Origin of the sequence: Pseudoalteromonas rubra, assembly GCF_005887115.1 — a bacterium.
Taxonomy (GTDB): Bacteria; Pseudomonadota; Gammaproteobacteria; order Enterobacterales; family Alteromonadaceae; genus Pseudoalteromonas; species Pseudoalteromonas rubra_F.
Genome location: NZ_PNCJ01000025.1, coordinates 1 through 57671, shown reverse-complemented (window position 1 = coordinate 57671; position 57671 = coordinate 1). Strand labels below are relative to the sequence as shown.

51 protein-coding genes (1 of these 51 running past the window's edge) are annotated in these 57671 nt (G+C 48.9%); 21 read left to right on the top strand and 30 right to left on the bottom strand.

The genetic code is table 11. The features are described from left to right. The 3 genes from CWB98_RS16730 to fabR all read right to left on the bottom strand — a co-directional run. A protein-coding gene (locus CWB98_RS16730; protein WP_138545895.1) for an HDOD domain-containing protein crosses the window boundary here: on the bottom strand, positions 1 to 467 show its beginning. It extends 709 nt beyond the left edge of the window; the window shows 467 of its 1176 coding nt (coding positions 1-467); the start codon lies at positions 465 to 467; its stop codon lies off the left edge, out of view. Positions 468 to 511: 44 nt separating this feature from the next. After that, entirely contained in the window at positions 512 to 1093 is a 582-nt protein-coding gene (locus CWB98_RS16725; protein ID WP_138545894.1) for an anthranilate synthase component II, read from the bottom strand. A gap of 76 nt (positions 1094 to 1169) precedes the next feature. Further along, on the bottom strand, positions 1170 to 1814 hold the full coding sequence (gene fabR / locus CWB98_RS16720; protein ID WP_054016950.1) for an HTH-type transcriptional repressor FabR: 645 nt from the start codon (positions 1812 to 1814) through the stop codon (positions 1170 to 1172). A 115-nt stretch (positions 1815 to 1929) separates the two neighbouring features. Here fabR and CWB98_RS16715 point away from each other — a divergent pair, with 115 nt between their 5' ends. Beyond that, entirely contained in the window at positions 1930 to 3063 is a 1134-nt protein-coding gene (locus tag CWB98_RS16715) for an acyl-CoA desaturase (RefSeq protein WP_054016951.1), read from the top strand. Between the two features lie 40 nt (positions 3064 to 3103). Further along, complete coding sequence (gene sthA, locus CWB98_RS16710) at positions 3104 to 4540, top strand: Si-specific NAD(P)(+) transhydrogenase (RefSeq protein WP_138545893.1); 1437 nt, start codon at positions 3104 to 3106, stop codon at positions 4538 to 4540. A 26-nt stretch (positions 4541 to 4566) separates the two neighbouring features. On the opposite strand, the gene CWB98_RS16705 is transcribed toward sthA, so the two are convergent. Together CWB98_RS16705 and CWB98_RS16700 are read right to left on the bottom strand one after the other, a co-directional pair. Continuing rightward, positions 4567 to 5817, bottom strand: a complete 1251-nt coding sequence (locus CWB98_RS16705; RefSeq protein WP_249364701.1) for a hypothetical protein — start codon at positions 5815 to 5817, stop codon at positions 4567 to 4569. Then, a complete protein-coding gene (locus tag CWB98_RS16700) occupies positions 5810 to 6478 on the bottom strand; it encodes a methylamine utilization protein (protein WP_138545891.1) in 669 nt (222 codons plus the stop codon). The genes CWB98_RS16705 and CWB98_RS16700 overlap by 8 nt, the downstream gene beginning before the upstream one ends. 172 nt (positions 6479 to 6650) lie before the next feature. Between CWB98_RS16700 and CWB98_RS16695 the strand changes: the two genes are divergently transcribed. Then, a complete protein-coding gene (locus tag CWB98_RS16695; protein ID WP_138545890.1) occupies positions 6651 to 8708 on the top strand; it encodes a glycoside hydrolase family 97 protein in 2058 nt (685 codons plus the stop codon). Positions 8709 to 8758: 50 nt separating this feature from the next. Here the strand turns inward: CWB98_RS16695 and CWB98_RS16690 are convergent, their stop codons facing one another. Then, positions 8759 to 9922 carry an MFS transporter gene (locus CWB98_RS16690; protein WP_138545889.1) on the bottom strand — a complete coding sequence of 388 codons (1164 nt, stop codon included), beginning with the start codon at positions 9920 to 9922 and terminating at the stop codon, positions 8759 to 8761. 80 nt (positions 9923 to 10002) lie between these two features. Here CWB98_RS16690 and CWB98_RS16685 point away from each other — a divergent pair, with 80 nt between their 5' ends. The 3 genes from CWB98_RS16685 to CWB98_RS16675 all read left to right on the top strand — a co-directional run bounded on the left by CWB98_RS16685 (position 10003) and on the right by CWB98_RS16675 (position 11921). Next, positions 10003 to 10809 carry an AraC family transcriptional regulator gene (locus CWB98_RS16685; RefSeq protein WP_138545888.1) on the top strand — a complete coding sequence of 269 codons (807 nt, stop codon included), beginning with the start codon at positions 10003 to 10005 and terminating at the stop codon, positions 10807 to 10809. A gap of 221 nt (positions 10810 to 11030) precedes the next feature. After that, positions 11031 to 11684, top strand: a complete 654-nt coding sequence (locus CWB98_RS16680) for an XRE family transcriptional regulator (RefSeq protein WP_138545887.1) — start codon at positions 11031 to 11033, stop codon at positions 11682 to 11684. 42 nt (positions 11685 to 11726) lie between these two features. Then, entirely contained in the window at positions 11727 to 11921 is a 195-nt protein-coding gene (locus tag CWB98_RS16675; protein WP_138545886.1) for a hypothetical protein, read from the top strand. On the opposite strand, the gene trpS is transcribed toward CWB98_RS16675, so the two are convergent. The 3 genes from trpS to rpe are packed head-to-tail and all read right to left on the bottom strand — an operon-like array spanning position 11905 to position 14289. Further along, positions 11905 to 12909: a tryptophan--tRNA ligase gene (trpS, locus tag CWB98_RS16670; protein WP_138545885.1), complete on the bottom strand. Its 1005-nt coding sequence runs from the start codon at positions 12907 to 12909 to the stop codon at positions 11905 to 11907. The genes CWB98_RS16675 and trpS overlap by 17 nt on opposite strands. Before the next feature lie 25 nt (positions 12910 to 12934). After that, complete coding sequence (locus tag CWB98_RS16665) at positions 12935 to 13600, bottom strand: HAD-IA family hydrolase (protein WP_138545884.1); 666 nt, start codon at positions 13598 to 13600, stop codon at positions 12935 to 12937. After that, positions 13600 to 14289, bottom strand: coding sequence for a ribulose-phosphate 3-epimerase (gene rpe, locus CWB98_RS16660; protein ID WP_138545883.1), 690 nt, complete (start codon positions 14287 to 14289; stop codon positions 13600 to 13602). The genes CWB98_RS16665 and rpe overlap by 1 nt, the downstream gene beginning before the upstream one ends. 184 nt (positions 14290 to 14473) lie before the next feature. On the opposite strand from rpe, the gene CWB98_RS16655 reads away from it, so the two are divergent. Together CWB98_RS16655 and CWB98_RS16650 are read left to right on the top strand one after the other, a co-directional pair. Beyond that, the gene (locus CWB98_RS16655; RefSeq protein ID WP_138545882.1) at positions 14474 to 14773 is read left to right on the top strand and encodes a hypothetical protein; all 300 of its coding nucleotides are present in this window, start codon (positions 14474 to 14476) and stop codon (positions 14771 to 14773) included. An 88-nt stretch (positions 14774 to 14861) separates the two neighbouring features. Beyond that, positions 14862 to 15056, top strand: coding sequence for a DUF2970 domain-containing protein (locus tag CWB98_RS16650; protein WP_138545881.1), 195 nt, complete (start codon positions 14862 to 14864; stop codon positions 15054 to 15056). 17 nt (positions 15057 to 15073) lie between these two features. Here CWB98_RS16650 and CWB98_RS16645 read toward each other — a convergent pair whose 3' ends face one another. The 9 genes from CWB98_RS16645 to CWB98_RS16605 form a co-directional block, all read right to left on the bottom strand. Next, entirely contained in the window at positions 15074 to 15925 is an 852-nt protein-coding gene (locus CWB98_RS16645) for a Dam family site-specific DNA-(adenine-N6)-methyltransferase (protein WP_138545880.1), read from the bottom strand. A 37-nt stretch (positions 15926 to 15962) separates the two neighbouring features. Continuing rightward, positions 15963 to 17420, bottom strand: coding sequence for an AAA family ATPase (locus tag CWB98_RS16640; protein ID WP_138545879.1), 1458 nt, complete (start codon positions 17418 to 17420; stop codon positions 15963 to 15965). Continuing rightward, positions 17420 to 18490 (bottom strand): 3-dehydroquinate synthase, encoded by a 1071-nt coding sequence (gene aroB / locus CWB98_RS16635; protein WP_138545878.1) that lies wholly within the window; start codon positions 18488 to 18490, stop codon positions 17420 to 17422. The genes CWB98_RS16640 and aroB overlap by 1 nt, the downstream gene beginning before the upstream one ends. Before the next feature lie 30 nt (positions 18491 to 18520). After that, positions 18521 to 19039: a shikimate kinase AroK gene (aroK, locus tag CWB98_RS16630; protein ID WP_046004932.1), complete on the bottom strand. Its 519-nt coding sequence runs from the start codon at positions 19037 to 19039 to the stop codon at positions 18521 to 18523. 151 nt (positions 19040 to 19190) lie between these two features. Next, entirely contained in the window at positions 19191 to 21194 is a 2004-nt protein-coding gene (gene pilQ / locus CWB98_RS16625; protein ID WP_249364702.1) for a type IV pilus secretin PilQ family protein, read from the bottom strand. A 57-nt stretch (positions 21195 to 21251) separates the two neighbouring features. Further along, a complete protein-coding gene (locus CWB98_RS16620) occupies positions 21252 to 21788 on the bottom strand; it encodes a pilus assembly protein PilP (RefSeq protein WP_138545876.1) in 537 nt (178 codons plus the stop codon). Beyond that, a complete protein-coding gene (locus tag CWB98_RS16615; protein WP_138545875.1) occupies positions 21788 to 22390 on the bottom strand; it encodes a type 4a pilus biogenesis protein PilO in 603 nt (200 codons plus the stop codon). The genes CWB98_RS16620 and CWB98_RS16615 overlap by 1 nt, the downstream gene beginning before the upstream one ends. 3 nt (positions 22391 to 22393) lie before the next feature. Next, positions 22394 to 22990 (bottom strand): PilN domain-containing protein, encoded by a 597-nt coding sequence (locus tag CWB98_RS16610; protein ID WP_138545874.1) that lies wholly within the window; start codon positions 22988 to 22990, stop codon positions 22394 to 22396. Then, positions 22978 to 24057, bottom strand: coding sequence for a pilus assembly protein PilM (locus tag CWB98_RS16605; protein WP_138545873.1), 1080 nt, complete (start codon positions 24055 to 24057; stop codon positions 22978 to 22980). The genes CWB98_RS16610 and CWB98_RS16605 overlap by 13 nt, the downstream gene beginning before the upstream one ends. Positions 24058 to 24281: 224 nt before the next feature. On the opposite strand from CWB98_RS16605, the gene CWB98_RS16600 reads away from it, so the two are divergent. Continuing rightward, positions 24282 to 26729 carry a penicillin-binding protein 1A gene (locus CWB98_RS16600; protein WP_138545872.1) on the top strand — a complete coding sequence of 816 codons (2448 nt, stop codon included), beginning with the start codon at positions 24282 to 24284 and terminating at the stop codon, positions 26727 to 26729. A gap of 59 nt (positions 26730 to 26788) precedes the next feature. Here the strand turns inward: CWB98_RS16600 and metL are convergent, their stop codons facing one another. Then, on the bottom strand, positions 26789 to 29137 hold the full coding sequence (metL, locus tag CWB98_RS16595) for a bifunctional aspartate kinase/homoserine dehydrogenase II (protein WP_138545871.1): 2349 nt from the start codon (positions 29135 to 29137) through the stop codon (positions 26789 to 26791). 5 nt (positions 29138 to 29142) lie between these two features. Then, positions 29143 to 30366, bottom strand: a complete 1224-nt coding sequence (gene metB, locus CWB98_RS16590; RefSeq protein ID WP_125720256.1) for a cystathionine gamma-synthase — start codon at positions 30364 to 30366, stop codon at positions 29143 to 29145. A 300-nt stretch (positions 30367 to 30666) separates the two neighbouring features. Here metB and metJ point away from each other — a divergent pair, with 300 nt between their 5' ends. Further along, the gene (gene metJ, locus CWB98_RS16585; RefSeq protein WP_010386199.1) at positions 30667 to 30987 is read left to right on the top strand and encodes a met regulon transcriptional regulator MetJ; all 321 of its coding nucleotides are present in this window, start codon (positions 30667 to 30669) and stop codon (positions 30985 to 30987) included. A 70-nt stretch (positions 30988 to 31057) separates the two neighbouring features. Here metJ and CWB98_RS16580 read toward each other — a convergent pair whose 3' ends face one another. After that, entirely contained in the window at positions 31058 to 32299 is a 1242-nt protein-coding gene (locus CWB98_RS16580) for a malic enzyme-like NAD(P)-binding protein (protein ID WP_138545870.1), read from the bottom strand. A gap of 630 nt (positions 32300 to 32929) precedes the next feature. Beyond that, entirely contained in the window at positions 32930 to 33145 is a 216-nt protein-coding gene (rpmE, locus tag CWB98_RS16575; RefSeq protein WP_138545869.1) for a 50S ribosomal protein L31, read from the bottom strand. Positions 33146 to 33454: 309 nt separating this feature from the next. Here rpmE and priA point away from each other — a divergent pair, with 309 nt between their 5' ends. The 5 genes from priA to CWB98_RS16550 all read left to right on the top strand — a co-directional run bounded on the left by priA (position 33455) and on the right by CWB98_RS16550 (position 38507). Then, a complete protein-coding gene (gene priA / locus CWB98_RS16570) occupies positions 33455 to 35626 on the top strand; it encodes a primosomal protein N' (protein ID WP_138545868.1) in 2172 nt (723 codons plus the stop codon). 9 nt (positions 35627 to 35635) lie between these two features. Beyond that, positions 35636 to 36169 carry an SPOR domain-containing protein gene (locus CWB98_RS16565; protein ID WP_138545867.1) on the top strand — a complete coding sequence of 178 codons (534 nt, stop codon included), beginning with the start codon at positions 35636 to 35638 and terminating at the stop codon, positions 36167 to 36169. Positions 36170 to 36245: 76 nt separating this feature from the next. Further along, entirely contained in the window at positions 36246 to 36764 is a 519-nt protein-coding gene (gene hslV, locus CWB98_RS16560) for an ATP-dependent protease subunit HslV (protein ID WP_054016975.1), read from the top strand. A gap of 11 nt (positions 36765 to 36775) precedes the next feature. Next, positions 36776 to 38104 (top strand): HslU--HslV peptidase ATPase subunit, encoded by a 1329-nt coding sequence (gene hslU, locus CWB98_RS16555; RefSeq protein ID WP_138545866.1) that lies wholly within the window; start codon positions 36776 to 36778, stop codon positions 38102 to 38104. Between the two features lie 40 nt (positions 38105 to 38144). Next, a complete protein-coding gene (locus tag CWB98_RS16550; RefSeq protein ID WP_138545900.1) occupies positions 38145 to 38507 on the top strand; it encodes a gamma-butyrobetaine hydroxylase-like domain-containing protein in 363 nt (120 codons plus the stop codon). Positions 38508 to 38561: 54 nt separating this feature from the next. Here the strand turns inward: CWB98_RS16550 and CWB98_RS16545 are convergent, their stop codons facing one another. The 3 genes from CWB98_RS16545 to CWB98_RS16535 form a co-directional block, all read right to left on the bottom strand. Next, positions 38562 to 40442 carry a methyl-accepting chemotaxis protein gene (locus tag CWB98_RS16545; RefSeq protein ID WP_138545865.1) on the bottom strand — a complete coding sequence of 627 codons (1881 nt, stop codon included), beginning with the start codon at positions 40440 to 40442 and terminating at the stop codon, positions 38562 to 38564. Positions 40443 to 40550: 108 nt separating this feature from the next. Next, positions 40551 to 41603, bottom strand: a complete 1053-nt coding sequence (locus CWB98_RS16540; RefSeq protein ID WP_138545864.1) for an MJ1255/VC2487 family glycosyltransferase — start codon at positions 41601 to 41603, stop codon at positions 40551 to 40553. Continuing rightward, entirely contained in the window at positions 41600 to 42121 is a 522-nt protein-coding gene (locus CWB98_RS16535) for a phosphatase PAP2 family protein (protein ID WP_138545863.1), read from the bottom strand. The genes CWB98_RS16540 and CWB98_RS16535 overlap by 4 nt, the downstream gene beginning before the upstream one ends. Before the next feature lie 161 nt (positions 42122 to 42282). Here CWB98_RS16535 and rraA point away from each other — a divergent pair, with 161 nt between their 5' ends. Further along, positions 42283 to 42789: a ribonuclease E activity regulator RraA gene (gene rraA, locus CWB98_RS16530; RefSeq protein WP_138545862.1), complete on the top strand. Its 507-nt coding sequence runs from the start codon at positions 42283 to 42285 to the stop codon at positions 42787 to 42789. Between the two features lie 72 nt (positions 42790 to 42861). Further along, a complete protein-coding gene (locus tag CWB98_RS16525; RefSeq protein ID WP_138545861.1) occupies positions 42862 to 43920 on the top strand; it encodes a formimidoylglutamase in 1059 nt (352 codons plus the stop codon). On the opposite strand, the gene CWB98_RS16520 is transcribed toward CWB98_RS16525, so the two are convergent. Then, positions 43917 to 45761, bottom strand: coding sequence for a GGDEF domain-containing phosphodiesterase (locus tag CWB98_RS16520; RefSeq protein ID WP_138545860.1), 1845 nt, complete (start codon positions 45759 to 45761; stop codon positions 43917 to 43919). The two genes, CWB98_RS16525 and CWB98_RS16520, sit on opposite strands and share 4 nt — an antisense overlap. A 24-nt stretch (positions 45762 to 45785) precedes the next feature. After that, the gene (hutI, locus tag CWB98_RS16515) at positions 45786 to 47006 is read right to left on the bottom strand and encodes an imidazolonepropionase (RefSeq protein WP_171045684.1); all 1221 of its coding nucleotides are present in this window, start codon (positions 47004 to 47006) and stop codon (positions 45786 to 45788) included. 151 nt (positions 47007 to 47157) lie between these two features. On the opposite strand from hutI, the gene hutC reads away from it, so the two are divergent. Beyond that, positions 47158 to 47868: a histidine utilization repressor gene (gene hutC / locus CWB98_RS16510; RefSeq protein WP_138545858.1), complete on the top strand. Its 711-nt coding sequence runs from the start codon at positions 47158 to 47160 to the stop codon at positions 47866 to 47868. A gap of 6 nt (positions 47869 to 47874) precedes the next feature. On the opposite strand, the gene CWB98_RS16505 is transcribed toward hutC, so the two are convergent. Next, entirely contained in the window at positions 47875 to 48636 is a 762-nt protein-coding gene (locus tag CWB98_RS16505; RefSeq protein ID WP_138545857.1) for an NADP-binding protein, read from the bottom strand. A 257-nt stretch (positions 48637 to 48893) separates the two neighbouring features. Between CWB98_RS16505 and CWB98_RS16500 the strand changes: the two genes are divergently transcribed. The 3 genes from CWB98_RS16500 to hemN all read left to right on the top strand — a co-directional run bounded on the left by CWB98_RS16500 (position 48894) and on the right by hemN (position 54517). Then, positions 48894 to 50924: a methyl-accepting chemotaxis protein gene (locus tag CWB98_RS16500; RefSeq protein ID WP_138545856.1), complete on the top strand. Its 2031-nt coding sequence runs from the start codon at positions 48894 to 48896 to the stop codon at positions 50922 to 50924. A 138-nt stretch (positions 50925 to 51062) separates the two neighbouring features. Further along, positions 51063 to 53012, top strand: coding sequence for a HAMP domain-containing methyl-accepting chemotaxis protein (locus tag CWB98_RS16495; protein ID WP_138545855.1), 1950 nt, complete (start codon positions 51063 to 51065; stop codon positions 53010 to 53012). 134 nt (positions 53013 to 53146) lie between these two features. Then, positions 53147 to 54517, top strand: a complete 1371-nt coding sequence (gene hemN, locus CWB98_RS16490; protein WP_138545854.1) for an oxygen-independent coproporphyrinogen III oxidase — start codon at positions 53147 to 53149, stop codon at positions 54515 to 54517. Between the two features lie 31 nt (positions 54518 to 54548). Here hemN and CWB98_RS16485 read toward each other — a convergent pair whose 3' ends face one another. After that, entirely contained in the window at positions 54549 to 56426 is a 1878-nt protein-coding gene (locus tag CWB98_RS16485; protein ID WP_138545853.1) for a methyl-accepting chemotaxis protein, read from the bottom strand. 130 nt (positions 56427 to 56556) lie between these two features. Further along, positions 56557 to 57432 (bottom strand): hypothetical protein, encoded by an 876-nt coding sequence (locus tag CWB98_RS16480; RefSeq protein ID WP_138545852.1) that lies wholly within the window; start codon positions 57430 to 57432, stop codon positions 56557 to 56559. Positions 57433 to 57671: the final 239 nt, after the last annotated feature.

Below are 57671 nucleotides of genomic sequence, written 5' to 3'. Positions count from 1 at the left end.
CCTTTGGCACTCTTTTTACGATACTGAGGCAGATTAACCAAAGACACCAGGTCTCGACCCAGCCAGGACAAGTCGTTAACCAGAGGCTCTAGACGGCCAACTGACGCCGATTTCACTGCCAGAATATCCAGCACAGTTGGTACCGCTTCCTGGATCCCAACTACTTCGTGGTAAATCGTGTCTAAATCTTCCAGCTGCGTATTGATAGCGGACTCGATAACCTGATGCAGGTGGGTACTGGCCTTAGCAATGTACTTATGATGACTGGTACTGCGCTCCTGACGTTTTGTGGCCGCAGCAAGCTCCACCTCCAGCATAGTGCGTTGCGGTATGCGCTCACCGAAATTCATATCAAAAGTATGAATGTAGCCGATCTGCTGCTGAGCAAAGTTATGGCTTATTAGTACATCATGGGCACGCTCTGCCAGAGCTTGTGCTATCCGAGATTGCCTAATGTCTTCAGTCATCAATTATGTTCTTTTTTGGTATTGTCTGGATTACTTTTTTAAGGTTAGAAGCGACTTATAAAGTTATCAAGTAGCTGCAGGCCATGCTCGGTAAGAATGGCTTCAGGGTGGAACTGAACACCTTCCAACGCTCGCTCAGTATGGCATAAGCCCATGATTTCATCTAGTTCGTCCGCCGTATTTTGCGTCCAGGCTGTCACTTCAAGCGAGTCTGGTAAACTGTTGTGCTGCACCACCAGCGAATGATATCGGCACACCTCAAATCGTTCAGGCAACCCGTTAAAGGCTCCCCCTTGGTTATGTACCAGCGTGGAGGTTTTGCCATGCATCACTTGCTTCGCCCGCACGACTTTCGCACCAAGTGCCTGTGCTATGGTTTGATGACCAAGACAGATCCCCAGGATGGGAATTTGACCCTGAAATGCATCAACCACAGAGAGTGAAACCCCTGCTTCATTAGGTGAGCACGGTCCTGGTGAAATCACAATGTGGTCCGGATTGAGTGCACGGATATCTGCGACCGAAAGCGTGTCGTTGCGATGTACCACAACTTCCTGGTCAAGGCGTTGAAAATATTGCACTAAATTGAACGTAAATGAATCATAATTGTCTATCATAAGTAGCATACTGCGCTATCCTTGTGATTTCATAGTCAAACTTAATTAGCCGCCTTTTATCAGGCCCAAAGACAAGGAGTGGCTGCTACTGGCCAGCCACTTTTGGTGCAGTCTGTGACTGACTCTCTTTTTGATAACCCGACGCCCCTTTCACTATATATCTGAGTTGCCAGATCAACCGCTCGGTTAATTCTGCGCGCTGCTGGGCATCCTGGTCGAGTGCTTCCGCCCCGGAGCTGAAAACCAGAGTTACCATGGCTTCTGCCTGCATATAGGCATGATTCGCATCACAAGGGGTTTCAGTTTCCAGATAATGCGACAGCTCCATAATGAAGTGTTTAATCTCTCTGGCCACCGCAGCCCTGAATGCAGGTGAAGTCCCTGAGCGTTCACGTAGCAACAAACGAAACTGGTTACTGGAAGTTTCGATAAATTCCATAAAGGTCAGCACCGAAGTATGGATCACACTTCCACCTCCTTTGGCAATTCGGCGCCGCGCCTGACGCATCAGTTGACGCAAGGTCAGGCCTGCTTCATCGACCATGGTCAATCCAAGCTCATTCATATCTTTAAAATGGCGATAAAACGACGTGGGAGCAATGCCTGCCTCTCGGGCAACTTCCCGCAAACTGAGGTTGGTAAAGCTGTGCTCGGCACTGAGCTGATTAAACGCCGCCTCAATCAGCGCCTGGCGGGTCTTTTGTTTTTGCTGGGCACGAACACCTGACATGATCGCAGTTCCTATAATTTATTAGCTCAGATCAACATTAGGGGCAGTCTAATACTTGACGGCGCAACTTTGAAATACTATTTTAGCGTACAAGTGTACGCTGAGATTTTAAAAGATGAAAAAACCCCCTTTATTGTGGACTAATGTTTTGTTCTTTAGTCTGTCCTTTCTTGCTGCAATTACTTTGGTGCCTTGGTATGGCTTTGAGTATGGCTATACAACCACCCACTGGATCGCTTTTGTAGGCTGTATGTTTTACGCCGGTATGTCGATTACCGCGGGTTACCATCGGCTATGGGCACACAAAGCCTACGATGCCCATCCTGCTATTCAGGTCTTCTTTGCGCTTGGCGGCGCCTTTGCGCTGCAAAACAGTGCACTACACTGGAGCAGTGATCATAGGGTTCACCACGGCCAGGTAGACGACCCCGTAAAAGACCCCTATGCCGCTACACGCGGCTTCTGGTACAGCCATATCGGCTGGATGCTCAGAGATTATCAGGGTGAAAGCTATGGCGATTACAGCAATGCCCGTGACTTACAGCGCAATAAGATTGTGATGTGGCAGCACAAGCACTACCTCAAATTAGTCCTGTTGACTAATATTGGTATCCCACTGATGCTGGGCCTGATATTGGGAGACGTATTTGGCATGCTACTGTTAGCTGGCGTGTTGCGGTTGGTGCTCAGCCAGCATTTCACCTTCTTCATCAACTCACTGGCCCATATCTGGGGCAAGCGCCCTTACACCGAGAAAAACACTGCCCGGGATAATGGCTTTTTGGCCTTACTCACCTATGGTGAGGGCTACCATAACTTCCACCATATTTTTGCCAGTGATTATCGTAATGGCATTCGCTGGTATCATTATGATCCAACTAAGTGGATGATCCGCGGTCTGTCTTACCTGGGCCTGGCCAGTAAACTCAAACGCACACCTATTGAACGGATCGAAAAAGCCAAAGCAGAAACCTTGTTGAATAAGACTAAAGTTACCCTGGCGAAATTGCCTTTGGCGCAGGATAAGCTTACATTGTTACAACAAGAGTATGATTTACTGCTGAAAAAGCTTCAGCACTTCTGTGCCGTGCAAAAGCAGGTACTGGAAACGAAAAAGCATGCCATGCGCGAACAATGCGAGCAATCTGCCCTGTTAAAGCAGTATCAAGAACTGGAACAGGCTTGGCAGACACAAAAGCAAGCATGGCTGGCATTAAACTCGAGGTTGTTAAAGGGCGCCACCAGCTAACCCCGAAGCGGCCTCACAAGTAATTATTTAAGGTGAGGCCGTGACTAAGAAAACCTCCACAAAAGCACCCCGCCAGGACGTATCCTATCAATATGATGCCATCATCATTGGTACGGGTCCCGGCGGTGAAGGTGCAGCCATGAACCTGTCAAAAAGCAACCGCAAGGTCGCTGTCATTGAGCGACAAAAAGACGTAGGAGGTGGCTGTGTACACTGGGGCACTATCCCGTCCAAAGCACTGCGACACTCCGTCAGCCGTTTAATAGAATATAAAGCCAACCCCCTGTTTCGCTTTAGCGAACGTCCGCAGCGACTGACTTTTCAGGATATTTTGCATCACGCCAGTGATGTGATCAGCAAACAATCGAGCCTGCGTTCCAGCTTCTACGACCGCAACCGGATCCACCTCTATCAGGGCGATGCCACCTTTGTTGACGCGCATACGATCCAGGTGCAGCATCTGGATGGCTCCAAAGAATTGCTGACCGCGCAAACCATTGTCATTGCCACCGGCTCTCGTCCTTATCGTCCACCTGGCGTCGACTTTGACCATCCTCGCGTCTATGACAGTGACACCATTTTAGATTTGACCCACAACCCGCAACGGGTGCTGGTTTATGGTGCCGGGGTCATTGGCTGTGAGTATGCGTCTATATTTAAGGGCCTGGGCGCCAAAGTCGATCTTATCAATACCCGCGATCGACTGCTGTCGTTTATGGATGACGAGATCTCCGATGCACTGAGCTACCACTTCTGGAACAGCGGTATTGTGATCCGCCACAATGAAGAATTTGCTAAGGTTGAAACCCAGGACAAAGGTGTCGTATTACACTTGCAATCCGGAAAAAAGGTCAAGGCAGATTGTATATTGTGGGCCAATGGTCGAACGGGTAATACCGATGCGCTAAATCTGGATGCTATCGGCCTCAAAGCAGACGGTCGTGGCCAGCTCAAAGTCAATGAACATTATCAGACTGACATAGACAATGTGTATGCCGTAGGTGATGTAATCGGATATCCAAGCCTTGCCAGTGCCGCCTTTGATCAGGGCAGAATTGCCGCCCATGCCATCGTGCATGGCAAGTGTGATGACCGTTTAATCACCGACATTCCAACCGGTATTTACACCATTCCGGAAATGAGCTCAGTGGGTAAAACCGAGCAACAACTCACCGCCGCCAAGATCCCTTATGAAGTCGGCCGTGCCCAGTTCAAACACCTGGCACGCTCACAGATCACCGGCACCGAAGTTGGCTCTCTCAAGCTGCTGTTTCATGCTGAAAGCAAAGAAATTCTCGGGATCCACTGTTTTGGCGAACGAGCCTCTGAGATTGTTCACATTGGCCAGGCCATTATGGAGCAAAAAGGTAAAGGCAATAATGTCGAATATTTCGTCAATACCACCTTCAACTACCCAACCATGGCTGAAGCCTATCGGGTTGCAGCCCTCAATGGCTTAAATCGCCTTTGTGACTAATCCGGATGTATTTTCTGGCTGCGCTGTTAAAAGCGCAGCTCACCACTAACGCGCCACAACTGTTCAATTTGTCGCGTCGGTACATTAAAGTCGGCTCGGTTTGCTACCTTAGATTCCAGGTATTGGAATTCCATACCGACATACCAACGCTCAGAAACCTGCCAGCGCCCGGTCACAGTAATCGCGCCGCCTTCACTGGTATTCGGGTCAAACTCCCAGAAATCACGATCTTTGACATCAAACTGCTCCAGCCTGCCGCTGATGCGATAGTCCTGCCATTTATGGGTCAGCAGAATAAACTGGCTGCTGAAATCGTTATCAACCCCACGTTTAATCCCCATTGCCGTATTACCGGCCATAGCCTGCATAATAAGATGCGTAGCGCGAGTGATCTTATAACGATAGGCCGCACTGAAAAACTTGGTATCCCAGGCATATTGTCCGGTGTGGTAGTTTAACACACTGGGGTCGCCGTTATTATCGTACCAATACAGGCGCACAGTGTGACGCTTCTGATAATCCCAGTGTGCACCAACGTAATAGCCAAAGCGGCCATCTACCTCAGTAAAAGGCTCGGTTCGCCACGCCTGCTTAGCCAGCGGCGGTGCGTTTAAGGCATTAATGGGCGCAAATGCAATAGCTTCATTGAACACACTTTGTCTGTCGTGCACCGCCCAGCCACGCCAGGCCAGCAAAGTGCCCGCAGGGTCATTCCCTTTATACAAGGCGCCAACTAACTCCCAGTTATGACCGTTACGCTGTCGTCTCGGTAATCGGCTGTCACTGCGTTTAAAGCTCACTTCGGTACCAAAGGCTCTTATCTCCTCTCCCAACCAGGCATTAATTGCACTGTAGCTGTAGTTGTAGGGAGATGACCAGCCTATATCCGGGTTTTCCAGTGACATTCTGGGATAAAACCCGCCTACCCGGCCTTGCCACTGCCAGGGCCCTTTATTCAGGGTATGGTATTGGGCAAATAACTCAGTAAATCCGACTTTGTTATCAGGATCGGGGACATATTGTGCACTGGCTAACAGTGACCATTTGCTCCCTAATTCTGTACGCAGATCGAGCACGCCACGGCTCAAATTGAATCGCTCTGACTCAGTGCCAAAACGATTAACTGCCACACCCCGGTTATACCAGGCAGCATACTCACTGCTACTTTTCCAACTGGCCTGAATAGCCCCTTTATACTGAAAGCCTTGCGCCTGTGCCGCATTGATAACCACCGCATTAAGCCCGGCTAATAACAGCCATTGAAATGGTTTATTCATAATCATCAAACTCATCGCTGAAATCGTCCTGAAACATGCCAAGTGCCTGATTCAATTGAATGCTAATCTTATCACCGGATTTTATCGTCGATAGCGAGTTGCTTTCCGGGCTATCCAAATCCATAAATCCCTCATGCCAGACTTTCAAGACTACATCAGTGAGCTGCGCTGTGGGAAGCGAGATACGCGCGACCCCTTGCTCGTCAGTTACAGCAAAGTGCGTAGAGTCAACCACTAGGATATAACCGAGCATCCAGTCGTGAATATTGCAGCCTAATTCCACTGCACCGGTAGCTGAAAATGTCAGGGTCTGCGGCTGATCACGATACAGTTTAAATTCAAAGGTTTTAGCCGGAGAGAAGGAATAAACATGATGCAAAATGGAGTCATAATTAGGAAAAGACACTTCGGCCTGCTTAGGCACGATCAGCAAGTGCGGGGTAAACGCCCGGTCTTTCTGACCCATTTTATAACTTTGTTTTAAAACCGCCTGATCAGCGCTCAACCCCTGACCTGTCAACCACACAGCCGCACCTGGGAGCGCCTTTCCCTGCTTATCTACTAAATGTACCGAGACCTGCTCACTTGCAGCATACACACTGATTGAGGCCAGAGCTAAGGCAGCCAAAGCAGTACTAAGAATATGTTTTAATTGAATCATTGCCTGAAAGTTCCTTGCAGCATGAATTTAGTATAGGCCACAGATGTAGACCGGACGACTGTTAGTTTCCATTCATCGCATTTTCAAACTGAATACGTATGCAGAAAGTTCATACCCCATTGAAGATAACAGTATGCTAAACGCTCACTCAACTTTGCAACCGAGATAGTTTATGCGATTAGTCTTCTCAGCAACAGGCATTGCAGCCACATTCGTCGCCGGTTTATTTACCGGTGCCACACAGGCTGCGACACACAGTGTCAGCTCCCCCGACGGTAAACTGACCTTTCAGATCAGCGATGATAATACCCAACCCAGCTACCAGGTCACGTTCAATAACAAGGCGGTGATCGCGCCCTCCAAGCTGGGATTTGATTTTGCCCGGGCACCATCGTTGCGTGATGGCCTGACTATCAGCAGCACCCAGCGCAATAACGCGGATAAGCGCTGGCAACAACCCTGGGGTGAGGCACGAGAAGTACGTGACCATCATAATGAACTGGTTGTGACTCTGGCAGATAGCCAGTCAAAACAGACCCAATATCAGCTCAGAGTGCGGGTGTTTGATGACGGCATTGGTTTTCGCTACGAGGTTGCACACGATTCTGCCCGTTATATTACCCGGGAGCTGACCGAGTTTACTGTCGCTGACAGCGATAAAGCCACCGCCTGGTGGATCCCGGCCCGCGGCTGGAATCGTTACGAGTACACGTATAAAACCACCCCACTTCACGACGCGGCCCATGTCCATACCCCGTTCACACTAAAGAACAAAGATGGCATACACGTCAGTATTCACGAAGCAGCCCTGGTCGATTATGCTGCGATGACCCTGAACCAGCGTCGTCCCGGTACATTTATCAGCGACCTGACGCCCTGGTCTGATGGTATTGCAGTAAAAACCAACGGCCAGTTTAACACCCCCTGGCGGACGATCCAGGTGGGCGCACAGGCTACTGACTTGCTCAACTCCCGCCTGATCCTGAATCTTAACGAACCAAATAAGCTAGGTGATGTTTCCTGGGTAGAACCGGGTAAATACCTGGGGATCTGGTGGGGTATGCACATCGGCAAAAACACCTGGGGCAGTGGTGACAAACATGGTGCCACCACAGAGCGTACCAAAGAGTATCTGAGCTTTGCCGCCAAGCATGGCTTTGATGGCGTACTGGTGGAAGGCTGGAACACCGGCTGGGACGGCGACTGGTTCTTCAATGGTGATGTCTTCAGCTTTACCGAGGCGTATCCGGATTTCGATTTAGATGCTATTGCCAAACATGGCGAACGGGTGGGTACCCGCCTGATAGGTCACCATGAAACGTCAGGTAATGTCAGCAACTATCGTGACCAAATGGCCGACGCTTTTGCCCTTTACGAAAAAGCAGGTGTCCGACAAGTAAAAACCGGCTACGTGGCAGATGGCGGTAACATCAAACGCATCGATGAACGTGGCCATGCCCGCTTTGAATGGCACGACGGTCAGTTTATGGTCAATGAGTATCTGGACAATGTGAAACTGGCAGCTAAGCATAAGATCAGCATCAATACCCATGAGCCAATTAAGGATACGGGGTTGCGTCGCACCTACCCGAACTGGCTGACTAGAGAAGGCGCTCGCGGCCAAGAATTTAATGCCTGGGGCACCCCGCCTAACCCGCCCGAGCATACCACTATGCTGGCCTACACCCGTATGTTGTCCGGCCCGATGGACTTCACTCCGGGCATTTTTGATATGAGTTTTAATGGTTTGGGTGACAAAACCAACCGGCCACAAACCACCCTGGCAAAACAACTGGCACTCTATGTGGTGCTGTATAGCCCCGTACAAATGGCTGCCGACTTGCCAGAAAACTACCTGGCCAGAGCTGATGCCTTCCAGTTTATCAAAGACGTTCCGGCAGACTGGGAGCACAGTGTCGCGCTAGCTGGAGAAGTTGGTGACTATGTGGTGTTTGCCCGTAAAGAGCGTAAACGCGGCAAGTACTCAGGCAAAGACTGGTATTTAGGTGCCATCACCGACGAGCACGCCAGAAGCATTGACGTAAAACTCGACTTCCTTGAGCCGGGTCAGCGCTTCGAAGCGCAAATCTATCAGGATGGTCCAAAAGCAGAGTGGAAACACAACCCCTATGAGCTGAGCATTCAAAAACAGATTGTTACTGCAAACGATACTTTAACGCTAAAGCTGGCCACTAGCGGCGGTACAGCAATCCGTTTTAAGGCCCTTTAAGTCGATACTTTTTTCTCTCAATTGAGCCGCCCGCAATGGGCGGCTTTATCTCAGGCAGCCACGCGCTTCAAGTGCGGCGTAATAAACTGACTCAGCAGCAAAGAGCATCCCGCCAGTGCCGCACCAAAGTAAAACACCAGAGACTTATCATACAGCCACACTACCCCAAAACTGGCTGGGATCACCACGGCGGCAATATGGTTGATGGTAAAGCTGACACCCGCAGTGGCCGCAATGTCTTCCGGCTGAGCAATTTTCTGGAAGTAGGTTTTCAGTGCAATGGCCATGGCAAAAAAGATATGGTCCACCACATATAGCGCCGCCGCCAGCTGGGCCGACTCCACCAGCGCATAACCCACAAATACCAATATTAAACCTGAATACTCCAGAGTCAGCGCTTTTTGCTCACCAATACGATTGATCATCTTGCCGATTTTCGGGGCCACAAAAATATTCACAACGTGATTAAGCATATACAACGCCGTGATCTCAGCTACATCGAAGCCAAATTTTTCAACCATTAAAAAGCCGGCAAACACCATAAAGATCTGTCGACGAGCGCCCGAGAAAAAAGTCAGAACGTAATACAGGCTGTATTGCTTTCTCAGGATCAGTTTTTTATGCTGGGTCGCCTGCTGAACAAATTGAGGGTGTGTCGCTGCCATAAACAGCGTCAGCACCAGCCCGGCACCGCCGAAGAGTAAGTACACCCAGACATAATCGGTGGCCAGCCAGGTAAACGCTACCCAGATCAGACCAAAGGTGACCAAAGAGGCCATAGATTTAATCGACAGCAACCGACCTAACTGCTCCGGCGCTTCTTCCTTAGAGAACCATTGCAGACTCAGCGACTGATTAAGCGTTTCGAAATAATGAAAGCCGATCGACATCAGCACTGTTGTGGCATACAGCCCATATACGCTGGGGAAAAACCCCGTCAGTGCAACCCCGATTGATAGCAAGCATAAACTCACTAGCGCAAAGGTTTGCTCCTTCAACACCAGCAACACAAATACCGCCGTAAACGCCAGGAATCCGGGGACTTCACGCAGTGACTGCAACATGCCAATATGCGCACCAGTGAACGCGGCCTGTTCAATCGCAAAGTTATTGAGTAAGGCATTCCATGCAGAAAACGTCATTGCCATGACGATGGTTGCCAATACCATAAAACTCATCGGCGTGGGCACAAAGAGTCGGGTTGGGTTTTTCATTCACAGTCCTTAAGCACATTGATTGCCGTTATTAGCCCGGTTAGTATATGAGCTAGGCACGCTGGCTAATATGGAAAATCATGACACAAAGTTTATCAAATCGGACAGATGCTTCCTGGCGTAGTGTGTCCAGTCGGTTTAAACGTAAGACACTAGGCAGACCCGTCTTCCCCCGACCTACCACTATGCCCGCCAATGAGCATGTGCGCTCACATAGCCATCACTGGGGACAGATCACGTACATCAGTGATTCGGTCATGACCATTTTCACGCCACAGGGCACTTTCGTTATTCCACCGCAACAAGCGTTGTGGATCCCACCCAATTTGGAGCATGAAACCTTCTGCCGCTATGGCGGACACTTTCGCAGTGTCTATATCGATGAAAAGTATGCTGAGATACTAGGCGACCAGGCGAAAACCCTGGTGGTTGATACCCTGCTCAAAGAAATGCTCCTGACCATCTGCACCTGGCCCGAGGACTATCTGCTCGATGAAAAAACCGAGCGCTTTATTCAGGTGTTTATCGACAGACTGGAGTTGGCGCCCACCAGTGCGTTTTTTATTCCGAAGGCGGATGATCAGAGACTGCTGCCAATTGTCAGTGAACTGTATTCTAACCCGGGCTGTACACGGACTTTAGAGCAATGGGGTGAACAGGTCGGCGCATCTGCCAGAACACTGAACCGGCTGTTTCATAAAAGCTTTGCCATGAGCTTTAGTCAATGGAAACAAAAACTCAGAGCACTGCGTGCGGTGGAAATGCTCACCGCTGGTGAAACCCAACAGGTCATCGCCCAGCAACTGGGTTTCGAATCCAGCTCGGCTTTTAACAGCGCGTTTAAGAAGTACTTTGGTACAACTCCCCGGCAATATCTAAAACGGTAGAGCTTATTTTTAAATACAGGGGAGTAGCGCTTCCGACCCAACACCTATCTGAAACCCTAACCAAACGAACCTAAATTTTAGTGGTTTAAGATCGCACAATTGCTTAACTATGTGCATGATACCTGAGCAGATAGTAGTCAATCAGACTGTCTGGGCTGTACACCCTTCTAAGAGACAAGTACTCTGAGCCCCTTTCTTCATTGTAACCTGTATGGGGTGTCATGAGCACAGCATTTTCGCGTCGGTTTATTACCTTAATCGACCAGTTTAGTGCCGGAAACAAGCGTCAGTTTGCGCTACTTACCGGCAAATCACCGTCGCATATTTATCGTATCTGTCGTGGTCTTAGCCGACCATCCGTCGCCTATCTGGAGCATTTGTACAGCCTGTTTGGTATCGATCTGAATTGGTTGCTTACTGGCGAACAGCCTATTGAACACGGCACGCTCTCAGGCGGGCAGGATATGCTGATGGTACCAAAGCTAGACGTTGAAGCCAGTGCCGGTTTTGGTAGCATCAATGGCAGTGAAGACATCACTGAGCAGTTTGCCCTCAATAAGCGCTGGTTAAGTACTCAGCTGGGTGTACATAGTGACCGGTTGGCGTTTGTTACTATTCGTGGTGACAGTATGCTACCGACTCTGCAGCACGGCGACATGGTACTGGTTGATTTAAGTCAGCGCGATGCCAGCAAACACGGTGTTTTTGTGTTGCAAACCGAAGATGGTCTGATGGCCAAACGCTTACAACAGCACCGGGATCATATTAGCGTTGTGAGTGATAACCCGGATTACCCTGCCTGGCAGATCCAGGCCGACAATGCTCAGCAGCATGGTATCGCAGGCAGAATCGTCTGGTGTGGTCGCAGTATGTAATACCAATTTCACTTAATGCCTGTTCTATTTGAAGGAGCAAATATGACGCTAACGGCGTTAAAAATTTCTCATTTAGAACAGCTAAATAGCAAAATTTTTGCCTGGTTATCGATCCTATTTTCTCGCCTCAAAATAGAACACTTAATTAAACAAATTGGTATAACCCCTAAGACAGCAAAAAGCCAGCATATGCTGGCTTTTTGTTATTATAGCTTGATGGCTACGGGCGCGGAATAAACCCAACGGCGTCGTATGCCGCTTTCAGCGTTTTCTCAGCACGGGCCCCGGCCTTTTCTGCACCGTTGCGCATGATCTGATCTAGCAGCGCCTGATCTTGACGGATTTCTCTGAAGCGTGCCTGCATCGGCTCCAGCATGGCCACAACCGCATCCGCGGTGTCTTTTTTCAGATGACCATACATTTTGTCTTCGTACTCAGGCACCAAATCCGCCACATCACGTTTGGTCGCCACTGACAACAAAGTCAGCAGGTTAGAAACGCCGGGCTTTTCTTCACGGTCAAAGTAAATGCGCGCCTGCTCATCTGAATCCGTCACTGCCTTTTTAAGCTTTTTCTCAATCTTTTTCGGCTCGTCCAAAAGCATAATATACGCATTTGGGTTGTCATCCGATTTAGACATTTTCTTCAATGGATCTTGTAAACTCATTACCCGTGCGCCCAGCTCAGGGATGTAAGGTTCAGGTACTTTGAACACTTCGCCATACAAGTTATTGAAACGTGTTGCAATATCTCGAGTTAATTCAAGATGCTGCTTCTGGTCTTCACCGACTGGTACTTGATCAGCCTGATAAAGCAAAATATCTGCAGCTTGCAATACCGGATATGAAAACAGGCCAACATTGACATTATTGGTGTTCTTGGCTGACTTGTCTTTGAACTGGGTCATGCGGTTCAGTTCACCCATTTGCGCATAACAATTCAGCACCCAGCTTAACTGGGCATGCTCTGGCACCTGCGACTGTACAAACAGCGCAGACTTTTCAGGGTCGATGCCGCAGGCCGCATACAGCGCAATACCATCTAAAACACGCTCACGCAGGGCACTTGGCTCCTGACGCACAGTGATGGCATGCAAATCAACCAGCATAAAGAAACAATCATGATCTTCCTGTAGCTTAAGCCACTGGTTAATGGCACCCACATAATTGCCTATTGTCATACCACCGGTTGGCTGAATGCCACTTAACACTACTGGTTTAGTCATGGTGTTCCTTTACTCCTATCTTAGTTTAAGGTTGATTTAAAATGGGGATTATATCCAAGAAGCCCTCACAGAGGTACTGTGGATTGAGTGTTGCCAGATCCAGTCCTTGATTGTACCCATATTTAAGCGCAATCACAGGAATTTCGGCTGCCTGAGCTGCCAAAATATCGCTTTTCGAGTCGCCTACCATAATGGCATCTTGCGCATCGATATTTAATTGCTGACACGCAGACAAAAGCGGCTCTGCTGCAGGCTTTTTCAAGCCGTCGTCACCACACACGACCACGTCAAAGTGTTGGCTTAGGTTGAGGCTATCGAGTAATTGCAGTGTAAATTCCCGACTTTTATTGGTTACGACCGCTTTAGGGACATGACTGAACGCAGCCAATACCGTTTCAACATTGGCATAAAGTAGTGAATACTGCCCAACCAGCGCCCGATAATGACCCGCAAATCGTTCCTGCGCTTCTGCCACCAGACGCGGCGGTAACTCTGCGTTGATCTCATTGCTACCGCTAAGGCCACGCAGCACTAATACATCAATGCCATTGCCAACCCACTCAAGAACCTGAGTACGACTGACCACAGGGAACGCCACTTCTGTTAACGTCAGGTTTAGTGCCATATACAAATCGTGCGCGCTGTCGACCAGTGTCCCGTCAAGATCAAATAAAATACCCTGATATCGCATTAGCCTACCTTAGCGAGCTCTGTACGCATCGCATCAATGACCGTCCGATAGTCAGGTTGATTAAAAATAGCCGAACCGGCAACAAACATATCTGCGCCAGCAGCAGCGACCTCGGCGATATTGTCCACTTTAATGCCACCGTCGACTTCAAGACGGATTTTCCGACCACTGGCATCAATACGCTCTCGTACCTGACGCAGTTTATCGAGTGTCTGGGGGATAAAGCTCTGGCCACCGAAACCTGGATTCACAGACATCAGTAGAATCTGATCCACTTTGTCCATGACATAGTCCAGATAGTGCAATGGTGTTGCCGGGTTAAGTACTAAACCGGCTTCACAACCCTGCTCTTTGATTAAACCCAGGCTGCGGTCAATGTGCTCACTGGCCTCTGGGTGAAAAGTGATAATATCTGCCCCTGCTTTCGCAAACGCGGGGATAAGGCTATCTACAGGTTTTATCATTAGATGTACATCTATCGGGGCGGTGATACCATAATTGCGTAAAGCTTCACAGATCATTGGGCCAAACGTTAGATTGGGGACATAGTGATTGTCCATGACGTCAAAATGCACAACATCTGCACCGGCAGCCAATACCTTGGCAACGTCTTCACCCAACTTTGCGAAGTCGGCAGACAAAATGGACGGTGCAATTAAGAACTCAGATTTATTATTGTTCTGCGACATACTACCCCCTGAAACAAAATGTCAGCGGCTACTGTAACCCATCTGGGCGTTAAAAACACCTGATTGTTGGGTGTACACAGCAATCTCATTTGCGAGTAATTGCAACTTTTGCAAGACAAAGCGATTGTTTAATAATCACCCATAGTGTACTATTTAAAGATAACTGTTCACTGGGGATATGGTTATGTTAGGTCAGCTAAAAACACGGACGCTTTTGCTTACGGCTGCTGTAATCTTGTCTGCTGGCGTGTTTTCGTTCAGCGGCGATGATGCCTTAATTGCAAAACACGACACGTGTCAATGTTCTACAACTCAAGTGAGTCAGCATGTGCAAGTTAATGCATGTAAGCTGCAATCACATACCAGCTGGTACGCTTGGTTGACTGGCGGCAGTAGCAACGGGCAATTCCATTATCTGGATCTACTTGAATTGTTACTGGGTTCTGATGACGAGCAGACGTCAAGTCAGTTTTCACAGTTTTAATTGAGTACAAGTACACTTAGCGCAGGCGAGCTTGTATTTGTACACTATACTTGATCGGTAACTTAGTTCAGACAGGAGCCAGGACGCCGTGACAGAACGATTCTTCATACTCATTCAGAGTGTACTTGCTGCGATGTTTGGTGTGCAAAGCCAGGCCAAATATCGCGTCGACTTCAGCCAGAAACACTTTTGGCCCTTTGCATTTCTTGCCGTGTGCTTTGTTATTTTCCTGGTGCTGGTGTTGGCTTGGTTTGTCAATTCAGTGGTGCTCTCGCAGCCATAAGTCTAAGTGCTCGCTATTTATAGCAAGATGTCGGCAGGTTCGTCGTGATACAAGGCCATTAACTCATCAACCCGATTCCGGCCTGTGCCTTTCGGACTGATGGTGCGTTTTACCTGAATCACATCCAGCTTAGCCTGACTATAAATTTTGCGGGTTAGCACAGTGTCATGGTTAGAGATGAGCACCGGGGTATGCTGCTCAAATGCGGCCGTTTCCGCCAGATTAGCAAGTTGTGCCTGATCATCCAGATTAAACCCGCCTTTCGCATAGGCTGTAAATGAAGCGGTTTTGCTTAATGGCACATAGGGTGGATCACAGTACACCACAGCTTTGTCTGGGATACGTTTAAAAACCTGCTCATAACTCAGACAGGTAAATGTGGCCTGCTGTGCTTTTTCCGAAAAAAAATACAGTTCATTTTCCGGAAAATAGGGACGTTTATATTTACCAAACGGCACATTGAAAATGCCCTTCAGATTATAGCGGCACAAACCATTGTATCCATGGCGATTCATATATAAAAACAGAATAGCTCGTTCATATACGTCGACACTTTCATTAAATTGCTGACGATACGCATAATAAGCATCGGAATGGTTATTCAGATCCACAAACAGCTTTTTGGCATCACTGATGAACTCATCCGGTGTGCGTTGCAGCTCTTTGTACAGGTTAATCAGATCCGCATTGATGTCATTGAGTATATAGTGCTTAAAGTGGCTGTTGAGAAAGACAGAACCGGCCCCAACAAAGGGCTCCACCAGAGTTTCGGCCTCTTCATTTGCGGCTTGCAAGCGCTTGGTAATATCTTCCACCAAGGCGTATTTTCCACCTGCCCATTTTAGAAAAGCTCTGGTCTTTTTTTGCATGATCTGACTAGTTACCCCAAAGTAGCGCGATTCTACACTATTTTTGCGTTTGTGACTGTTGGATTTGTTGCTTAATTTGCACGATGCGTTTAAAAAACGGCTGCCCTGCTAATACCGCTTCCGGTAAATTAGCCCGCGCCTGTTTTGCCTCATCTAAGGTCGCAAAGGGTGCGACAGTCACAAACCACCAGTCTTTCCCGGCTCGCACCACCTGTGCAGTTCGGATCTGTGACAAATTATGCTGTTCGATATAGCGACGTGCTACAGTATGATCCGTGACAGCAAGCAACTGAATTGTCCATGCGTTGCTGTCCTGAGTCATAAACCAGTCATTGTCAGATTTAGTCTCTGGCTGCGCATCATTTGCCACCTGTACTGGTTCAACGGTGGGGTCTGGCTTCTGTGCTTGGTTTTCTATAACTGGCTGTGCGGTGTCGTTGGGAGACCCCTGCTCTGAAAGCACCTGCGCAACAGCTGGCACATCAGCGACACTTTGCAAGTCTGGTACGGGTGTTATCTCACCTTCCTTGTCTTGTGCAGGGAGCACACTCTGACCTGTATTCTGCTCTGTATCACTCAACGTTAAAGCATCCAGTATAGACTTCACATCATGCTGACTTATGCTCTGAGTATGCTCTCTTTCTTCGGCTTGTGTCTGAGGTTTAGGTTGCTCAGCCTCGGACAATACCTCTTGAGTTGTCAGCACCGTTGGCTGCGGTAGCTGGGTAACAGCTGCTTTTTCAACATCCTGTTGCATGCGCAATAGGTCTGCCCAGTCTTTTTGATATACCACCGCTACCAACGATAATATACCAATCGCAATAAATGCCCCCAAAAAACCACGTAGTTGTCGACGGCTTATTGTCCGCTCAGACTTGAGTGTCAGTTGATGCTGATTTTGCTGCCATTCCAACAAAATACTGGGGTTGCCACCTGACTCATTTAAAAAAGTGGAGAAAATCGGATCTTCTTGCGGCGGAAGCTCTTGAAAAAACATCGCCATCAAGCGACGACTTTCCGTTAATGATAAGGGTTCCAGGTGAATATCCAGCGCCTCGGGTAATATCTTTGGTGCTTGTCCTGTAGTCAAAATATATAAGGTATCAGGTGCTTTTTTCGCCAGCAACTGAAGTTCCTGGATAAGTTCATCACTGAGGTGACGTGCACCATCGATCACCCACAAACACGGACCACAGGGTTGTTCATTGTACAGAACAAAAAAGTTCTCACTCAATGACAACTTATGATCAACCAGGGGAGCGCGAAAACTGTTCTCTAATAATTGCTGAACCAGTTCGGTGTCTTTGGTATGCGCGCTGAGCTTTACAAAGGCTTTATTAAATTCAGGGTATTTATCTGTGATGAAAGACTCAGCCAGATAGCTTTTACCTAATCCGGAATTACCAACCAGACATATAAGATTCTGCCCATACTCAAACTGCATTGCAATCCGGTCGACCAGGGCAGCCCGACTCGGTAAAATTTGCGACTGCATCAGTGCCCTATTAGCTGGCCTAAGGTGTCATCAGATACGTCGTCCACCAACTGACATTCGCCAAGCGCAGTTGGTATGATAAAGCGGATCTTACCTTGCTTGTTTTTCTTATCTTTACGCATGTGGGAAATAAACTGTGCCGTTGTCATAGATGCAGGCGCTGCAATCGGTAGCTGATACATTTCCAGCAGCGCAGCAATACGTGCCACGTCATTGACTGTCAACGCACCTCTTAGCTGCGCCAGACGGGCAGCTAACATCATGCCCGCAGCGACGGCCTCACCATGTAACCAAACGCCATAGCCCATCTGCGCCTCAATGGCATGGCCAAACGTATGCCCCAAATTCAGCAGCGCACGCAGCCCTGCTTCCTTCTCGTCTTGTGCCACAATTTCGGCCTTAATGGCACAGCAGCGATGGATTACTTGCACCAGTCGCTCGGTATTCAGACCCTGCAACGCCCTGACATTGTCTTCAAGCAAAGTCAGAAAATCTTTGTCGTATATCAGGCCATACTTGATCACTTCTGCCATACCAGCGGCAAACTCTCGAGGCGGCAGGCTCTTTAGTGTGTTGGTATCAATAAACACCGCTTTGGGCTGATAGAATGCACCTATCATGTTCTTACCTAAAGGGTGATTGACTGCCGTCTTGCCACCAACCGACGAATCAACCTGAGATAGCAAGGTTGTGGGGATCTGAATAAATGGCACACCACGTTGATAACAGGCAGCAACAAACCCGGTCAAATCTCCCACGACACCACCGCCTAAAGCGATCAGGCAAGTATCCCGGCCACAATTATGCTCAAGTAAGAATGCGTTAACGCGCTCAAACCACTCGAGAGTTTTGTATTGTTCACCATCAGGAATGCAGAAGTGAAGTGGATTTGTACCATCCAGCTGCACTAATAAATTGTCGAGATACAGAGGTGCAACCGTCTCGTTGCTAATGATGACGGGGCGCGCATTGCCAATGTGCTGCAATAACCGCCCCCTGTCGGAGAGAAGATCTTGGCCAATATAGATAGGATAGCTACGCTCGTTTAAATCGACTTTTAATTCAAGCATGTGCTGTCACCTCCTATCTAGCCTACATGTTTAGAAATCTAACTTCTCAATAATTTGATTCGCTACCACTTTGGCGCTTTGCTCATCTGTGCGTACAACGTGATCAGCCACTTCTTTATAAAGCGGTTCACGTTCATTTGCCAGACGTACTAATACGTCGCGTGAATCCTCTTCTGTTTGAAGCAAAGGACGACGCTTATCGCGCTGTGTACGCGCTACTTGCTTTTCAATTGGAGTCTCAAGATAGACTACAATACCACGCGCAGATAGCTTGTTACGTACCTCTTTACTGATGACTGAGCCGCCGCCAGTAGCCAATACGATGCCTTGCTTTTCGGTAAGATCAGAAATCACGGTCTCTTCGCGACGACGAAACCCTTCTTCCCCTTCAATATCGAACACCCAGGAGATATCGGCCCCTGTACGGCGCTCGATTTCTTGATCTGAATCGAAGAACTCCAGATGTAATTGGTCCGCAATGTGACGACCAATCGTGCTCTTACCAGCCCCCATTGGGCCTACCAGAAATATATTACGTTTCTCAGCCATATCTTTTTAGTACAAACGAACTCTAAAATTTGAAATAAAACCCCGCCTAACGACCTGGCCCCAAAATTAAGGAGGGGATTATCTCAGCATTCAATGCGTGATTTCAAGTCAAAAGGCAACTTTCACGCCCATTATTATTATTTTAGTCTGACTAGAGCGAGTCATGCATGATCTTAGGCGTCACAAAAATCAATAACTCTCTCTTTTCATTGATTTCTCGTGTGTTCCTAAATAGGACACCTAAATATGGCACATCACCCAGTACAGGCACTTTACTCACCGCATTGGTCATTTCCTGTTGATAAATACCACCCAATACAACTGTCTGACCATTTTCTACCAATACCTGTGTTTGGATCCGTTGCGTGTTAATCGCCACCGCCGGACCATTGGCTGTTTGTACTGTATCACCGCGCGTATCCTGCGTTATGACAAGGTCTAAAATAATTTTGTTGTCTGGCGTAATCTGTGGTGTTACCTCCAGACTTAGCACCGCTTTTTTAAACTGAACGGTAGATGCACCGCTGGATGCAGACTCTACATATGGGATCTCTGTACCCTGTTCGATGCGCGCCGTTTTCTGGTTTGCTGTCGTGATACTCGGTGTCGCGATAATTTCGCCCTTGTTCTCTTGTTCTAACGCAGACAACTCAAGATCAATCAGCGTTCCGTCTGATAACTTGGCAATATGCATGCCCAAACTGCCTGCCGGGTTTTGCACCGGTAGGTTGACATTTAAGCGCTCGGTCAAGTCAGGGATGGTTCCCCCAGACAACTTATTGGTGGCTTCCAGAGTGCCGGAAATCGCATCGGTGCCTTGCTGGTCACTGAACCCCCAGCGGATCCCTAAATCTTCCTGAACATTATCAGATACCGTCACCATGCGAGACTCGATACGTACCTGCTTTACTGGCACATCCAGCGTCTCTACCATACGTCTGACATTCTCAATGCTGCGCGATGTATCTTTGATCAATAAGGTATTGGTCCGCTTATCCACCGATACACTGCCGCGTAAGCTGATGATTGAGTTTTCATCTGTTTTAAGCAGATCAGCAAACTCCTCTGCTTTAGCATAATTGAGTTGAATATACTCACTATATAAAGGCTCAAGTTCCTCGACCTGGCGTTTTGCCTGCAGTTCTTTTGCTTCTCTGGCTGCCAACTCCTCAGACGGTGCCACCATTAAGATGGCGCCTTCCATACGCTTGTCCAGCCCTTTAACCCGTAGCACCACATCTAATGCCTGATCCCAGGGAACGCCGTCCAGACGCAGCGTGATGTTCCCGGTGACGGAGTCACTCGTGACCAGGTTAAAGTTATTGGTATCGGCAATGATCTGAAGCACCGAACGAATGGGAATGTCCTGAAAGTTCAGTGTGATCGGCTGACCCAGATAGTTCTTCTTGTCTGTGTAAGAGAATTCCTGATCGTCTTTTTCGACTGTCAGCGTAAAAATGTTATCCAGTTGCTGATAAGTGAATTTAAATGCACCATTGGGCTTAATCACCAGCCGGCTCTTCCCTTCTTCCCGGAACGTTTCTACCGTGCTGACGACAGTGCCAAAGTCAACCACATCAAGTTCATACAGTAATTCATCCGGGATATCGATATGATGAAAATCAGCAAAGATTTGCCCGCCCCGTTCCTGTACATCTATTGCCGCCTGGCTGGAATCCAAAAAGGCCAAAATCTGCGCAGCCCCTTTTTCTGTTCGCCTGAAGTCAATATTCTGGATCCGATTCATCGCACTGTGCAGCGTGTCTGTCTGTGCTTCATTGCTCGCAACCGGAATGGGCTGGTCGGATACTTTGACATAGACCAGGTTGTTTTTTACCTCGGTACGATAGAGTTTAAGGGCTTTCATTTGCACACTGAGCACAAAGCCGCCATTTTCCATTCTGCTCTGTATCTGTTCGATACCAGCTTTGTTTACTTTTAGTAATTCAAGGCTTTCCTCGAACTCAGCATCAGGAAAAAACAGCTCGATACGTGCAGGTTCGTTCAGTACCTGTACTTTTGGTTCAATGGCCAGCTTTTCATCAAAGACAAGCTGTAATTCTGTTTCGCCGGTTGGTACCGGGTTGTAACGAACATCGTATAGCATTGGCATAGCATGAGCGAACAGCACAGTACCCATTAAAAAGCTGCCCATCAGAGTTTTCACAACGTATTTGATCCCGTCGCGCGCAATCATATTTTCACCTTTTTATTATTCACCGGCACCGATGTCCTCGGCTTCCACCATTTCGACTTTGCTCAAGCGCTCTTTCCAACACCCTGTCCCATCAGGGATCAACTCCATCAGTTCGAGATGGTCGGCTTGTACACTGACAACTTTACCGTGATACAAGCCCATATATTCATTTTTCTTTATTCTGAACAAGCCCTGCTCGCCAGCACGGATCAGCGCCCAAATAGTCTCACCCCGAGTAATGGTTCCTTTCATAATCAGGTTATCTAAAGCGTACTTTTCTAACGGATCCCGTGGCCGATTAGGGTCTGGGTGCAGACAGTTTTTCACTTGCACCAGTCGACTTTCAATGACTTCAGGTTGCGGAGCTACAAAAGGACTACGCAATTTACCAGCACTGTATGGAAAGTGCTCAAACTGTGCCATTTCAGGCATAGGGTCTATGCTCGGCGTCGCGTTTGCCTGCACCCGATCGATAAACTCTTTTTGCTCTGCGGTGTTATCATTACATGCTGAGAGCAATACCAGTGGCAGTATGACGAACAGACGCTTCATTAATCAGCCTCCTGCTCGTAGCGATAGGTTTTTGCCACCACACTGAATACCAACTGATTATTACCTGCACCTTCAATACGAAAATCGTGCAAACTTACTATCCGTGGTAACTGCGCCACTTTGCTGACAAACTCACCAAACTCATGATATGTACCGACCACCTCAAGGTTGATTGGTAACTCAGTATAAAACTCTTTTTTCACCTCGGGCAGCCAGCCAATTTTTAAAAAGGTCAGTCCACTCGATGTTCCCACATAGGTCAGGTCGTCCAGCAGCCCCGGCGTTTCATTTGAAGTCGGCAATTTTCTTAGTAGCTGAGAAAACTGCGCTTCCATATCCTTCATTTGCTGACGGTATAATTCCAGGTTATTGGCCCGGCCATATTTAATCCGATAGCTGGTTCGCAAGTCTTCTTCTTCTTTCACCGCACGCTCAAAATTAGCCACAGATGCAGACACTAACATACTGTAGCCAACCACCAGCATCACAACCACAACCAGTACACAACAAATGGCTTTAACCGGCATCGGCCATTCGCCGATATTATCCAGTTCAATCTCGTTCCAGTCGATCTCTTGCAGCGATTTCAGGTCAAATTTCATGGCCTAGTTCCCCGCCTGCTTGGTCTGAGCTGACTCTGCACGCTCTTTTTCCATTTGTGCGAATGTTTTAACGTAAAAATTCATTGTAAAGTTACTCAGCAAACGTTCTTCACGCTCACCGGCAACAATGCCCTGCAGCAAAGGGTCTCGTAACAAATAGGATGACTCAACCGCCCGCAGCATTTGCGACAAACGGTTGTTAGATTCACTGCGCCCAATCACTTTTATCATGTTTTGCTGACGCTCCAGGCTGGTCAGATAAACACCCGCAGGTACCACACGCGCGACTTCGTCAATCAGCTGAGTGCCCAAGTTTCGATTACTTTGTAACTCTTCAATCAAGCGGATACGGCGTTGCAGGTTTTCTTTTTGTTGATTGAGTCCCTGTATCTCGCCAATCCGCTTATCCAGTTTTTTAATTTCACTTGAGAGATAGCGGTTCTTAATTTCCTGCCCTTCTCTGAGCGTATCGTAAAATGCACCGATCCCGTACATCAGCGCCAGGCTGGCAGCGACAATCACACCTAAAATGGTCAGGAACTTTTGTTGAGAAGCTTGCCGTTGTTGTTCCCGCCAGGGCAATAAATTTATATGTGGCATGATGAAAAGCTCCTCAATGCCAGACCAGTAGCAATGGCAAACTGTGCTCTGTGGTTGCTCAGTACACCTCTGTCTACTTTCGGCGCAATTTCCATATTCGCAAACGGATCCGCCACAATCGCATGAACGCCAAGCTCATCCACGAGTAAACGATCAAGCCCTTCAACCTGAGCTGTACCACCTGTTAGTACAATATAATCAACCTGCTCCTGACCACTGGTTGTCATAAACATTTGTAGTGCACGACGTACCTGCTGAAGCAACGAGGTTTGGAATGGCGCTAACACCTCGAAGGTATAGTTTGGCGGCAGATCTCCGGTCGTTTTTGCCAGCTCAGCCTGATCAAAACTCTTGTTATAATAGGCTACAATGCTATTGGTATACTGCTCGCCCCCAAATACCTGATCCCGGGTGTACAAAGTTTTGCCTGACTGCACAACGCTGACCAAAGTCACCACTGCCCCTATATCTATGATACCCACGACTTTATCATAGGCATCCGAAGGTAATTGACCATATAAAACATCCACAGAACGCGCCAGTGCATAGCTTTCAACATCCACCACTTTGGCTTTTAAACCCGCTTCTTCTAACGCGCTGACCCGCGCCTGAACACTTTCAGTTCTTGCCGCAGACAACAGCACATTGACTTTAGACGGGTCTGCTTCATTTACGGTTAACTTTTCAAAGTCCAGACTCACTTCATCAAGTGGATAGGGGATCAGACTGTCAGCCTCAATGGCAATTTGCGATTCTAGTTCAGCATCGCTTAAGGATACATCCATGAAGATCATTTTGGTGATGACCGTTTGTCCCGATACGGCAACGGCAGCGAAATGCGTGGTTTTAGGTAGACGCTTGCGAATTTTACTGATGACCTTACCGACCGCTTCAATGTCCTGAATCGCTCGCTCTTTCATCGCGCCTTTAGGTAAAGGTTCAATGGCCACAGCTTCTACCCGATATCCGGCACTCGATTCAGCCAGCAAAACGGCTTTTACACAGTGTGACCCTATGTCTACCCCGACCATCATGGGTGCTTGTTTTTTTAAGAATTGACGCAGCATGTGATTAGCCCAAGTATCCAGAATACAGTACTGTCTTAATTAAGAGTTTAGTCATTTAGGTACGGTTTGGCGAAAAGCGTTATACTACCTGCCAACTTTCGGCCACACTCCCACGCACCTTAATCAGGCACAAAGTAATTTACGCAAAAATTATTAATCGTTTTTTAATCAGGATATACTAACAGCGTCCGATTGTAATTGGGAGTCTCGCTAGGGATAAATTCGTGAATTTATTAAAAAGATTACTACAACTTATACTGCTTTGCACGACACTGGGCCTGCTTACCCTGTTCGGCCTTTATTACTATGTTAAATCCGACATTCCCAGTGTTAAGGTTTTAAAAGATGTACAGCTGCAAACCCCAATGCAGGTCTTTACCCGCGACGGCAAGCTGATCAACCAGTTTGGCGAAAAACGCCGTATTCCGGTTAAAATCGACGATATTCCCGAGCCTTTACTCAAAGCCTTTTTGGCGACAGAAGATAACCGTTTTTATGACCACTTTGGCATCGACCCAATAGGCATAGTGCGCTCCTTTATCGTATTGGTCAGTACAGGTGAGAAAAAACAAGGTGCCAGTACCATCACCATGCAGTTGGCACGCAACTTCTTCCTGACCCGGGAAAAAGCCTACATCCGCAAAGTGAAGGAAATCTTTATCGCCCTGCATATCGAGCGGCTGCTGAATAAAGATGAAATTCTGGAGCTTTATCTGAATAAAATAGAACTGGGTCACCGCGCCTTTGGGATCGGGGCTGCTGCTCAGGTTTACTACGGCAAAGAGCTTCATGAGCTCACTTTGCCACAAATGGCCATGTTGGCAGGTTTACCCAAAGCCCCTTCTGCGCTAAACCCAATTCGTAATCCACAACGAGCAAAATTGCGCCGTAACGTGGTACTGGGCAGAATGCTCACCGAGGGCTATATCTCCCAGACTCAATACAATGAAGCCACCCAGGCCCCCATCACCGCCAAGCGCCATGGTGCAGAAATAGAGCTCTACGCGCCTTACATATCAGAAATGGTGCGCGCGTACATGGTGAAGACCTATGGTGAAGATCAGGCCTATAATTCAGGCTTTAAGGTCTATACTACGGTCGAATCAGATATTCAGGCAGCTGCACAACAAGCACTAATCGACAACCTGCACGCCTACGATATGCGCCATGGCTTCCGCGGACCTGAGGCACAATACTGGCAGGCAGAAGAATTACCCTGGTCACCCCCTCAGATCCTGGAAAAGCTCCAGACGGTCAAAGAAATAGACCCTTTGCGCGCCGGGGTTGTTACGGCAGTTGACGAGCAAAGCGCAACCGTATTGTTGAAGAATGGCACTGAGATCACTGTGCCCTGGTCTGGATTAAAATGGGCACGCGCTTATATCACGGAACGTCGTCAGGGTTTGCCACCCAAACTAGCAAGCGACATTCTGGCGCCTGGGATGCAAATCTGGGTGCGTGAAACAGCTCAGGACTGGTTGCTCAGCCAGCTGCCACAACCCGCAAGTGCACTGGTTTCTCTTGACCCACAAAGTGGCCGTATCAAAGCCTTAGTGGGTGGCTACAGTTTCCAGCAAAGTCAGTATAACCGCGCCGTTCAGGCCAAGCGTCAGGTTGGTTCTAACATCAAGCCATTCATCTATTCTGGCGCACTGGAAGCCGGTTATACCTTATCGACCATCATCAACGACGCCCCCATAAATCACTGGGATAAAAGTATGGGCGTGGCCTGGCGTCCCAAGAACAGCCCCGACGTTTACAGCGGCCCAATCCGTATCCGCCGCGCACTCGCTCAGTCGAAAAACGTAGTGTCTGTGCGCCTGTTGAGAGGCATGGGGCTCAACGAAGCGGCCGACCATATTCTGAAGTTTGGCTTTGATAATGAAGACATCGTGCGCAGTGAGTCATTGGCTCTGGGGAGTGCCTCTCTGACCCCGCTTGAAATGGCGCGAGGCATGAGTGCCTTTGCCAATGGTGGCCACCTGGTCGAAACCTATTTTATCGAAAAGCTCACCGACAGCTACGGCAATCTGCTCGGTGCAGCCCAGCCACTGAGAGTCTGCTCTGAGGATGAATGGGAAGTGGATCAATACACCTGTGCACCGCGTATCATCTCCGAGCAAAATGCGTTTTTAATCGCGGATGCAATGAAAAGCGTAGTTTGGGGAGGTGGTAGCTGGAAACACAAAACTGGCTGGAGTGGCACTGGCTGGCGTGCCCAGGCACTTAAGCGTAAGGATCTGGCAGGAAAAACCGGCACCACTAACAATTCGGTCGATACCTGGTTTACGGGCTTTAACCGCAACATATTAACCACAGTATGGGTTGGCTTTGACGACCCGGGTAAGTCGTTGGGTCGCGCTGCCTACAATGCCAATCTGGGTAAGCAACAGGTAGTCGGTGCCGAAGCCGGTGCCACCTCTGCGTTACCAGGTTGGGTGCAATTTATGCGCGCGGCCTTGGAAAACGAGCCTCTGGCGCCAATTGATCCGCCTCCCGGCCTGGTGTCGGTGCGTATCGACCTGAAAACCGGATTACTGAGTGAACGTAACGATCACACCAGTCGCTTTGAATATTTTGAACGGGGCACAGCACCCAGCAAATACGTACTGGATACTGGCTCAAGTACTCCGTTTGAGGAGCAACTGCCGGATACCGAAGAGCTGTTCTGATAATCATGACTTAAAAGGCCGGTCAGTGACCGGCCTTTTCTATTTCATAAAAAACACTATTATCTCAGTTGCTGCGTTAACCAGTACAAGTCTGAATGGATCCCCGCCGCGGTGACCTCTTTACCTGCACCAGGCCCTTGGATCACTAACGGATTTTGTTCATACCACTGAGTCGTAATAACGAAAATATTATCTCCGGGGGTCAAATTCGCAATCGCGCTGCCCTGAGCCACCTCTGCAATACCCACTTTAGCGTGAACCGCACCCGATGCATCGATTTCTAACGCCCCAGTATAACGCAGCACCTTACCACTAGCGCGTGCCGCATCATTGCGTTGCTGATAAAAAGTATCTAACTCCGCTTTGCGCGCCAAAAAGGATTCCCAGCTACCTTGTGCCAGCGCGTCAGGCATCAGGGCCTCTAATGCAATATCGTCCAGCTCAAGCTGCAATCCCAGTTCACGGGCCAAGATCAACAATTTGCGTTGCATATCCCGACCGGATAAGTCTTCTCTGGGGTCAGGTTCGGTGTAACCCATTTCTTGCGCAGCCAATACTAACTCGGAAAAAGGACGTGAACCGTCATAGCTGCTGCACAACCAGGATAAGGTACCCGAAAACACCCCTTCAATTCGGACCACTCTGTCGCCGCTGTTTTGCAGATCGGCCAGCGCAAAATTCACTGGCAACCCAGCGCCAACACTGGTGTTATAACGCCACAGCAAATTTCGCTCTTGGAGCTGAGTGCGTAATGCCTGATACCAGTCATGTGGGGCTGTACCTGCATATTTGTTGGCACTGATCAAATGACAGTCGTGTGCTGCAAAATCTGGATAAAGCTGGCTAAATGCTTCGCTGGCAGTAATATCAATCACCACTTTGTGTTCGTAATCAAGCTCACTGATGCGATCCAGCAACTCTTCATGTGAGTAATCCTGCGCTTCACTTTGCCACTGTTGTTGCCATTGAGACAAGGTCAAACCGCTGGGGCAGAACACCATTTTTTGTGAACGCAGTAGCGCGACCACTTTGAGATCAAACTGACTCTGCAAACGTGCAATTTGCTGCTGACACTGACTGAGGAACACTTCACCCACATTACCCAGCCCGGCGATGATCACCGCCAGTTCACGGCCTTTGTTTACCAGTTTATCGTGCAAGATAGCTAAAACATCGCTGTCAATGGCCTGGTCCGTAAGGAACAAAGCATAGTCTGTGGCACTATGAGTAAAGCGCACTACGACTGCCTGCTCATCCAACACAGCCTGTGCCTGACGCACTAATGGCGCAATATCAGGACACGGCGCCACAATGGCAAATCCGCGTAAGTGAGACTCAACGATGGTTACCCGACCGCTCAGGCGCAATACCACCTGATGCGTGAATTCGCTGGGCACCAACAGATAATCTTCGCCGTTCTGATTAAAGTGATGAATACCATGCTGAATAAGCTGGCTCAGCGCCCCCACTTCACCGGAAGCCAACGTATCAACGCGCAATAAATCCAGGTCACCAAAGGTAGTAACAAAGCGTTTTTCCTTACTGTAACCTTGCTTAACCACCTCGGTACCTTGCACATCAGGGTCAAAGCTGCTGCGTACCTGCAGCTTAATCGCGGTCTCTTTCAGTGGTGACAGGGTTTTTGCATGCAAAACCGGGTTGCCCAGACGTGCCAGCAAATTCGCCTGTGCACGACATACCTTGCTGTATTTTATGGCATTACCCACTTTACGTGGGTCGGTACTGAACACACCAGGAGTGTCTGTCCAGATAGACACAGACGCCGCATCCAGATAGCTGGCTAACAATGTCGCACTGTAATCGCTGCCATTGCGCCCTAGCGTAACCGTATTGCCCGCACTGTCGGCAGCAATAAATCCGGTGACAATATAAATTTTGTCCTGGTTGAGTGCCTGATGGCAGGCCAGGCGATTCTGGCCATGCATCAGCTGCCCCTGGTGCTGAGTAAACAGCGAGCGCGCATCTACATCTTGTGCAGCAATATTCAGCGAGTTCAACAGGGCTGCGAGTAAACGTGCCGACCAAACCTCGCCGAATGCCAGTAGTGGCGCCTCCTGCAACTGGCGGGACTGTGCTTGGCGGCCAATGCTGCTTAGCTCATCTCGTAACTCAGATGCCAGCTGGTCCTGCTGGACAGCAGAAAACAACTCACTGATCAGCTGCACCTGATGATTTTCAACCTGCAGCAATATATCGCTGAAAGCACGCTCATCCTGCTGCTGATAGCTTTGCCACAAGGCAACCAGAGTATTAGTCGTTTTGCCAGCCGCCGATACCACGATACAGTCGCCAGTTTGGCAGTGGCCAATGATGATATTGGCAACTGCCTGATAGCGTGCCGCTGAGCTCAGACTTGAACCACCGAATTTATGTACTGCTTTTGTCATTTCTTCTACCACAATGCCGTATGTGCTGGCGAAAGCTTGAAGGCCTTCGCATTATCACTGGCGCTGCCTTGTGCGGCTTTCACCGCGGCAAAAGCCTGCGCCAGGTCTGCCAATAAGTCGTCTATCTCTTCAATCCCCACGGAAATACGGATCAGCGTATCGCCGACGCCCGCTTCGAGGCGAGCTGCGGGATCCATACCGGCATGTGTCATGGTTGCCGGGTGACAGATCAAACTCTCAACCCCGCCCAGCGATTCGGCCAGCGAGAATTGCTTTACACTGGTCAGGAACTTAGCTGCATCTGCCAATTCCCCTTTAATGTCAAAGCTCACCATGCCACCAAAGCCTTGTTGCTGTTGTTTTGCCAACGCATGCTGCGGGTGACTTTCCAGCCCTGGGTAATATACCTGGCTGACAAACTCAGATTGCTCAAGGTAACGCGCAATCGCCAGCGCATTCTCCTGATGCTGTTTCAGGCGCACATTGAGCGTACGCAAGCCGCGTAAAGTCAGGTAACTGTCAAACGGCGCGCCCGTGATACCGATATTGTTCGCCCACCAGGCCAGCTCATCACCGAGTTCCTCGGTTTTGGCGATCACCGCGCCGCCGACAACATCCGAGTGACCATTGATATATTTAGTCGTTGAGTGCACCACGATGTCGACACCAAATGCGATGGGGTTTTGCAACGCCGGCGACAAAAAGGTGTTGTCGGCCGCGACCAGTGCACCGCACTGTGCAGCTACGTCGGTGACCGCTTTGATATCGGTTAATCGTAAAATGGGGTTACTGGGTGTTTCAATCCAGACCAGCTTAGGTTTGATGGCCAAAATCTCCTGCAAGCTCTCGCTGCGTGTCAGATCCAGCACTTTGACCTTGAGCAAACCGCGCTTTTCCAGCGAGGTAAATAAGCGATAGCTGCCGCCGTAACAGTCATGTGGGATCACCAAAGTATCATCGGCATTCAGCAACTGAGTTACCAGGTGCACTGCAGCCATCCCGGTGGCCGTAATGATACCCTTAGCCCCACCTTCTAGCTCCGCCAGCGTTTGCGCAAGAATATCGCGATTCGGGTTGCCGCTGCGGCCATAATCATAGTCACGCTTCTTATCGAAGTCCGCAAATGAATAGGTGGTCGACAAATAAAGCGGGGGCACCACTGCACCATGATGCTTATCAGCATCAATGCCTGTACGTACCGCTATGGTTGACTTGTTGCTTTGGCTCATAGGTCACCTGGCTAAGTTAGATGTTTAGACGTCTAAAAGGTTAGATGAACAAAAGTTAGAAGTCAAAACATTTATACTGCTAAATGGCTAAATAACTAGTATTTGACTATCTTTTTTAAACCGATAAAATTTCGCCACTCAACGCGAACTCTATGCTAATAAGACTGAGTATTTGAGCTTAAACTATGGCAAATGACGTGCAACATTGCCAACAGAGAGCCTGCGTGTCACGGTTGGATCCATACACAGTACGCAGTCTTATTCGCATTGCATCTACAACACTGAGGCAAGTACACCACTATGGCTAAATGGAACGGTGAATATATTCACCCTTATGCAGAACACGGTAAGAAATCAGAACAGGTAAAAAAGATTACTGTTTCTATCCCGCTCAACGTACTCAAAGTGCTGACCGATGAGCGCACCCGCCGTCAGGTTAACAACCTGCGCCACGCGACTAACAGTGAGTTACTGTGTGAGGCATTTCTGCATGCCTTTACCGGCCAGCCGCTCCCTGGTGATGAGGACCTGCGCAAAGATAATCCGGAGAAGATCCCGGCAGAAGTGCGTCAGATAATGACTGAAATGGGGTTGGAGATCCCAGAGATTAACGAAGAGTAATCTTGTCAACGCCAGTAAATAACAACAAAAAAAGCCTCACAGTGTGAGGCTTTTTTTTGCTCTGATGGGCTTATGCCATATAATTTTCTGGCATTTCTATTTGCGCCACACCAGACTCAACCGCCGCCTCAGCAACCGCTTTGGCGATACGCGGCAACAACCGCGGGTCCATCGGCTTGGGAATGATGTAATGCTCACCAAATTCCAGACTGTCTACATCCGCCGCTTTAAGTACTTCTGCAGGCACAGGCTCTTTGGCAATGCTACGGATCGCTTCAACTGCCGCAATCTTCATTTCATCGTTAATGGCCGTTGCACGCACATCTAGTGCACCACGGAAAATAAACGGGAAACACAGTACATTGTTAACCTGATTTGGATAGTCTGAACGGCCCGTTGCCATGATCAGGTCATTACGTGCGCCATGCGCCACTTCCGGGCTGATCTCAGGATCCGGGTTAGAGCACGCGAACACCACAGGCTTGTCAGCCATCAGTTTCAGATCTTCCGGAGATAACAGGTCCGGACCAGACACGCCCACGAACACGTCTGCATCTTCAATCACATCCTGCAAAGTGCGCTTGTCGGTGTTATTGGCGAACAGCTTTTTGTACTCATTCAAGTCATCACGACGTGTGTGAATGACACCTTTGCGGTCAAGCATATAAATGTGCTCACGCTGCGCGCCGCACTTGATTAACAGCTCCATACAGGCGATGGCAGCGGCACCTGCACCCAGACAAACAATAATAGCGTCATGAATGTTCTTGCCCTGGATCTCCAGCGCGTTCAGCATACCCGCAGCAGTAACGATTGCCGTACCATGCTGGTCATCGTGGAATACAGGCACATCACAGCGCTCAATCAACGCACGCTCAATCTCAAAACACTCAGGTGCTTTAATATCTTCCAGATTGATGCCACCGAAGGTATCGGCAATATTGGCAACTGTGTTGATAAAGTCTTCTGTGGTACGGTGTTTAACTTCAATGTCTATCGAGTCCAGGCCTGCAAAGCGTTTAAACAGTAACGCTTTACCTTCCATCACTGGCTTAGACGCCAGAGGACCAAGATTACCCAAACCCAGGATCGCAGTACCATTACTGATAACAGCAACCATGTTACCTTTACCTGTGTAACGATAAGCATTGCTGGGATCGGCAGCGATTTCACGGACTGGTTCTGCAACACCTGGGCTGTATGCCAGGGCAAGATCCTTGACGGTTTCCGCAGGCTTGGTCAACTCAACGCTGATTTTTCCTGGAACGGGGTGGGCATGATAATGTAACGCTTGTTCACGAAAGTCTGACATGACGCGATTTTTTCCTAACGAAGAAGTTGAAAGTGAGAGTGAGATAAAAAATTCGCTAACTGCTTTAAACCATACCTTTTTTAAAAATTAATTCAAGCGATATCAGGTCTATCCTGTTAAAGCAAAGATAGTTGACAGTTAGCAAAATTTAGCGACTTTTTTGCTACTTTTCGGCAAAGTTAACTCACAATAAATGATCTGATAAGTGTCACTTTCAGTTCAAAATAGCGTCATTTTTATGCAGAATATAAATGAAATAAATAAAGCGAGCCAAGAAAACAGGTTCATGAATTTTTGTACATTTTAACTTCTTTTTGTATTTATTTCGCAGCATTTAATGAATTATGCAACTGAGTTTATAGCGGATAGCTATGCATATTAATCAGCTGAATATGGTCATTCACGCTAAAGCAGATCACAACTGGACTGTCATAAAGCCAATCTCTGCAGTGACTAGCAAGCACAGCCATTTGCTGACAATTGATATCTTTATACTGGAAACTTTACTAACCAAACCGAACTGATCCGTCCACTTGGCTCTGAATGAAAAAGGCGAGCGCCAGATTGAAAAACAAAGAGCAGAAACGAAAAAAGCACCCGAAGGTGCTTTTTCTACAGCAAAAGTAGTGCTTACTTCTTGCTGCTAAGCGCGCCAAAGCGCTTGTTGAAGCGATCAACACGACCACCTGTGTCTAGAATCTTCTGCTTACCAGTGTAGAACGGGTGACATGCAGAACAAACGTCCAGGTGGATGTCTTTACACAGTGTTGAACGAGTCTCGAATTTGTTACCGCACGAACAAGTTGCTGTGATTGTTTCGTACTTAGGATGAATACCTTCTTTCATAGGGCACCTCTAGTTAAGGCCGTATCGCTCTCCAAACCCGAAGTCTGGCACCATACGTAGTTATACAAAAATTGTGGACGCGTATTTTAGGGTCAATTAAGATGATCCACAAGCAATAAATGCAAATTAGCAGCTATTTTTTGTGCAATCTCACCATAACGTCGTGAGTCACCAAACGAAAAGCACGCTGTGTCAGCATACACATGCAATTTTACGCTGTTACGGTATACTGAGCGCCGGTTCTGATTGCATGTTTAAACACAATCAGACAGCTATCCTTAACTTTGATACTCAGATGCCGGAGTCTCCATGCGCTTCGCCGAAGTCGCTTTAAAAGTGCCTTTACATAGAACCTTTGATTACCGCCTTGATCCGCAGCAGCAACCGTGCATCGGAGGCCGGGTTCGGATCAAATTCGCCAACCGAGATTGCATTGCCATCGTGGTCGCACTGAAAGCACACAGTGACGTACCTGATGGAAAAATAAAAGCAATCGAGTCAGTGTTAGACACTACGCCTATTTTGTCACCCGAGCATCTTGGCTTTTTGCGCTTCAGTGCACAATATTACTGCCACCCGTTAGGCGAAACCCTGTTCACCGCCCTGCCTGGTGCATTGCGCGAGGGAGAGCAGGTTGATAAAACGCAAGTCCCTGTACTGACCCTCACTGAGACAGGACGTCAAACCACACAACTCAGGGCCAAAAAGCAACTGGCTTTGCTTGAACAACTGCGCAGCGCCGGAGATGCGACCGCCAGTGAACTGAAAACTCTCGGCTTCTCGCAAGCACAGATCAAAGCATTGTTAGAAAAAGGCCTGATCCAGGCAGAACTGCGCACCGTCACCGACTGGCAATCTGCCCCATTGCAACTGGGCACAAAACCCAGGCTAAATCCTGAGCAGGCCACTGCTTGCAGTGCCATCAACAGTGAAACCGGATTTCGTACATTTTTACTTGAAGGTGTCACGGGCAGTGGTAAAACAGAAGTGTATTTACAAAGCCTGGAGGCCATTTTGGCCAGCGGCAAACAAGCATTGGTGCTGGTACCAGAAATAGGCCTGACACCACAAACTGTAAATCGCTTTAAACGCCGCTTTGAGGGGTTACCGATTGATCTCTGGCACTCAAACCTGACTGACAATGAGCGCTTACATACCTGGCGCCGTGCTGAGCAGGGTGAATCAGCATTGGTGATAGGCACCCGCTCAGCCATCTTTTTGCCTTTTCAGACTCTGGGCATGATAGTGGTCGATGAAGAACATGATGGCTCGTTCAAACAGCAAGATGGATTGCGTTACCATGCCCGCGATCTGGCTGCTTATCGCGCCGCCCAGAGCCAGTTTCCGCTGATTTTAGGCACTGCCACCCCAGCGCTGGAAACCTTGCACAAAGCCTTGCAGAACCGCTATCAACTACTCCCGCTCACTAAGCGAGCACAAACCCAGCAAGATAACCGCTTTGTGTTAGTAGATATGAAAGGGCAAGCTGAACAGGCAGGGTTTGCTAAGACCAGTCTGGATGCCATTTCAGCCACCCTGGCTCGTGGGCAACAGGTTATGGTGTTTCTCAATAGACGAGGCTTTGCCCCCACCCTGATCTGCCATGAATGTGGCTGGCTCAGCAACTGCGACCGCTGCAGCACCAGCGCCACTTATCACAAATCGTTGCGCAGACTGATCTGTCATCACTGCTCCGAGCAAGCCTTTGTGCCTGTGCAATGTCCCGACTGTGGCAGCACCCAAATCATGCCAACAGGGTATGGTACAGAGCAGTTGGAAGAGTTCTTATCCGAGCAGTTTGCCGACTTTCCTGTGCATCGCATTGATCGCGACTCTACCCGCCGCAAGGGCAGTCTCGAAAGTGCACTGGATGAAATTAACCAGGGAGGAGCCCGACTGCTGATCGGCACTCAGATGCTCGCCAAGGGCCATCACTTCGCCGACGTCAATCTGGTGGTGATCCTCGACGTTGACAGCGGGCTGTATTCTTGTGACTTTCGCGCCACAGAACACATGGCTCAGCTGATAACTCAAGTAGCTGGGCGGGCAGGACGTAGCGGCGAAGCGGGCACTGTGCTGCTGCAAACTCACTTCCCGGAACACCCCTTACTACAAGATCTGGTCAACAACGGGTACCAGGACTTCGCTCGCTATGCTTTGCGTGAGCGCGAAGAAACCCAGATGCCACCTTACAGTCACATGGCCCTCATCCGAGCTGAAGCCACCAATGCACAGTTGGTCATGGCGTTTTTATCGGATCTGGTTCCAGCCACCCCCTACCCTGGTATACAATTACTCGGACCGATCCCCGCGCCGATGGAACGCCTGGCCGGAAAATACCGATATCAATTGCATATTCAGGCAGCGCAGCGCAAAGTACTGCATCAATACCTGGCGCAACTGGCTGATTATATTGGCCAGCATAAACTAGCCAATAGAGTGCGCTGGAGTATTGACGTTGACCCTATGGATACCTATTAAAAAAACGTTATGGCACAACACGACTATATAAATAAGAAGCCAGGCGGTAAAAAAGCCGCCAAAGGAAAGGTCAGCAAACCCTTTCCTAAGGTTTTTGCGGCCCTGACACTGGTGCTAGTTGGTGCCTTTGGTTATGGCCTGTGGTATATCAAACACCACGGCGAACCTCAGGTACAGCCGAGCAGCCCAATGCCTGCAAAACAAGCTGAGCAACCCAAAGTAGAAAAAGATCTTCCTCGTCCGCCTGACTTTATAAAGGACATCAAAGATCATGAAGTGGTCGTTGAGGTGAAAAAACTGGAGAGCAAAGGCCCATACCAGATGCAATGCGGCTCATTCAGAACCTATAAACAGGCTGAGCAAATGAAGGCCAAAATGGCATTTGCAGGCCTGATAGCCGAGATACGCCGTACCGAAGGGTCGAATGGTGTTTGGTATCGAGTGCGCCTGGGCCCCTATGAAACCAAACGAGGCGCAGAGAGCGACAAGAATAAGCTGGAACGAGTAAACATCGTCAGCTGTGGGATTTGGAAGTGGACTTGATCTTCGCAAAATCGTCCCTATCTCTACCCTAATTGAATTTACAGGTGAGGCTAAAGCCTCCTGATTAAGGAATACTATGACAACTATCGTGAGTGTTCGCCGAGGCGACAAAGTCGTAATTGGCGGAGATGGTCAGGTCTCTCTTGGCAATACGGTAATGAAAGGCAACGCCAGAAAAGTGCGTCGCCTCTACAACGGTAAAGTACTTGCAGGCTTTGCCGGTGGCACTGCCGACGCGTTCACCCTGTTTGAGCGCTTTGAAACCAAACTGGAAATGCACCAGGGTCACCTGACCCGCGCGGCCGTTGAAATGGCAAAAGACTGGCGCACCGACAGAGCATTGCGCAAGTTAGAGGCACTGCTGGCTGTTGCAGATGAAACTGCATCATTGATCATCACAGGTAATGGTGACGTAGTGCAACCTGAGCACGATCTGATAGCCATAGGCAGTGGCGGTAACTTTGCCCAGGCCGCAGCCACTGCGCTGATTGAAAACACCGACCTGAGTGCCCGAGAAATTGTGGAAAAGAGCCTTAAAATCGCAGGCGACATCTGCGTCTTTACCAACAATTTCCAAACCATCGAAGAATTGTAATAGGAATTGCCATGACAGCAATGACCCCCAGAGAAATCGTTCATGAGCTTGACCAACATATTATCGGTCAGGACAAAGCCAAAAAAGCCGTCGCCATCGCACTAAGAAATCGCTGGCGTCGCATGCAGCTGCCTGAAGAACTGCGCAGCGAAGTTACACCCAAAAACATCCTGATGATTGGCCCAACTGGCGTAGGTAAAACCGAGATCGCCCGTCGTCTGGCCAAACTGGCGAACGCGCCATTTATCAAAGTTGAAGCCACCAAGTTCACCGAGGTAGGCTATGTTGGCAAAGAGGTCGAAACCATCATCCGCGATTTGGTAGAAGTCTCTTTCAAAATGACCCGCGAGCAGCAAACCAAAAAGCACAAACACCGCGCTGAAGAAGCTGCGGAAGAGCGTATTTTGGATGCCCTGCTGCCGCCAGCGAAAGACGCATGGGGTGAAACTCAGCAAAGCGACAACAGCTCTACGCGTCAGGTGTTCCGCAAGAAATTGCGTGAAGGCCAGCTGGATGACAAAGAGATCGACATCGACATCGCTGAAACAGCGCCTCAGGTAGAGATCATGGCCCCGCCAGGCATGGAAGAGATGACCAATCAGTTACAGGGCATGTTCCAGAATCTGTCGGGCGACAAAAAGAAAAGCCGTAAGTTAAAAATTAAAGAAGCCTTCAAGCTGCTGATCGAAGAAGAAGCGGCTAAACTGGTCAACCCGGAAGAGCTAAAAGAACAGGCCATTTTTGCCGTAGAGCAAAATGGGATCGTGTTCATCGATGAGATTGATAAGATCTGTAAGCGTGGCGAAGCATCAGGTCCGGATGTCAGCCGCGAAGGCGTACAGCGCGACCTGCTTCCGCTTATCGAAGGTTCTACAGTCAGCACTAAGCATGGCATGGTAAAAACAGATCATATTTTGTTTATTGCATCAGGTGCATTCCAGATGGCCAAGCCTTCTGATCTTATTCCTGAGCTGCAAGGTCGTTTACCGATCCGTGTTGAATTGGAAGCGCTCACTGCAAAAGACTTTAAACGTATTCTGACAGAGCCGCACGCATCGCTCACCGAGCAGCAACAGGCGCTTATGAACACAGAAAGTGTCAGCATCGAATTTAATGATGATGCGATTGAACGCATTGCCCAGGCTGCCTGGCAAGTAAATGAAAAGACAGAAAATATCGGTGCCCGCCGCCTGCATACTGTGATGGAAAAGCTGATGGAAGAAATTTCATTCGACGCTTCCGACAAAGCCGGTGAGTCGCTGACGATAGACGCCGCGTATGTCGATAAACATCTGGATATGCTGGTTCAGGACGAAGACCTGAGCCGCTTTATTCTTTAACGGATAATCGCCCGGTCCTGGATCGGGCTTTTTTATGCCTATGTATCAAGTGACCAAACTACATTACCACAAAGTGCAAAAAACACTCGATGTGCACTTTGATGATGGCCTGACTCACTCGCTCAGTGCCGAGTTTTTGCGTGTCCATTCGCCCTCAGCCGAAGTGCAGGGACATGGCCCAGGTCAGCAGCAACTGGTACTCAACAAGCAACATGTGACCATCAGTCAGATTGAGCCGGTTGGCCACTATGCGGTCAGACTGGTGTTTGACGACGGGCACAACTCAGGGTTGTTTAGCTGGCAATACCTGAGAAAGCTGAGCGAACAGCACGAGGCACTGTGGCAAGACTATCAGCAGCGTGTGTCAGCACGGCACGATGTGCCGATCAAGTTTATGCCCTGATAATCAAAAAGGCGACCTGTGTGGTCGCCTTTTCTCTTATCTAACCCTGTTAGGTTATACCTGGTATTTTTCTACCGATTCATACAAATTACGGGCTTGCTCTGAGAGTTCTTCACTGCTCTGTGCATTACTGCTGGCATGTTCAGAGGCCACCTGTGCAATATCACGGATCTTAACCACATTTTTGTTCACTTCAGATGCCACCTGTTTTTGCTCATCAATGGCTGTCGCAATGTGGGTGCTCATTTCCATAATGGTTTGTACATCTTCGGTGATCATGCCCAGTAAATCACCCGCGCGCTCAGCCTGAGCCACGCTCTCGTTACCCTGCTCACGGCACTGCTCCATAATATTCACCACTTCACGGGTGCGCTGTTGTAAGGTAGAAATGATGCTTTCAATTTCCTGAGTCGAATCCTGAGTACGCTGTGCCAGCGAGCGGACCTCGTCTGCCACCACCGCAAAGCCCCGACCCTGCTCACCGGCACGGGCGGCTTCAATGGCCGCATTCAGCGCCAGCAGGTTGGTTTGTTCAGCAATACCCCTGATCACATCGAGGACGGAGCCAATGGTTTCACCATCTCGCTCAAGTTGACCCACAACATCCGATGCCCCACCCAAAGACTCAGACAACTGCATGATATGCTCAATGGTCGAGGTTACTTCGGTGCGACCCAGTTGGGCATTCTTGTTAGTAGACTCGGCTTTTTCTGCAGCCGCTTCGGTATTGTGTGAAATATCCTGAATCGTGGCCTGCATCTCGGTTGCCGCCGTTGCCACCATATCGGCCTCGTGCAGCTGCTCACTCATACCGGCACTGGTTTGCGCCGTGGTATCAGACAGATGGTGAGTCGCATCATTAATGATTGCCAGCGCGCTGTTCACATCACCAATCAGCTCTTTAAAGTCGCCAATCAAGCTATTGAAGTCTTTGGTCATCAGGGTAATTTCATCGTTACCCGTCTGTTCAATATGAATGCGCAAATTATTCTCGCGGCGGATCCGCTCTATGGTCTGATAAACCCGCTCAACCGGGCGAATAATTGACTGGCTGGTTGACAGTACCAACAACATCACCACCACAGAGGCAACAACAAAAATGAGCAGAGCAGCCATCTGCGCCATTTGCGTATTCTCTGTGACGGCTTGCTTTGCCTGCTCAACAATCCGTGCGACGACAGCATCGCTTTGCTCAACGCTTTTCTTCATACTGCCCAGGGCACCACTTTGAAGATCCAGGCCAAGCTTAGTCTGGGCATCCACCAAATTTCTAAAGCGGGTTTGATATTGCTTAATCAATGCCTGGATCTGACGCTCATATTGGCCGTCAAAACCCGCCGACTTAACCTGTCCCTCAAATTTGCTGATTTGATCGTCAAACTTCTTGAGGTATTTTAAATCCAGTCGCAGCATAAAGTCTTTTTCGGCCCGGCGGAGCATTAACATACTTACCAACAGATCGTCGCGTTCTTGCTGCTTTAGCATAGTTTCGACTTCATGTACGGCACTACGTAGCGCACCGTACAGCCCGTCTTTAGGATGCAAGCCGATGGTTTTTTGCAGGTCAACGACGTTGTTAAAGTCGTCCACGTAGGTTTGCGCAAGACGTTCGAATTCACGTAAATTGCTATCGTCGATACCGAAATCAGCAAAAATCTCGTCCAGTAGAGCAGCTTTACGCTGCAGCTCGCTGTAATCCTTGGCATATAAATCCAGTGCCTCAGTATCTTTATAGAACAAAAAGTTCTTCTCGTGTTTGCGCATAGAGAGCTCATGAATATCCAGCTCCTCCGCGTACTGAATGGTTTCATTCAGCTTGCGCATGGTACTGGCTTCGATCATGATCACTGCCAGCATAACGACTAAAGCCACACCCACAACCAGCGCATTCAACTGCAAGCGCCGTTTAATGGTCAGATTTTCCAGAAATGCCATACGGTTACCCAATTATTACAAGACCTGCAATAAGTATAGATTATTCCGTCAGCATCGCCGCGCACTATTTATCATTTTTACACGACTTTATTACTATTTGCGCATTAATTAAGCAGCCCTTGGTGCTTTATTGAGCACCGCCTGCCAGAGCGTGTCATGCAGTTCACTGACATTGCTCCATTGTCCCTTAGTTAGCCACAGCGCCAGTGGCGTCGCATCACTTGGGAAATTAATCTGCTGCCCACCTGGAGATTCGAGCCACTCATCCAGAGCTTCGGAATTAAGATAATTCATCACCTGCGCCAACCCCAGGGATTGCAATGTCATCGCGTTGCTTTGCTGCTCAAACTGTCCCTGTAAAGGCTTGAGCAGCAGCTTTTTACCAAACTTCAATGCTTCACTGGACAGCTCAAAGCCGGCATTTGCCACTACGCCGGACGCATTGGCCAGATCACGGATAAAGCCGTCGCGCGAAGGCGAGCGCAGGTGGATATGGTTAATAGAGGTGTTGTGCGCATCCGGGTGGTAACAATAAAATTCCTTATCCGGAAAATCTTTAAGCAGCTCAACAATGTGAGACAAATCCTCAAACGGCAAATACACCAAAACCTTATTGGCAACCGACTGATTACCAAAGTCACCGGGCTGATATGGAATAAAAGGGGGTACTATGTTTTCTGCAAAGGGTTGCCAGTGCACGCCAAGATGAATATCAGCCGGCGCAAACCAGCGAATGAGTGAACGCAGTAAAAAATTACCACCAAATAGAGGCACATTAGGTGATAAAAAGGCACTTTGATGACTCATTGCAACCACAGGGATTTTTGCCCGTCGTGCCGCCCAGGCAGTCACCGGCTCAAAGTCGTTGAAGACCATATCATAGCCGCGCATATCAAAGGCCCGCACATCTTTGACAAAGCGGCCCAGACGCAACTGCTGGAGCGTGCCCTGATAATTTAGCCGACCATGCTTTGTCGCAAAACTGATCCCGCGCCGGGTTTGATATTCACCGAACACCGACATATCAAAATAACGCTCATCTGGTCGGCCAGAAAATACATAGTCAACATCGATCCCCAAACGGGTAAAACACTCAGCCATCACCCGTGCACGAGTGATATGGCCGTTGCCAGTCCCTTGTACGCCATATAAGATCTTCATAATTCCCCTACAACTCCTATTGCCAGCAAAGCACAACCGCTACCTATTATCGCGCCCAGAATGACATCTATTGGATAGTGCACACCAACCACAATTCTCGATAAAGACACCCCGGATGCCCAAATCATCAATGGCAGAGCCAATGCCGGAAAAGGCTCCATCAGACACGTAGCGTATAACCAGGCACCGGCGCTATGTCCGGAGGGCATGCTAAATTTATCACTTGGTGTAAGCATGGCCTTAACCGCAAGACAATCACAGGGCCTGATCCGTGCGATACGGTTTTTTAGGTAAAGGTAAAGCGGCCGCTCAATGGCAAATGCGACCACAGCACAGAGCGCAAACTGCTGGCCCACCTCCCCCATAAACAGTGCACTCAGGATGCCAAGGATCACATATAGTCCACCGTTTCCGCTTTTTGACAGTGCCAACATCACCATTTTGAACCAGGGCTTACACTCGGGTTTATAAAGGGCGAAATACAGCGCCGTATCGAGTTTAATGATCTGTGTTTTCATAGTTCATGCTTACATTTGTTCACAATTTCAGCATAGAAGAGCTAAATAACACTGCCACGACATTTTTGTGACACAATTATGTATGTTGATTCAAAGCATTGCGCACCTACGTAATGGGAGTATACTGGGTTCTGAATTCAGTTATTTTCGAGGACGCCCGTATGGATTACAGCACTTCCGACTTATGTGACCATTTTGCCGATGCCGTTGACGTATTGGAGCCAATGTTTATCAATTTTGGGGGTCAAAGCGCCTTTAGTGGTCGTATTAAAACGCTTAAGTGCTTTGAGAATAATGAGCTGATTAACCAGACATTACAGCAAGATGGCACCGGTCAGATACTCCTGATCGATGGCGGAGGTTCAACACGTCGTGCGCTCATCGACATTGAGCTTGCTGAACTGGCAATCGAAAATAGCTGGCAGGGTATTATCGTCTATGGTGCAGTGCGACATGTCGAAGAGCTGGAAGAATGTGACATTGGGATCCAGGCTATTGCGTCCATTCCTGTCGCCGCTGACAGCCATGGCAGTGGTGAGCAAGGCATTCCAGTTAACTTCGCGGGCGTGTCTTTCTACGATGATGATTTCCTGTATGCCGATGCAACGGGCATTATTATTTCTGCAGAAGAGCTACTACTGGAAGTCGACGACGAGCAGAGCGAGTAGCACAGCCTGCAATTATTTCATTCGGGCAAAGCCTACCTTTGCCCTGTTTAACTCCAATGATCGACCAATATTATGAGTAACCACTGGCTTCATATCTACAGCGAAGCGGATATCACCGCATATAGTCACACCAGAGAAAATGAACAACGCTTTTGGCAAACCTTGTCATACCTGCAACCCAAAGAGGACTTAACTCAGGCTCTGCGCGATGCGGCGCAATTTGGCATTAAGTATGTACTGGTTGCCATTAACGAAGATTTGGGTCCCCGGGCAAACTGTGGCCGGGGTGGCGCGCACCTGGGGTGGCAAGCATTTTTACAGCGTTTTCTTAACTTGCCCTGCAACCGTTTTCTGACCCCGAATGACGTCTTACTGTTAGGTGAGGTCAGATGTGACGATTTGCAACAACAAGGGGCTGATCTGGACAACCGAGATACTGAACAACTCGCGCAGTTACGCACCTTGAATGCCCAACTAGATGAGCGTGTCAGCATTGTGATGAAAGCCATCTTTGATGCCGGGCTCACGCCCATCGTGATTGGTGGCGGCCACAATAACTGTTTTGGTCTGTTGCAGGCACTGGCGCAAAGCTCTCAACAAGCGTGTCAGGCTATTAACTTCGACCCGCATGCTGACTTTCGTGCACTTGAGGGACGCCACTCAGGTAACGGCTTTAGCTATGCTTATGAGCAGGGTTATCTGTCGGATTACCATGTTGTCGGTATGCATGAACAGAAAAATAACCACACCATTATCAGTGCATTAGATCAGGCCGGATTCAGCTACAGCAGTTACCAGGATATTCTGGTGCGGCGTAAACTCACCCTCACTGAGGCCTGTAATGTCGGGCTGCGCCGCTTTGCAGTCGACGCTCCGCTGGGCGTCGAGGTTGATGTAGATGCAATCTCAGGCATGCCAGTTAGTGCCTACACAAACTGTGGGTTTACGGTCAATGACGCCGAGCATTTTGTCCATATGGCTGCCAGTCAGGACAACGCCCGTTACCTGCATTTATGCGAAGCCGCACCTGAACACCACCCTCAGGGACTGCAGCAAGGGATCAGTGATGCCGGTCAGGTACTGGCTTCTCTGGTTTGTAGCTACTTACAGGCACGCAAGGCAGACGTTTAATGTGAGTCTGGCTGAGGCGAACCAGATGCATCTTCCGGGTGCTCCCAACGCCATTGCTTCAGCCAGCTGATCATCCCAACGCTACTTAAAGGTCTGGCAAAATAATAACCCTGCGCAGCAAAGGTATTCAGACTTTTCACAAATTGAAGTTGTTCTGGTGACTCAACACCTTCACAGATCACTTTACATTCCTGGATCTGTTGCATTTCAACAATGCCACGCACGACACTTTTGAACGACCCCTGATTGCCATGGTCCAAGGTGAGTGAACGACCCAGCTTGACATAGTCAACGGTCAATTGAGGCAACTTCGATAAAGTAACCGGCGTTTCCCCAAAGCTGTCGATACACAGGCGTATCCCTATTGAACGTAACCGCGACACCATAGCGATGCCCTGAGGGTCAAGGCTGGTAAATAAACTGGAAGGGCATTCAATGATCAAATCCCCAGGCTTTAGCTGATGCTCCAGCAGAACATGATCAATAAACTCTATGAATTCTTCATGCAACATTTCCGGACCAAACAGGTTCAGACTCAGTGGCATTGAAATACCTTCAACACGCAGCGCTAAGGCAATCTCAGCTGCGCGCTCAATCACATACTGTGCAACCGGTAATGCCAGACCCGCTATACGGATGTCCTCGATGAACTTGCCCGCCGCCAGAATTCCCTGTTTGGGATGTTGCCAACGTAACAACAGCTCAAGAAATTCAATATCACCATCTTCATTGCGCACAACAGGTTGAAAATACAGTTCCAGTTCTTTTCTGAAGTCAATGTGAGCCAGCTCGGCCAAACGGGCTTGCTGCTCTAGTCGATTGATTTGCATTTGTTGCAGATAAGGTGCAATAGAGCTGTCAGGTTGACTATCCAGTGCCAAAAATGCACAGGTTAACAGGTTTTCAAATTGTCCCTGTTCTTCGTCACAATTCACATAGCTGGCACGCGCCTTAACCTCTATCGTGCAGTTACCTACATTGAACGGTTTCAGCGTGCTTTCAATGATTTCGTTGATCATCTGCTCATGCAGGTGGTGCTGATTAACCAGACTACAAACAAATACAAAGTGCAACCCGCCCAAATGCGCCAGCCGGGATACATCATTCCCCAACGGCACTGGCATCACATCAGGATGCTGTAAATGTTGTTTTATACGGTTCGCCGACTGGGCCAATAACAGATCACCAAACTCACGGCCAAGATGAAAATTCACCTGCTGAAACCCTTCAAGGCGGATCATGACTAACATAGCTGCACTGGGGTCTCGCTGCCGGAAGTCATAAAATGCACTGCGAAAACCAGCCCTGTCGGGCAGCGCCAGAATGTCAGCCGTTTTACTTTCCTCGTTACCTGCCTGTGGTACCTGCACCTGAGGCATTCTTGCTAACATCAGTTCGGCCAGAAACATCGGTAATAAGGCGGCGACCAGTAAACCCGGTGTTAGCTGCCAATAAAGTACGCCAGCCAATGCCAATGTGGCGGCACAGGCACTGAGACCTGTGACCACCTGGAATCTCAGCTGTTCTGATCGCAGCGCCAGCCAAACATGTAACACCAGCAGCGGTGCCAGCAGGTAAGAAAAATAGTGTGTCGTATTGGCGAGGTATGCCAACACCACTGCGGTTGTGGTGGCATACAATAACCGGTGCAATGGCTGCTGACTGACGATAATAGCTGCAACACTGGCACTGAGTAAGGTCCCAGCTACAAAGGCCACCAGCAGCGGTGACTGTGAGCCTGAGACTTGCCAGAATGTAGCTGCCGACACCACCGGAGCGAACAGGACCAGGAGCAAGGTCATTCTTATATTACCATGTTTTAGCAGCGCACTTTTTGTCATCGACAGACCATTGCGAAATTCATACTATTGCACAAGTTTACCCGAAATCCAGGTATTTAACAGATCATTTACGCCAAACTGATAGCTCAGCTCAGCCGGATGGCCGACCTGCCAGAGCACCATATCAGCGCGCATCCCCACTTTCAGACTACCACGGTCTGACAGCCCCAGTGCCTTAGCACCATGGCGAGTCACACCGAGCAAGGCTTCTTCCGGCGTCATACGGAACAAGGTACACGCCATGTTTAACATCAAACGCAAAGAGCATAGGGGTGCTGTACCCGGGTTAAAGTCACTGGCAAGTGCAATCGGAACGTTATGCTGACGCATCAGGTCGATCGGTGGCAACTGAGTCTCACGCAGGAAGTAGTAGGCGCCCGGCAATACCACACCCACAGTCCCGGCTTTGGCCATCGCCTTAACACCCGCTTCATCAAGGTACTCAATATGATCCGCAGACAGGCCGTTAAATTCCGCGACCAGCTCAGTGCCATGCTGATTGGACAATTGTTCGGCATGGCATTTTACTTTGATACCTAGCTCAGCAGCCTTGGTAAACACGCGGCGTGTTTGATCATTACTGAAACCGACATTTTCACAAAATGCGTCGACTGCATCTGCCAGTGAGCGCTCAGCGACCTGTGGCAACATTTGCTCGCAAACCAGTTCAATGTAGCCATCGGCGTCATTCCGATATTCCGGTGGTAACGCATGCGCTCCGAGAAAAGTACTTTGTACGCTGACAGGGTGGTGTTCATCCAGCATGCGGTTGACTTCCAGCAGCTTGATTTCGCTTTCGCAATCCAGACCATACCCGGATTTACTTTCAACGGTGGTCACCCCTTCTCTGAGCAATGCATTGAGCCGCTCTTTACCTACCACAAACAACTGTTCATGATCCGCCGCACGAGTGGCTTTCATGGTAGTCGCAATGCCGCCCCCCTGCTGCGCGATTTCTTGATATGACACACCATTGAGGCGTTGTTCAAACTCTTGAGCCCGTGAGCCGGCAAATAAAATATGGGTATGGCAATCTATCAGGCCGGGAGTCATCCAGGCGCCTTTTGCCGAAATAGTGGGTGTTGATACCGCATCAAACTCTGGTAACTGAGTCTGCTCGCCCAGCCAGCAGATCACACCCTCTTTGACCATGATGGCGCCATTTTCAATCGCCCCATAAGGGCGCTCAATATCCGGGTCCATCGTTGCCAGATTGACATCAAGAATCACTAAATCTACTTCCATCACCACTCAAATCCTCATCACTAACTTGCTGATTTGAGTGTAGCAAGAATACTTGTATATACAATAGAGGTGTGCCATGTTTATTAGCTGACTATGTTTACTCTCGCTAACGAAAGAGTGGACTTTCCTTTACTAACCATGGCACGAGACAGTGACAACGCAACCCAAATTCGCTCAGATAAAACAACATATAATTGCCCAGATCCGCAGTGGCACCTGGCAAGAGGATCAACAAGTCCCCTCTGAAAATGCGCTATCGGCACAATTCAGAGTCAGCCGTATGACCGCCAGGCGCGCGCTCAGTGAACTAACCGATGCAGGCATACTCACTCGTAGCCAGGGTTTGGGCACCTTTGTTGCCAGGTTTAAGTCTCAGTCTTCCCTACTGGAGATCCGTAATATCGCCGATGAGGTAAAAGAGCGCGGGGGTAACTACAGCTGTGTTGTGCTGTCATTAGAGTCCATCGCAGCCATTGCCCCTATCGCCATTGCACTGGGTGTCGACATGGACAGTCAGGTCTACCGCAGCGTACTGGTACACCATGAAAATGAACAGCCTTTGCAGGTTGAGGAACGCTTCGTCAACCCTCAGCTGGCGCCAGATTACCTACAGCAAGACTTCACTCAAATCACGCCTCATGAATATCTGGTACAGATTGCACCACTTACGGAGGCTCGCCACACCGTTGAGGCAATCATGCCCGGGCCCGACATTTGCCAGTGGTTAAATATGTTTCATGAAGAGCCCTGCCTGCAGCTGATCCGCAGAACCTGGTCACAAGGAGGTATTGTCAGTTTTGCCCGGCTCATCTCACCGGGCAGTAAGTATCGTCTGGGTGGTCACCTGACATTTAAAAAGTAAACAGGATCAAATGGTATGACGATAGTTGAACCCCAGTTCGCCGATCATGGCGCCATCTATGATCCGCTCTTTGCTGTCATCATTAGCAAAACTCGGTGGGGTTGTGCCTGAGCGCTCGCAGTGAGCCTGATAGTAAGTTTGTTTAACAGGATGTTCAGGCGCGCACACATTGTAAACTGATTGAGCCTTGGACCAGTTTGCAAGTACCGCCATGATGGCTGAAATCACATCATCCCGGTGGACCATATTAACGCGCTCCTGACTGGCACTACGCAGCGCTTTACCGGCAATAAACTGTCCAGGTTCCCGTCCGGGTCCGACTAATCCTGCTAACCTCAGTACTTTTCCACCATGCGCCAAAACCAGCTGTTCAGCCTGCTGTAAAATACGTTGGCGCTGAGAGTCCATCGCTGCCAGTGCCCCTTGCTCGTTATACACGCCATCAGCTGCAGCATAAACGCCTGTACTGGAACACAGCAAAAACCCCTGCATCTCTAGTTCACTTGCCAAAGCCAATGTCGCCTCTAATGTAACCAAGTAATTACTGTCCTCACGACGTGTCCCCGGCGGCATAGCGCATAGCCAGAACGCCTGTTGCAATGACACATCATGGATCAGGGCGTCACCATCATGTAGCAGCTGTCTAGATAAAGCATCATCATGTGGCTGTCGGCGGGTTGCCTGTACTTGCCAGCCAGCGCGAGCGGCAGCCTGTGCCGTCGGCATCCCCAACCAGCCAGCGCCAGCTACAACGAGTCTATTGAACATGTCTTTTTCCTGTGAGTTTGAGCGTTGCCCGCATGATGCACCAGCCAGCACCACAGTGGCAATACCATAGCCTGGCACAGTCAGTAAGAAAAACGGCTGATTTATTGCTAAAAGTTAAAGTATCTGTCCCTATTGCCGATTATTGATGTAAAGATTATTCGCCAAGTGTTAGCAATCAATCGCCGTAAATTGTAGCCTTCTGGGGTGAGATATGGTTTGATTAAAGCTTGCCTGATCCCAAGAAAAAGAAAAAACGCATGTTAGTAAATTTATCTCTTCGAAAAAAAATCCTGCTGTTAATTGGCGGTACCATCTCCATTTTGCTGGTTGTTGCGTCTGGGTATTTTGTTAACCATATTGCACACCTCTCCAGAGAAGGCATTGAGCGTGAAGCCCAAAGCCATTTGTATGCTGAAAAGCTATCCATGGAGTCTTTCTTCACCCGCTATGGTGCAATTGTAGAGACTTTCGTGACCAATCCGCACAATGTGAACTGGTTTAATGAATATACCGAACGAGAAAAACCTCTCAGCTCAGATCTGGGCTATCAGGAAGTAAATCAGGATTTTATTCGTATCTCGGCCAGTGATGAGAATATCCTCTCGGCCTTTATGGCATCAGCAAAAACAGGCGAATATTTCAAAGAAAACGACCGTACGTCCAATTATGCTGACGGCCGTCCTTATTATTCCTATAAACGTCCCTGGTGGCAGGACGCGTTAAGCTACGGGGGGTTATACGTCGGTGCGGTATCAGTTGATATTAATACCGGTGCGGTCTCAGCGGTAGTTCAGCAGCCAGTCTATAATGCGCAACGCGAGCTCGTTGCCGTAGGTGGTGTAGACCTGCAGATTAATAAGATCAGTGAACTGGTTGAGCAAATCCAGTTCGATGGTCAGGGCTACGGCTTCCTGTTAGACCATAACTATAAAGTCGTCCACCTGTCCAAACGGACAGGTCATCAGCTGTCTATCACCGATGAAGGCCCAAATGGGAAAGAAGGTCTCGAAGCACTGGAGCGTCAGTTTGCCGACACACATGGTTTTACAGCGCTTAACCGCGCGATGCGTTCAGAAGGCGCCGGTGCAGCTAAGGTCACTCTAAAAGGTGTGGACTACTATGTGGTCTTCAACAACGTCAAGCTGGACAAGCCAATCCTCGACTGGCATCTGGGTATCCTTATCCCCGTCAGCCTGATTGAAGAGCCTGTTAACGATGCCGTAATGAGCACCGTCACGGCCGTTATCATCATTCTTGCCATTATCGTTGCGATGATATTATGGGCGACGCAAATGATTGCGGCACCGATCACAACACTGACCAACACCATGCGTGATATCGCCTCTGGTGAAGGTGATCTGACGCGCCGTATCGACATCAACAGCCAGGATGAAGTCGGCCAGCTGGCGCATCATATGAATACCTTTATCGACAAGCTACGCAGCATGATGCTGGACACGGCTGCACAAGCACAACAACTCAGCGGTGCCGCTGCACAGTTGCAAGACGTCTCTACCAACACCAACAACGAGATCCAGCAAGAAAAAGAGCAAGTTGACAGTGTCAGCGCCGCAGTGACAGAAATGGCTGCCACGGTGACGGAGATCTCTCGCAATGCCCATGAAACCAATCGTGCTGCGGATCTGGTGCAAAGCATGACCAATGATGGTGCTTCACGTTCTGGCCAGGCACAAGAAGTCATGACCGAACTTGCCAGCCACATTGGTGAGGCTGCCAAAGTTGTGGCCGGCCTTGAACAGGAAACCAGCAACATTGGCGCCGTAATTGATGTCATCAATGGCATTGCAGAGCAGACCAACCTGCTTGCCCTAAACGCCGCCATTGAGGCCGCTCGTGCCGGTGAACAGGGCCGCGGTTTCGCGGTGGTTGCTGACGAAGTTCGCAGTCTGGCAAGTCGTACACAAGAATCAACCGATGATATTCGCAATATGATCTCACGCCTGCAACAGATTGCGCAGCAGGCTTCGGTCATGATGCAACAAGGTCAGGAACGAGCAGAGGGCTCCGTTGGACAAACTCAGGAAGTGCTGGACGCACTGCGTAACATCACTGAATCCGTCAGCACAGTACAAGATCAGAGTCATCAGATTGCGACCTCAACTGAAGAACAGACCGTCGTGGCTGAAGACATTAATAACAGCCTTAATGCCATTAACGACCTGGTGAACAGTACTGCCAACCATGCCCATTTACTGGCAGATGAGGCCCGTGATTTGAACAGTCTGGCTAAAGCCCTGAACAATACCGTAAACCAATTCAAACTGTAGTAATACGTCGCTAGCCCGAATGCCGGGCTAGCACTTTTTTACCCGCTTCTTCACAACCAGCCCGTTGCCAAAACTTGACTAATGCACAGTTGCAGACGATCACTTATAGGGTGACTCTTTGCAATATCGTGCTTAATTATGTTTAAAAACCTCAAACTAACGCAGATGCTTGCGTATTCATTTGGTGCGCTCATAACGCTGATGGCAGTGATATCACTGATTGCCTATTTGGGCCTGAGCTCGGGCTACGGCAATTTTGTTGATTATCGTACTCTGGCACGTAATGCCAATCTGGAAGGGCGTGTTCAGGCCAACCTGTTGCTGGTACGCCTCAATGCCCTAAAGTACCTCAAGGAGCAAAATGCAGCCAATATAGCAGCGTTCAACGAAAGGTTTGCTTTACTGAGTGACTTAATGGACCAGGCGCAAAACAGCATAGATGACCCACAGTATCGTGCTCAGCTCAGCACCAGTGCCGATGAAGTGCAACAATACCGGGCTGCCTTTGAGCAAATCGTGCAACTTTACGCCCGGCGCGATGATATTGTGACGAATCAGCTGGACGTAAACGGGGCCAAGATGCGGACCTTGCTGAGCGACATCGTAGACAATGCCTATCAGCGTAATGACAGCACCGCCTTGTATGCTGCTGCCAAGCTGGAAGAAACATTGATGCTGGGGCGATTATTTGTGACTAAGTTTTTAGTTACCAATGCCAGTGACGATTATCAGCGTGCTGTGACTGAATTTAGCAAGTTGGCAACTTTACTCGATGAACAGGCCGATGCTTTCGCCTGGCAGCCAGCACAGGGAACACTGGCCCGATTTTTACAACATAAACTGGACTATCTGGCGGGTGTCAAAGCGGTGAACCAAACGATTTCACAGCGCAACCAACTGATTGAACAGCGCCTCAACGTACTGGGCCCCAAAGTGGCCAACACCCTGGAAGACATCAAACTGGACATCAAAGCGCGTCAGGACGAACTGGGACCCAGGGCACAACAAGCCAGTGAGCAAGCCGTGATGTGGGTGTCAATTGTCTCGATATTTGTTGTCTTTACAGGCATATTCTTAAGCTGGTATGTCAGTAAGTTACTACGCGACCCAATCGGGGGGGAGCCCAGAGACATAGAAGCCCTGGCTAAAGCCATTGCCAAAGGTGACCTCAGTTACCAATTTTCTACCGGCAGTACCACTGGCATCTATCGGGCTATGTCTGAAATGACCACGACCCTGCGCGATATTGTGGGCAAGATAAAATCAGCAACAGCCACACTCAATGATACCTCAGGCACCATGATCACCGTCACCGAGCAAACCAAAAGTGAGACCGACCAGCAGCAGGACCAGTTAACCCAAAGTGCCACCGCCATGCAGCAAATGAGTGCCACGGTCCAGGAAATAACTCAAAGCGCCCAGCTTGCCGCCGATGCAGCCACTGACGCCGATCAACAATCGCAAACTGGGATCCAGGTGGTACAGGCTTCCCGTGAAGCCATGAGTGAACTGGTTGGCAGTATTCAACAGGTCAGTGAATCCATTACCCAATTGGAAAGTGAGACCGAGTCGGTGGGCTCCATTTTAGATGTGATCCGCAGCATTGCTGATCAAACCAACTTGCTGGCGCTCAACGCCGCGATTGAAGCTGCCCGGGCCGGAGAACAAGGCCGCGGGTTTGCTGTGGTAGCTGATGAAGTACGCAGCCTGGCCAGCCGCACTCAGCAAAGTACCGAAGAGATTCAGACCATGATTTCGCGCTTGCAAAGTGAAGCCAAACGCTCGGTAGAACATATGCATCGTAACGTCGACCATGCGGAACACTCTGCAGAACAAACGGAACATGCCGGCGCGACCTTACAGGCCATTTGCAGCTCAATCAGTACCATTCGCGACATGAACCTGCAAATTGCCAGTGCGTCTGAAGAGCAAAATACGGTGTCCCTGCAAATCTCAGAAAGTGTCACCAACATCAGTGAAAGTGCCGCGGAAACCGCACAAGGCGCGCTACAGGTTTCTCAGGACGCCAAAGCTCTAAGCCAGGTCGCCAGAGAACTCAATACCCTGGTCGATCAGTTTAGGTTGTAATACCTATTTCACTTACTACCTGAGCAATGTGTGGGTGTTTCAGCCCCACCCGCACCTCCTTTTGCTTTAGATCAACGCCCCAAAGCACAACTTTGCTTACACTGACCCCCCTCAATAGCAAAGAGAGTGCGATCGTGATTAAATTACCTCAGTGGGATGATTCCCTTATCAACAAGTACAATATCTCGGGCCCCAGATATACGTCTTATCCAACGGCCCTGTCGCTGGAGTCGGGTTACTCACAGGCCGATCTGGTTGATGCCATCACCCACTCAGACACCCGTGCGCTGTCGTTATACATTCATATTCCGTTTTGCCATCAGCTTTGCTATTACTGTGGGTGTAATAAGATCATCACCCGTCACCAGTCTAAAGCGGATGTCTATCTCGACCATCTGGAGCTGGAAATCGCCGCTCAGGCGCCGTTGTTCAAAGCGTATCAGGTTGAGCAATTGCACCTAGGAGGTGGCACACCGACCTTTCTGACCACGGCGCAAATGACGCGTCTGATCACTATGTTAGAACAGCATTTCACTTTTACAACGGATGCCCAGCGCGGCATTGAAATTGACCCGAGGTCACTGGCCGATGACATGCTGCCGGCGCTGAAAACGCTCGGCTTTAACCGGGTTTCATTCGGGGTGCAGGATTTTAACGATCAGGTACAGGCAGCGGTCAATCGCCCGCAACAGATTGAAGAAGTACTGGCACTACTGAAACAAGCCCGCGAACTGGGATTTAAGTCTATTAATATGGACATGATCTACGGTCTGCCACACCAGAGCATCGAGTCCTATCGTGACACCATCGCACAACTGATTGAGTTAGGCCCGGACCGGGTGTCGGTATTCAACTATGCCCATCTGCCGGAACGCTTTGCTGCACAACGCAAGCTCAAAGACGCGGATATGCCGGAGCCAAAAGAAAAGCTGGCTATTTTTAAGCAAACGCTGGAGCAGATGACCGCTGCAGGTTACCAGTTTATTGGCATGGACCATTTTGCAAAAACCGATGACGAGCTGGCCGTTGCACAGCGACACAATCACCTGCACCGCAATTTTCAGGGCTATACCACCCATGGTAACTGCGACTTACTGGGTCTGGGCGTGTCGTCTATATCACAGATTGGCAATGCCATTTTACAGAATGAAAAAGACCTGAAGCCTTACTATCAGGCTGTGACTGAGCGTCAGAGCGCCATTCATAAGGGTGTGCAACTCACCCGGGACGACATAATTCGTGCCGCAGCAATCAAACAGCTGATCTGTCACTTTGAACTCGATAAAGCGACCTTTGCCTCAGAATATGACATCGACTTTGATGACTATTTCTCAGATACCCTGATTGCGCTCCAGCCACTGGCAGACGATGGCTTGGTTGAGCTTAGCGGGCCACGCATAGAAGTCACGGCCAGAGGCAACCTGTTTATTCGTATCATTTGTATGTGCTTTGATGCTTACCTGCAACAGCAGATCAAAAACACCCGCTTTTCACGGGTGATTTGAGCTCAATGGTGGCTGGTCAGCCACTTTTGCTCTATAACTTGAACTTGCCTATGGTGCCGGAGAGAGACTTAGCTTCACTGTCTAAGTCATTGCAAAACTGATAGGTCTGCTCCATCGCCGTTTTTGTTTGCCTGGCCGTGTCTGATATAACCGTGACATTCTGGCTAATATCTCTGGTTGCTGCTGATTGCTCTTTGGTTGCAGTGGCTATTTGAATGTTCATTTCTGATAACTTGACTATATGATCAGAGATCTCTCTCAACGATTTACCACACTCGGATAAGAGCTGAGATGTTTTATGGGTCCCGTCACTGCCATGCGTAATGGTATTGACTGTTTCCGTTGCAGTAGCATTGAGCGAGTTGATCATGCCATTGATTTCTTCCGTCGACTCTGCGGTCCGCTTCGCCAGATTACGCACTTCATCCGCTACCACCGCAAAACCACGCCCCTGCTCGCCCGCCCGTGCCGCCTCTATAGCTGCATTGAGAGCAAGCAGATTGGTTTGTTCAGAGACCCCTCGAATTACCTCCAGGACACCTGAGATTGACTCAATTTCTTTAGAGAGTTGATTAACAGAGAGTACAGAATTACGCATTATCGACTCCAGCTCAGCCATATGACCTATGGTATCTGACACAATCTTGAGGCTTACCTGAGCATTGCCTTCCGTATCCGACGCCACTTGCGAGGCGTCCTGCGCGTTATTTGATATATCTGAGACTGTCATATTCATCTGCTCAACTGCTGCCGCTACTGAGTCAGTACTGGATGATTGTTGTTCAGAGAGACCATGGACATGCTTTACATTCTGATAGACTTCAGCGGCAGTACCTTCGACATGCTTTGCCGTCTCAGAGACGCTTTTAAACATCTCGTGCAGTTGATCTAAAAAGATATCAATCTGTTTTCCCAGTGAGCCCACTTCATTGTTTTGCTCAACCCTTAGACGCGCAGTGAGATCCCCCCCCTTGCCAGACAACTCTGTTACCGCGTCTGAGATCACTTCTATTGGCTTAAATATCCGGTTCGCAAGTAGATTTGCACCAAACAGACCTATCACAGCTATCACAAAACCAATTACAATATTGGTCATAATTGCAGTGTGGATTGCTGAAAACATTTCCTCCTCTGGGATTTCCACAACCACATACCAATCTAGCGAGTCCAGCTTTATTGCCGAGCGCACCACAGTCCTGTCATTGACCTCATCAGACACCACATTACCCATTAAAGCCGCAATGTTGACCTTGCCACCGACTGCGGATCTGTCAGGGTGAATTTGGATCGTATTATCGGCATCCACCAAAAAAACAATCCCGGATTCACCAATTTTGTATGAGCTTATCAACTCGGTCATGGCGCCCAGTGACTGCCCCACTCCCGCCAAACCAACTCTGCGACCTTTATCCTCAATGACATAATTGATAAAAGCGGTCGCTTCCGTGGACGACTTGTCTACATCAATGGAAATTTCATATTCAGCGCCGGAATTGATAAAAATATCCAGCCATGGCTCCTTATTCGATTCCACTTTCCTCACAATACCCGCGGGGGTGTAATAATTTCTGCTGACTGCAGACACAATAAACGCTGTATTGCTATTGTTAACACGTTTTACTGAGCTCAGCTCCCGAACGACCATGGTAAGGTCTTCTGACGCTTCCCCATTCGCCATCCAGGCTTTGATAAATTCACTCTTTGCCAGCGCTCTCGATGGGGCTATGGACGAGTGGATATCAAGCTCAACCGCGTACTTTATTTGTTTGAGTACGGTGGGGATTTCGGATTGCTCAACCTTCTCAGTTAAAAAGGTACTGATCGTGGTTGCGAATACAAGGGTAACGATGAGTAAGGGCAATATCGTTGCGGTGATCAGAGAAAGTACCAATAGCTGCTTAAGCTTCATAAATTACCTTGCCGAAACCAAAAGATCTTCTATCAAAACAATATAGTAGAGTATTGCTCTGATAGGCAAAGTTTGCAGGCCATATTGCGCTAATGTACTGAATTGTTACCCAGGCACAGCATCAATCACACTAGCGCATCATAAGTCGCTGAGGCATAGGTTGCCAATCACCGCCATACCAGTGAAACATTGCCAGACTATACGCTACACTCAGCAGCAGTTCGCGCTGCGTATCTGACATAATTTGACTGAGCCAGAGCTTCTGGTCGCCGACAAATGAGTACGCTGCAAGCGCCTGCTTATCTGCATTACTAAAAAGCAAGCCCGCGTTCATCGATGCCCAGCTAGGCAACTCCCTGTGCTCAGGACCTGCTTGACCCGGCAATATAGAATATGCCCGATTAAGGAGCTGGACCGTATAGCGCTTACCCTGCGACGTTAATTCAACTTGCACCGCTTCATCTTCAGCGGCACTCAGGCGCAGCTGCCAGAGCGTACCTCCCTGCTGGATAGTACACAGCAGTTCTGTTTTTTCACGCCTGCCAAAATCATTTAAAGAAGAGCGGATGCCGTTATGCACCTCATGACGGGTTGTTTCCGTTTTATTAGACAATGCAAAGATAGCGCACTTGGACTGCCCCTTCAGCCCCCCCTGAGCCATCAGCTCAAAAGAAAAGTCTCGAGCTGCAGTCACCAAAAACTCTTCTTTGACATAAGATAGCGCATCACCAAACAGCACAAAGCCCATCAGACCAGAATGCTCAAACTCCTCATTGATTTTTTCACGCTTCAGCTCCCAGGAACCGACCTCTCTGCTCTTAATTTCAAGTCCGCCAATAGACAGACTTTCGTTACTAAAAAGTGCACTAGGATTTGCAAAACGTACGAGCTCAGCCTGTTGCAATGCAGCTGGCAACTCTATGGTCGTGTCTTGCGTAACCTTAATCATTTCGCAACCGCTCAACAAAGCAAGCGGCCACAACCATTGAACTAATCTATTTTTCATTTAACTATCTGATCCACAGCCCCAACATGCGCCGTTCCCGGCAAACTGGTTTACATTTATAAACATACTGACGTAATCATTACCACCAACGATACCTACCTGAGGACGACAACCCAAAACAACAAGCACCAACTGAATGGAACTAAATAAACCAGTATCGAAAACGCAGGAGAGTAATTGAAAACTGCAGAAATAGGAACATCTGGATACTAAAATTGAGCTTTCTTAGGACGAACCAG

Bases quoted from the DNA above. Each gene is read 5' to 3' on its own strand.
- CWB98_RS16725 (WP_138545894.1), bottom strand. From the start codon at position 1,093: ATGCTACTTATGATAGACAATTATGATTCATTTACGTTCAATTTAGTG.
- fabR (WP_054016950.1), bottom strand. From the start codon at position 1,814: ATGTCAGGTGTTCGTGCCCAGCAAAAACAAAAGACCCGCCAGGCGCTG.
- CWB98_RS16715 (WP_054016951.1), top strand. From the start codon at position 1,930: ATGAAAAAACCCCCTTTATTGTGGACTAATGTTTTGTTCTTTAGTCTG.
- CWB98_RS16705 (WP_249364701.1), bottom strand. From the start codon at position 5,817: ATGAATAAACCATTTCAATGGCTGTTATTAGCCGGGCTTAATGCGGTG.
- CWB98_RS16700 (WP_138545891.1), bottom strand. From the start codon at position 6,478: ATGATTCAATTAAAACATATTCTTAGTACTGCTTTGGCTGCCTTAGCT.
- CWB98_RS16695 (WP_138545890.1), top strand. From the start codon at position 6,651: ATGCGATTAGTCTTCTCAGCAACAGGCATTGCAGCCACATTCGTCGCC.
- CWB98_RS16690 (WP_138545889.1), bottom strand. From the start codon at position 9,922: ATGAAAAACCCAACCCGACTCTTTGTGCCCACGCCGATGAGTTTTATG.
- CWB98_RS16685 (WP_138545888.1), top strand. From the start codon at position 10,003: ATGACACAAAGTTTATCAAATCGGACAGATGCTTCCTGGCGTAGTGTG.
- CWB98_RS16680 (WP_138545887.1), top strand. From the start codon at position 11,031: ATGAGCACAGCATTTTCGCGTCGGTTTATTACCTTAATCGACCAGTTT.
- CWB98_RS16675 (WP_138545886.1), top strand. From the start codon at position 11,727: ATGACGCTAACGGCGTTAAAAATTTCTCATTTAGAACAGCTAAATAGC.
- trpS (WP_138545885.1), bottom strand. From the start codon at position 12,909: ATGACTAAACCAGTAGTGTTAAGTGGCATTCAGCCAACCGGTGGTATG.
- CWB98_RS16665 (WP_138545884.1), bottom strand. From the start codon at position 13,600: ATGCGATATCAGGGTATTTTATTTGATCTTGACGGGACACTGGTCGAC.
- rpe (WP_138545883.1), bottom strand. From the start codon at position 14,289: ATGTCGCAGAACAATAATAAATCTGAGTTCTTAATTGCACCGTCCATT.
- CWB98_RS16655 (WP_138545882.1), top strand. From the start codon at position 14,474: ATGTTAGGTCAGCTAAAAACACGGACGCTTTTGCTTACGGCTGCTGTA.
- CWB98_RS16645 (WP_138545880.1), bottom strand. From the start codon at position 15,925: ATGCAAAAAAAGACCAGAGCTTTTCTAAAATGGGCAGGTGGAAAATAC.
- CWB98_RS16640 (WP_138545879.1), bottom strand. From the start codon at position 17,420: ATGCAGTCGCAAATTTTACCGAGTCGGGCTGCCCTGGTCGACCGGATT.
- aroB (WP_138545878.1), bottom strand. From the start codon at position 18,490: ATGCTTGAATTAAAAGTCGATTTAAACGAGCGTAGCTATCCTATCTAT.
- aroK (WP_046004932.1), bottom strand. From the start codon at position 19,039: ATGGCTGAGAAACGTAATATATTTCTGGTAGGCCCAATGGGGGCTGGT.
- pilQ (WP_249364702.1), bottom strand. From the start codon at position 21,194: ATGGGCAGCTTTTTAATGGGTACTGTGCTGTTCGCTCATGCTATGCCA.
- CWB98_RS16620 (WP_138545876.1), bottom strand. From the start codon at position 21,788: ATGAAGCGTCTGTTCGTCATACTGCCACTGGTATTGCTCTCAGCATGT.
- CWB98_RS16615 (WP_138545875.1), bottom strand. From the start codon at position 22,390: ATGAAATTTGACCTGAAATCGCTGCAAGAGATCGACTGGAACGAGATT.
- CWB98_RS16610 (WP_138545874.1), bottom strand. From the start codon at position 22,990: ATGCCACATATAAATTTATTGCCCTGGCGGGAACAACAACGGCAAGCT.
- CWB98_RS16605 (WP_138545873.1), bottom strand. From the start codon at position 24,057: ATGCTGCGTCAATTCTTAAAAAAACAAGCACCCATGATGGTCGGGGTA.
- metL (WP_138545871.1), bottom strand. From the start codon at position 29,137: ATGACAAAAGCAGTACATAAATTCGGTGGTTCAAGTCTGAGCTCAGCG.
- metB (WP_125720256.1), bottom strand. From the start codon at position 30,366: ATGAGCCAAAGCAACAAGTCAACCATAGCGGTACGTACAGGCATTGAT.
- metJ (WP_010386199.1), top strand. From the start codon at position 30,667: ATGGCTAAATGGAACGGTGAATATATTCACCCTTATGCAGAACACGGT.
- CWB98_RS16580 (WP_138545870.1), bottom strand. From the start codon at position 32,299: ATGTCAGACTTTCGTGAACAAGCGTTACATTATCATGCCCACCCCGTT.
- rpmE (WP_138545869.1), bottom strand. From the start codon at position 33,145: ATGAAAGAAGGTATTCATCCTAAGTACGAAACAATCACAGCAACTTGT.
- priA (WP_138545868.1), top strand. From the start codon at position 33,455: ATGCGCTTCGCCGAAGTCGCTTTAAAAGTGCCTTTACATAGAACCTTT.
- CWB98_RS16565 (WP_138545867.1), top strand. From the start codon at position 35,636: ATGGCACAACACGACTATATAAATAAGAAGCCAGGCGGTAAAAAAGCC.
- hslV (WP_054016975.1), top strand. From the start codon at position 36,246: ATGACAACTATCGTGAGTGTTCGCCGAGGCGACAAAGTCGTAATTGGC.
- hslU (WP_138545866.1), top strand. From the start codon at position 36,776: ATGACAGCAATGACCCCCAGAGAAATCGTTCATGAGCTTGACCAACAT.
- CWB98_RS16550 (WP_138545900.1), top strand. From the start codon at position 38,145: ATGTATCAAGTGACCAAACTACATTACCACAAAGTGCAAAAAACACTC.
- CWB98_RS16545 (WP_138545865.1), bottom strand. From the start codon at position 40,442: ATGGCATTTCTGGAAAATCTGACCATTAAACGGCGCTTGCAGTTGAAT.
- CWB98_RS16540 (WP_138545864.1), bottom strand. From the start codon at position 41,603: ATGAAGATCTTATATGGCGTACAAGGGACTGGCAACGGCCATATCACT.
- CWB98_RS16535 (WP_138545863.1), bottom strand. From the start codon at position 42,121: ATGAAAACACAGATCATTAAACTCGATACGGCGCTGTATTTCGCCCTT.
- rraA (WP_138545862.1), top strand. From the start codon at position 42,283: ATGGATTACAGCACTTCCGACTTATGTGACCATTTTGCCGATGCCGTT.
- CWB98_RS16525 (WP_138545861.1), top strand. From the start codon at position 42,862: ATGAGTAACCACTGGCTTCATATCTACAGCGAAGCGGATATCACCGCA.
- CWB98_RS16520 (WP_138545860.1), bottom strand. From the start codon at position 45,761: ATGACAAAAAGTGCGCTGCTAAAACATGGTAATATAAGAATGACCTTG.
- hutI (WP_171045684.1), bottom strand. From the start codon at position 47,006: ATGGAAGTAGATTTAGTGATTCTTGATGTCAATCTGGCAACGATGGAC.
- CWB98_RS16505 (WP_138545857.1), bottom strand. From the start codon at position 48,636: ATGTTCAATAGACTCGTTGTAGCTGGCGCTGGCTGGTTGGGGATGCCG.
- CWB98_RS16500 (WP_138545856.1), top strand. From the start codon at position 48,894: ATGTTAGTAAATTTATCTCTTCGAAAAAAAATCCTGCTGTTAATTGGC.
- CWB98_RS16495 (WP_138545855.1), top strand. From the start codon at position 51,063: ATGTTTAAAAACCTCAAACTAACGCAGATGCTTGCGTATTCATTTGGT.
- CWB98_RS16485 (WP_138545853.1), bottom strand. From the start codon at position 56,426: ATGAAGCTTAAGCAGCTATTGGTACTTTCTCTGATCACCGCAACGATA.
- CWB98_RS16480 (WP_138545852.1), bottom strand. From the start codon at position 57,432: ATGAAAAATAGATTAGTTCAATGGTTGTGGCCGCTTGCTTTGTTGAGC.